Source organism: Amycolatopsis sp. NPDC051373 (genome assembly GCF_040689465.1).
In the GTDB taxonomy this organism is placed as follows: Bacteria; Actinomycetota; Actinomycetes; order Mycobacteriales; family Pseudonocardiaceae; genus Amycolatopsis.
Genome location: NZ_JBFBAE010000031.1, coordinates 1 through 57,671, shown reverse-complemented (window position 1 = coordinate 57,671; position 57,671 = coordinate 1). Strand labels below are relative to the sequence as shown.

Annotated in this window: 47 protein-coding genes (1 of these 47 running past the window's edge); 13 read left to right on the top strand and 34 right to left on the bottom strand. The window is 71.9% G+C overall.

Annotated elements, in window-relative coordinates; all coding sequences use genetic code 11:
• The 5 genes from AB0383_RS40965 to AB0383_RS40945 all read right to left on the bottom strand — a co-directional run.
• Positions 1 to 501: the beginning of a polysaccharide lyase 8 family protein gene (locus AB0383_RS40965; protein WP_366190132.1), read on the bottom strand. The gene continues 1,881 nt to the left of window position 1, outside the view; the window shows 501 of its 2,382 coding nt (coding positions 1-501); the start codon lies at positions 499 to 501; its stop codon lies off the left edge, out of view.
• An 87-nt stretch (positions 502 to 588) separates the two neighbouring features.
• A complete protein-coding gene (locus tag AB0383_RS40960; RefSeq protein ID WP_364177574.1) occupies positions 589 to 2,085 on the bottom strand; it encodes an aldehyde dehydrogenase (NADP(+)) in 1,497 nt (498 codons plus the stop codon).
• A 3-nt stretch (positions 2,086 to 2,088) separates the two neighbouring features.
• Positions 2,089 to 3,237 carry a hypothetical protein gene (locus tag AB0383_RS40955; protein WP_366190131.1) on the bottom strand — a complete coding sequence of 383 codons (1,149 nt, stop codon included), beginning with the start codon at positions 3,235 to 3,237 and terminating at the stop codon, positions 2,089 to 2,091.
• Between the two features lie 4 nt (positions 3,238 to 3,241).
• Complete coding sequence (locus AB0383_RS40950; RefSeq protein WP_366190130.1) at positions 3,242 to 4,498, bottom strand: glucarate dehydratase family protein; 1,257 nt, start codon at positions 4,496 to 4,498, stop codon at positions 3,242 to 3,244.
• A complete protein-coding gene (locus AB0383_RS40945) occupies positions 4,495 to 5,436 on the bottom strand; it encodes a 5-dehydro-4-deoxyglucarate dehydratase (RefSeq protein WP_366190129.1) in 942 nt (313 codons plus the stop codon). Before AB0383_RS40945 ends, AB0383_RS40950 begins: the two co-directional genes overlap by 4 nt.
• Positions 5,437 to 5,653: 217 nt before the next feature.
• Between AB0383_RS40945 and AB0383_RS40940 the strand changes: the two genes are divergently transcribed.
• The 5 genes from AB0383_RS40940 to AB0383_RS40920 all read left to right on the top strand — a co-directional run bounded on the left by AB0383_RS40940 (position 5,654) and on the right by AB0383_RS40920 (position 12,301).
• Positions 5,654 to 6,463, top strand: coding sequence for an IclR family transcriptional regulator (locus AB0383_RS40940; protein WP_220241887.1), 810 nt, complete (start codon positions 5,654 to 5,656; stop codon positions 6,461 to 6,463).
• Between the two features lie 43 nt (positions 6,464 to 6,506).
• A complete protein-coding gene (locus tag AB0383_RS40935) occupies positions 6,507 to 7,331 on the top strand; it encodes an NAD(P)-dependent oxidoreductase (protein WP_366190128.1) in 825 nt (274 codons plus the stop codon).
• Positions 7,332 to 7,608: 277 nt separating this feature from the next.
• On the top strand, positions 7,609 to 8,493 hold the full coding sequence (locus AB0383_RS40930; RefSeq protein ID WP_364177587.1) for an AraC family transcriptional regulator: 885 nt from the start codon (positions 7,609 to 7,611) through the stop codon (positions 8,491 to 8,493).
• Between the two features lie 110 nt (positions 8,494 to 8,603).
• Entirely contained in the window at positions 8,604 to 10,526 is a 1,923-nt protein-coding gene (locus tag AB0383_RS40925) for a maleylacetate reductase and hydroxyquinol 1,2-dioxygenase domain-containing protein (RefSeq protein ID WP_366190127.1), read from the top strand.
• Positions 10,527 to 10,540: 14 nt separating this feature from the next.
• Positions 10,541 to 12,301, top strand: a complete 1,761-nt coding sequence (locus AB0383_RS40920; protein WP_364177592.1) for an FAD-dependent monooxygenase — start codon at positions 10,541 to 10,543, stop codon at positions 12,299 to 12,301.
• A gap of 55 nt (positions 12,302 to 12,356) precedes the next feature.
• Here the strand turns inward: AB0383_RS40920 and AB0383_RS40915 are convergent, their stop codons facing one another.
• The 8 genes from AB0383_RS40915 to AB0383_RS40880 form a co-directional block, all read right to left on the bottom strand.
• Positions 12,357 to 13,904: a hypothetical protein gene (locus AB0383_RS40915; RefSeq protein WP_366190126.1), complete on the bottom strand. Its 1,548-nt coding sequence runs from the start codon at positions 13,902 to 13,904 to the stop codon at positions 12,357 to 12,359.
• 103 nt (positions 13,905 to 14,007) lie between these two features.
• Positions 14,008 to 14,883, bottom strand: coding sequence for a peptidylprolyl isomerase (locus AB0383_RS40910; RefSeq protein ID WP_366190125.1), 876 nt, complete (start codon positions 14,881 to 14,883; stop codon positions 14,008 to 14,010).
• A 58-nt stretch (positions 14,884 to 14,941) separates the two neighbouring features.
• Positions 14,942 to 16,360 carry a M1 family metallopeptidase gene (locus AB0383_RS40905; protein WP_366190124.1) on the bottom strand — a complete coding sequence of 473 codons (1,419 nt, stop codon included), beginning with the start codon at positions 16,358 to 16,360 and terminating at the stop codon, positions 14,942 to 14,944.
• Between the two features lie 82 nt (positions 16,361 to 16,442).
• Positions 16,443 to 20,324, bottom strand: a complete 3,882-nt coding sequence (locus AB0383_RS40900; RefSeq protein ID WP_364177690.1) for a Pls/PosA family non-ribosomal peptide synthetase — start codon at positions 20,322 to 20,324, stop codon at positions 16,443 to 16,445.
• A 366-nt stretch (positions 20,325 to 20,690) separates the two neighbouring features.
• Positions 20,691 to 22,175: a ribosome biogenesis GTPase Der gene (gene der / locus AB0383_RS40895; protein WP_366190123.1), complete on the bottom strand. Its 1,485-nt coding sequence runs from the start codon at positions 22,173 to 22,175 to the stop codon at positions 20,691 to 20,693.
• Between the two features lie 16 nt (positions 22,176 to 22,191).
• Positions 22,192 to 22,851: a lysophospholipid acyltransferase family protein gene (locus AB0383_RS40890; RefSeq protein WP_364177607.1), complete on the bottom strand. Its 660-nt coding sequence runs from the start codon at positions 22,849 to 22,851 to the stop codon at positions 22,192 to 22,194.
• Positions 22,848 to 23,564 carry a (d)CMP kinase gene (gene cmk, locus AB0383_RS40885; RefSeq protein ID WP_354868412.1) on the bottom strand — a complete coding sequence of 239 codons (717 nt, stop codon included), beginning with the start codon at positions 23,562 to 23,564 and terminating at the stop codon, positions 22,848 to 22,850. Before cmk ends, AB0383_RS40890 begins: the two co-directional genes overlap by 4 nt.
• 239 nt (positions 23,565 to 23,803) lie before the next feature.
• Entirely contained in the window at positions 23,804 to 24,046 is a 243-nt protein-coding gene (locus tag AB0383_RS40880) for a helix-turn-helix domain-containing protein (RefSeq protein WP_364177610.1), read from the bottom strand.
• A 91-nt stretch (positions 24,047 to 24,137) separates the two neighbouring features.
• Here AB0383_RS40880 and AB0383_RS40875 point away from each other — a divergent pair, with 91 nt between their 5' ends.
• Positions 24,138 to 24,506 (top strand): DUF4267 domain-containing protein, encoded by a 369-nt coding sequence (locus tag AB0383_RS40875; RefSeq protein WP_364177613.1) that lies wholly within the window; start codon positions 24,138 to 24,140, stop codon positions 24,504 to 24,506.
• Between the two features lie 44 nt (positions 24,507 to 24,550).
• Here the strand turns inward: AB0383_RS40875 and AB0383_RS40870 are convergent, their stop codons facing one another.
• Positions 24,551 to 25,447 carry an alpha/beta hydrolase gene (locus AB0383_RS40870; RefSeq protein ID WP_366190122.1) on the bottom strand — a complete coding sequence of 299 codons (897 nt, stop codon included), beginning with the start codon at positions 25,445 to 25,447 and terminating at the stop codon, positions 24,551 to 24,553.
• A 179-nt stretch (positions 25,448 to 25,626) separates the two neighbouring features.
• Here AB0383_RS40870 and AB0383_RS40865 point away from each other — a divergent pair, with 179 nt between their 5' ends.
• A complete protein-coding gene (locus AB0383_RS40865; protein WP_364177619.1) occupies positions 25,627 to 26,109 on the top strand; it encodes a cation:proton antiporter regulatory subunit in 483 nt (160 codons plus the stop codon).
• Entirely contained in the window at positions 26,109 to 27,299 is a 1,191-nt protein-coding gene (locus tag AB0383_RS40860; RefSeq protein WP_366190121.1) for a cation:proton antiporter, read from the top strand. The genes AB0383_RS40865 and AB0383_RS40860 overlap by 1 nt, the downstream gene beginning before the upstream one ends.
• Before the next feature lie 50 nt (positions 27,300 to 27,349).
• Here AB0383_RS40860 and AB0383_RS40855 read toward each other — a convergent pair whose 3' ends face one another.
• The 9 genes from AB0383_RS40855 to AB0383_RS40815 form a co-directional block, all read right to left on the bottom strand.
• Positions 27,350 to 29,254: a Xaa-Pro dipeptidyl-peptidase gene (locus AB0383_RS40855; RefSeq protein ID WP_366190120.1), complete on the bottom strand. Its 1,905-nt coding sequence runs from the start codon at positions 29,252 to 29,254 to the stop codon at positions 27,350 to 27,352.
• A 124-nt stretch (positions 29,255 to 29,378) separates the two neighbouring features.
• Positions 29,379 to 30,131: a pseudouridine synthase gene (locus AB0383_RS40850; protein WP_326836677.1), complete on the bottom strand. Its 753-nt coding sequence runs from the start codon at positions 30,129 to 30,131 to the stop codon at positions 29,379 to 29,381.
• Positions 30,121 to 30,936, bottom strand: a complete 816-nt coding sequence (gene scpB, locus AB0383_RS40845; protein WP_366190164.1) for an SMC-Scp complex subunit ScpB — start codon at positions 30,934 to 30,936, stop codon at positions 30,121 to 30,123. The genes AB0383_RS40850 and scpB overlap by 11 nt, the downstream gene beginning before the upstream one ends.
• A gap of 491 nt (positions 30,937 to 31,427) precedes the next feature.
• A complete protein-coding gene (locus AB0383_RS40840) occupies positions 31,428 to 32,462 on the bottom strand; it encodes a segregation/condensation protein A (RefSeq protein ID WP_366190119.1) in 1,035 nt (344 codons plus the stop codon).
• Entirely contained in the window at positions 32,462 to 32,863 is a 402-nt protein-coding gene (locus tag AB0383_RS40835) for a cobyrinic acid a,c-diamide synthase (RefSeq protein ID WP_364177630.1), read from the bottom strand. Before AB0383_RS40835 ends, AB0383_RS40840 begins: the two co-directional genes overlap by 1 nt.
• The gene (locus AB0383_RS40830) at positions 32,860 to 33,864 is read right to left on the bottom strand and encodes an AAA family ATPase (RefSeq protein WP_364177633.1); all 1,005 of its coding nucleotides are present in this window, start codon (positions 33,862 to 33,864) and stop codon (positions 32,860 to 32,862) included. The genes AB0383_RS40835 and AB0383_RS40830 overlap by 4 nt, the downstream gene beginning before the upstream one ends.
• A 123-nt stretch (positions 33,865 to 33,987) precedes the next feature.
• Entirely contained in the window at positions 33,988 to 34,890 is a 903-nt protein-coding gene (gene xerD / locus AB0383_RS40825) for a site-specific tyrosine recombinase XerD (protein ID WP_364177699.1), read from the bottom strand.
• Between the two features lie 99 nt (positions 34,891 to 34,989).
• Positions 34,990 to 35,622, bottom strand: a complete 633-nt coding sequence (locus AB0383_RS40820; protein WP_364177636.1) for an NUDIX hydrolase — start codon at positions 35,620 to 35,622, stop codon at positions 34,990 to 34,992.
• Positions 35,619 to 37,319 carry a CTP synthase gene (locus tag AB0383_RS40815; protein ID WP_364177702.1) on the bottom strand — a complete coding sequence of 567 codons (1,701 nt, stop codon included), beginning with the start codon at positions 37,317 to 37,319 and terminating at the stop codon, positions 35,619 to 35,621. The genes AB0383_RS40820 and AB0383_RS40815 overlap by 4 nt, the downstream gene beginning before the upstream one ends.
• Before the next feature lie 96 nt (positions 37,320 to 37,415).
• Between AB0383_RS40815 and aroA the strand changes: the two genes are divergently transcribed.
• The gene (gene aroA, locus AB0383_RS40810; RefSeq protein WP_366190118.1) at positions 37,416 to 38,726 is read left to right on the top strand and encodes a 3-phosphoshikimate 1-carboxyvinyltransferase; all 1,311 of its coding nucleotides are present in this window, start codon (positions 37,416 to 37,418) and stop codon (positions 38,724 to 38,726) included.
• A gap of 28 nt (positions 38,727 to 38,754) precedes the next feature.
• Here aroA and AB0383_RS40805 read toward each other — a convergent pair whose 3' ends face one another.
• Positions 38,755 to 39,912, bottom strand: a complete 1,158-nt coding sequence (locus AB0383_RS40805; protein WP_366190117.1) for an acyltransferase — start codon at positions 39,910 to 39,912, stop codon at positions 38,755 to 38,757.
• Between the two features lie 246 nt (positions 39,913 to 40,158).
• Between AB0383_RS40805 and AB0383_RS40800 the strand changes: the two genes are divergently transcribed.
• Complete coding sequence (locus AB0383_RS40800) at positions 40,159 to 40,917, top strand: class I SAM-dependent methyltransferase (RefSeq protein ID WP_366190116.1); 759 nt, start codon at positions 40,159 to 40,161, stop codon at positions 40,915 to 40,917.
• Between the two features lie 25 nt (positions 40,918 to 40,942).
• On the opposite strand, the gene sigJ is transcribed toward AB0383_RS40800, so the two are convergent.
• Entirely contained in the window at positions 40,943 to 41,833 is an 891-nt protein-coding gene (gene sigJ, locus AB0383_RS40795) for an RNA polymerase sigma factor SigJ (protein ID WP_366190115.1), read from the bottom strand.
• Positions 41,834 to 41,969: 136 nt separating this feature from the next.
• Here sigJ and AB0383_RS40790 point away from each other — a divergent pair, with 136 nt between their 5' ends.
• The 3 genes from AB0383_RS40790 to AB0383_RS40780 all read left to right on the top strand — a co-directional run bounded on the left by AB0383_RS40790 (position 41,970) and on the right by AB0383_RS40780 (position 46,113).
• Positions 41,970 to 42,587 carry an LUD domain-containing protein gene (locus AB0383_RS40790; protein ID WP_364177649.1) on the top strand — a complete coding sequence of 206 codons (618 nt, stop codon included), beginning with the start codon at positions 41,970 to 41,972 and terminating at the stop codon, positions 42,585 to 42,587.
• A gap of 122 nt (positions 42,588 to 42,709) precedes the next feature.
• Positions 42,710 to 43,984 (top strand): alginate lyase family protein, encoded by a 1,275-nt coding sequence (locus AB0383_RS40785; RefSeq protein WP_366190114.1) that lies wholly within the window; start codon positions 42,710 to 42,712, stop codon positions 43,982 to 43,984.
• Positions 43,985 to 44,196: 212 nt separating this feature from the next.
• Entirely contained in the window at positions 44,197 to 46,113 is a 1,917-nt protein-coding gene (locus AB0383_RS40780; RefSeq protein ID WP_366190113.1) for a glycosyl hydrolase family 18 protein, read from the top strand.
• A gap of 71 nt (positions 46,114 to 46,184) precedes the next feature.
• Here the strand turns inward: AB0383_RS40780 and AB0383_RS40775 are convergent, their stop codons facing one another.
• The 9 genes from AB0383_RS40775 to AB0383_RS40735 form a co-directional block, all read right to left on the bottom strand.
• A complete protein-coding gene (locus tag AB0383_RS40775; protein ID WP_364177657.1) occupies positions 46,185 to 47,135 on the bottom strand; it encodes a copper transporter in 951 nt (316 codons plus the stop codon).
• Positions 47,132 to 48,316: a putative cytokinetic ring protein SteA gene (gene steA / locus AB0383_RS40770; protein ID WP_366190112.1), complete on the bottom strand. Its 1,185-nt coding sequence runs from the start codon at positions 48,314 to 48,316 to the stop codon at positions 47,132 to 47,134. The genes AB0383_RS40775 and steA overlap by 4 nt, the downstream gene beginning before the upstream one ends.
• 96 nt (positions 48,317 to 48,412) lie before the next feature.
• Positions 48,413 to 49,558, bottom strand: coding sequence for a DUF1266 domain-containing protein (locus AB0383_RS40765; protein ID WP_366190111.1), 1,146 nt, complete (start codon positions 49,556 to 49,558; stop codon positions 48,413 to 48,415).
• A gap of 9 nt (positions 49,559 to 49,567) precedes the next feature.
• Positions 49,568 to 51,349, bottom strand: a complete 1,782-nt coding sequence (gene recN / locus AB0383_RS40760) for a DNA repair protein RecN (RefSeq protein WP_364177665.1) — start codon at positions 51,347 to 51,349, stop codon at positions 49,568 to 49,570.
• Positions 51,350 to 51,531: 182 nt separating this feature from the next.
• Positions 51,532 to 52,458, bottom strand: coding sequence for an NAD kinase (locus AB0383_RS40755; protein ID WP_364177668.1), 927 nt, complete (start codon positions 52,456 to 52,458; stop codon positions 51,532 to 51,534).
• Positions 52,455 to 53,300 (bottom strand): TlyA family RNA methyltransferase, encoded by an 846-nt coding sequence (locus AB0383_RS40750; protein ID WP_364177670.1) that lies wholly within the window; start codon positions 53,298 to 53,300, stop codon positions 52,455 to 52,457. The genes AB0383_RS40755 and AB0383_RS40750 overlap by 4 nt, the downstream gene beginning before the upstream one ends.
• A gap of 5 nt (positions 53,301 to 53,305) precedes the next feature.
• Complete coding sequence (locus tag AB0383_RS40745) at positions 53,306 to 53,512, bottom strand: hypothetical protein (protein ID WP_364177673.1); 207 nt, start codon at positions 53,510 to 53,512, stop codon at positions 53,306 to 53,308.
• A 16-nt stretch (positions 53,513 to 53,528) separates the two neighbouring features.
• Entirely contained in the window at positions 53,529 to 54,515 is a 987-nt protein-coding gene (locus tag AB0383_RS40740; protein WP_366190110.1) for an HAD-IIA family hydrolase, read from the bottom strand.
• Positions 54,508 to 57,432 carry a hypothetical protein gene (locus AB0383_RS40735; protein ID WP_366190109.1) on the bottom strand — a complete coding sequence of 975 codons (2,925 nt, stop codon included), beginning with the start codon at positions 57,430 to 57,432 and terminating at the stop codon, positions 54,508 to 54,510. The genes AB0383_RS40740 and AB0383_RS40735 overlap by 8 nt, the downstream gene beginning before the upstream one ends.
• Between the last annotated feature and the right edge of the window lie 239 nt (positions 57,433 to 57,671).

The window sequence follows — 57,671 nt, the reverse complement described above, 5'->3', positions numbered from 1 at the left end:
GATCTCGTAGGTGTACCAGTTGCCGATCTCGCCGACCTGCGGGTTGTACTGGCTCGCGTAGATCAGCTCGAGCGCCTTCTTGATGCGGTCAAGCACCTGCGGGTCACCCGAGAGCGTGCCGCCCGGGGTGCCCCAGTCCACGGCGATCGCCCTCAGCCGCGCGTACATCGAGGTGGTGTAGTCACTGCCCGGCCCGAGTGGCAGGTCGGTCCACAGTGGACCGCCGGTGACGGTCATCGTGTCGTTGTAGGCCTTCGCGACGCGGCCGAGGTTCTTCAGCGCGGCCGTGCGCTCGGGCGAAGGCCGGTTGATCCCGGTCTGCATCTCGCGGTAGCCGACCACGATCGCTTTCAGCGGATCCGTGGCGGTGCCGTTCGCGGCGGACCCGGTCTCGGCGGGCGCGGGACCCGCCGCGAAGGCCGGGTGCGCGGCGGCGGTCAGGGCCACCGAGGCGGCCGCGACGGCGCCGCCGCGCAGGGCAGTTCTCCGGTTTACGGGCATGACAATGCCTCCCAGGATCAAGACGTCCTTGGCTTGCGGGATTTTCGGGGAAGGGAATTCAGTTGTGGTTGCGCAGCGGGAAAACGGTCAGCGCGCTCCGTCCGTGCGCCTCGGCAGCTGCCACGGGTTCTGCTCCTGCAGCGGCTCGGGCAGCAGCGCGTCGGGGAAGCCCTGCCACGCGACCGGGCGCAGGAACCGCTCGATGGCGGCGGTGCCGACCGACGTGGTGGTGGGCGCCGTGGTGGCCGGGTACGGGCCGCCGTGCTGCTGCGCCCAGCTCACCGTGACGCCGGTGGGCCAGTCGTTCCACAGCAGCCGCCCGGCGAGGCGGGTCAGCGAAGGCAGCAGCGGGCGGACGTAGTCGGCCTCGTCGTCCTCGCCCTGCACCGTCGCGGTCAGGCCCGGCTCCAGCGTGTCGAGCACGCCGATGAGCTCGTCGGCGTCGCTGTAGGTGACGATCAGCGACGCGGGACCGAAGTGCTCCTCCCGCACCGCTTCCCCGCCGGCCAGGAACTCCTTGGCCGTGGTCGAGAGCAGGCTCGGGGTGAACGACTCGCCCTGGTGCGTGCCGTCGACGACCGTGGTCACACCCGGAGCCTGGCGCAGCTCGGAGAGCTTGTGCGCGAAGCCCTGCGCGATGCGCTCGTTGAGCATCGGCTGCCCGGCGACGGCGCCGACGGCCTCGCGCAGCACGTCGTCCAGACCGTGGCCTTCGGGCAGGAACAGCAGGCCCGGCTTCGTGCAGAACTGTCCGGCACCGAGGCTGAACGACCCCGCGTACGCCTTCGCCACGGCCTCGCCGCGCTGGGCGACCGCGCCCGGCGTGACGACGACCGGATTCACGCTGCCGAGCTCGCCGTAGAACGGGATCGGCGTGGGCCGCGAGACGGCGATGTCGAACAGCGCGCGCCCGCCCGGCACCGAGCCGGTGAACGACGCGGCCTGGACGCGCGGGTCCTTGAGCGCGGTCACACCCTGCTCGAATCCGTGGATCACGGCGAACGCGCCCGCGGGCGCACCGGCGGCGGCGAGCGCGCCGACGACGATCTCGCCCGTGCGCGTGGACAGCTCCTCGTGGCCCGGATGCGCCTTGAGGATCACCGGACAGCCCGCGGCCAGCGCGGACGCGGTGTCGCCACCCGCGACGCTGAACGCGAACGGGAAGTTGCTGGCCGCGAACACCAGCGTCGGGCCGATCGGCACGAGCACGCGGCGGATGTCGGGGCGCGGGCCCATGGGCCACTCGGCGTCGGCGTGGTCGACGGTGGCCCCGAGGAACGCGCCGTCGCGCAGGACCTGGCCGAACAAGCGCAGCTGGAACGTGGTGCGGGCGAGCTCGCCCTTCAGCCGCGGCACGGCGGGCAGGTGGGTCTCGGTGTGGGCGAGGGCGATCAGCTCCTCGGCTTCGGCGTCAAGAGCGTCGGCGGCGGCTTCGAGCCAGCCGGCGCGTTCGGTGGGCGTGCTCGCCGCGAACGGGCGGGCGGCCGCGGCGGCGGCGGCGAGGGTGCGCTCGAGCTCCGGTGCGGAGGTTTCTCGGCTCATGGTGGAACGTGTCTCCTCGGTGGATCGCTCAGGTTCAGGCACGGTTCAGGGCAGGCTGCGTGCGGCCGCCGTGGCCGCGTGCAGGTCCGGCCACCGGCCGGGACCCGCCAAGCCCAGATGGTAGAGGTGCAGCTCGGCCGCGCCGGCCTTGCCGAGCTCGGTGACGTACGCCGCGACGTCGGGCACGGGGCTCGCGGCGACGGCGGTGATGTAGCTGCCCACCACCACGTCCTCCGGCAGCGCCCGCCGGGCCGCGGCCACGGCGTCGACGCTGCCCTGGCCCGGCGCCCAGTTCTGCAGCACGACCACGGCGGCGTCCGCGGCCGCGGTCGGCGTGAGGCCCGGCAGCGCACCGGTGACCCACGGGTCGAGCGCGCCGTGCAGCACGATCCGCATGCCCGGTTCCAGCTCGGCCAGCACCGCGGCCCGCAACGCGTCGGTGGCGCGGTGGCGCCCGGCGAGCACGGTGTCCTTGAGCACGACGGGCAGCCGGTCCTCGGTGACGGTGAGGTCGGCCGTGTCGAGCAGCCGGCGGACCTCCGTGCGCAGCGTCGCGCGCACCTCGGCGGCGTCCAAACCGGTCCAGCCTTCGGCGCACGCGTCGCAGCAGCAGATCGACAGCAGGCGCGCCACGGCGGGCGCCCACACGCCGTCGGTCTTCTCGTGCTGGTGCTGGTGCACCGCGCCGAGCGGGCCGCACGCCTCGAGGATCACCGACGAAAGCTCCAGCCCCGCCACGGCCTCGGCGGTCAGCGTGGCCGCGTACTCGCGCACGGCAGGCTGGGCCGGACACAGTGCCCAAGGGTAGGACTCGCCGAAGCAGTTGCGCACGGTGTACTGCGGGAAAGCCGTGCCCAGCCGGGAATTGTGCGTAAGCACGATCCAGGCAGCGGCGCGAATCCCCGCGGTGTTGAGCAGGCGCACGGCGTCGCCGCCGCTGTCGGGCCGCGCGACCCAGTCCGGAGTGGACGGACGCAGTTCCCTGCCCTGCCACGCTTCTTCACGAACGGGCCGGTAGCTCGCCGCCGTGCGAGCGATCACCGAGGTGCGCTCGGCGGAGTACGGCGTGGCGGCCCGGGCGCTGTGGTAGGTCAGCGCCACGGCGACCTCGTCCACCTCCAGGTCCTGCACGCGCTCCACGAAACCGGGGTCGCCGAGGACGTCCCAGGAGTACGCGTATCCAGTCACCTTCACGGGGTCACCACCGGGCCGTGTTGGGTTCGAAGTCCGGTACGTAGGAGCGCATGTAGGTCACGTCGTCCCGTTTCGTCAGTCCACAACGAACGTAGTCCTCGTGCGCGCGGGCCAGCGCGTCCTGGTCCAACTCGATGCCCAGCCCCGGCTTGTCCGGCACCACCACCGCGCCTTCGACGAACTCCAGCACCCCAGGCACGATCACATCGGTCGTCTTCCACGGCCAGTGCGTGTCGCACGCATACGTCAGGTGCGGCGTCGCGGCGGCCACGTGGACCATCGCGGCGAGGCTGATGCCGAGGTGGCTGTTGGAGTGCATCGACAGCCCGACCCCGAAACTCTCACACAGCACCGACAACGCCTGGGTGTCGCGCATCCCGCCCCAGAAGTGGTGATCGGACAACAGCACCCCGATCGCCCGGGCCCGGAACGCGGCCTCGATGTCGCCGAAGTTGACGACGCACATGTTGGTCGCCAACGGCATGCTCGCCTCGGCCGCGACCCGCGCCATGCCCTCGATGCCGGGCGTCGGGTCTTCGAGGTACTCCAGGACACCGTCGAGCTCGGCCGCGACCCGGATGCTCGTGTCGACGGTCCACGCGGCGTTCGGGTCGATCCGCAACGGGTGACCCGGGAACGCCTCCGCGAGCGCGCGGATGCCTTCGACCTCCTCGTCAGGCTTGAACACGCCGCCCTTGAGCTTGATCGAGCGGAACCCGTACTGCTCGACCATCCGCCTGGCCTCGCCCACTAGCGCCTCCGGCGTGATCACCTCGCCCCAGGAATCCACGTCGGCCCCGACGTGAGCGCCGTACTTGTAGAACAGGTACGCCGAGAAATCCACCGCGTCGCGGGCCTTGCCGCCCAGCAGATCGACGACCGGACGACCGAGCACCTGGCCCTGCGCGTCCAGGCATGCGACCTCGAACAGCGAATACACGCTGGCGATCGTCTTGCGGATGGAGAACCCGCCGATCAACCCGTGCTCGTCGGTCAGCACCGTCCCGGCCAGCACCCGCGTGACGATCCGCTTCAACCCCGGCAGATCGAACACATCGTGCCCGGCCACCTCGGGCACAACCTTGCGCACCTCACCCAGAAACGCCGCGTCACCGTAAGACTCACCGAGCCCGACGACACCGTCGTCGCACACCACCTGCACCACGCTGCGCAACGCGAACGACTCGTGCACCCCCATCACGTTCAACAACGGAGGATCCGCGAACGCGACGGGCGTGAGCACCACATCCCGGATGTTCATCGGCCCTCGATCCCCTTGAGCACCTCGAACCCGCGCTCCACGATTCCGCCGAGCCGGTCGATCTGCTCGGTCGTCGGCTCCACCAGCGGCGGCCGGACCGTGCCGACCTTGTCACCGCGCAGGCGGGCGGCGGCCTTGACCAGCGACACCGCGAACCCCGGCGTCTCATCTCGCAACGCCACCAGCGGCAGGTAGAACCCGGCCAGCAACGTGTCCATCACGTCCGTGTCGCCCTCGGCCAGCGCGCGGTGGAACCGGTGCGCGATCTCCGGCGCGAAACAGTGCACCGCCGAGGAATACCGCGCCACGCCGATCGCCGCGTACGCCTTCGCCGACACCTCCGCCGTCGGCAACCCGTTGAAGAACAGGAAGTCCTCGGACCGCTGCGTGCCCAGCGAGCGGATCGTGGTGACGATGCGCGTCATCACTTCCGCGTCGCCGTACCCGTCCTTGAGCCCGACGATCGACGGGATGTCGAGCAGCCGTGCGGCCGACGGAGCCGTGAACACCCCGGTGCCGCGGTGGTACACGATCACCGGCACCGACGTGTCGCCCACGGCGAACCGCACGAAATCGACCAGCCCCGCCTGCGGCCCGGAAACCAGGTACGGCGGCAGCAGCAGCACACCGTCGGCACCACCGGCCTGAGCCGCGGCCACACCCGCGCGCGCGGCGGCCGCACCGCCACCGGCCCCGATCCACACGGGCACGCGCCCGGCCACGACTTCGCGCGCCCGCGCCAGCAGCGCCGCGACCTCGTCGGGCGACAGCGAGGAGAACTCGCCCGTGCCGCACGCGACGAACAACGCCCCCGCGCCGGCGGCCACGTGGCTTTCCACGTTCTCCGCGAACCGGTCGAGGTGCACCTCGAGGTCCTCGGTGAACGGCGTCAGCGGGAACGCCAGCAGGCCGTCCAGCTCGATCTTGGGCTGTGCCATCAGTTTCTGCTCTTTCCGTCCTCGTCGGGGCGTCCGGGTGGCGTGCCCGGCCACGGGTTCGACGATCCCACCGCCGCCGTCTCCTCGCTTGAGACCGCCCCAGTGTTCACATTCTTGAATGGAGTCTGTTATGCTGATTATGTTCATCCATAAGAATGCTGTTCGGGACGCTAATATGGCCGGAGTCACAAGTCAACGGCCCGGTTGGAGGACGCACATGGCGCAGAAGCCGGCCACCGCGGAGCGGATCGCGACGCCCGGTGCGGAGAGCGCGGGCGTGAAGTCCGCGCGGCGCGCCATCGACCTCATCGAGACGTTCGCGGCCAACGACGTGTGGCTGTCACTGTCCGACCTGCACGCGCGCACCGGCTTCCCGCGTTCCAGCCTCCACGGCCTGCTGCGCACGCTGCTGGAAGCCGGCTGGCTCGAAGCCGACGCGAACACCGCGCGCTACCGCCTCGGCGTGCGCGCGCTGATCTGCGGCACCGCCTACCTCGACCGCGACGCGATCGTCCCGTTCGCCACCGAGGCGCTGGAGCGCATCCGCGAGAAGACCGGGTTCACCGCGCACTTCGCGCGCCGCAACGGCACAGAGGTCGTGTACCTCGAGACCCGCGAGTCGCAGCACTCGACGCACCTCGTCTCGCGCGTCGGCCGCACGCTGCCCACCCACGCCACGGCGCTGGGCAAGGCGCTGCTCGCCGAGCTGACGCACGACGAGATCGAAGAGCTGATGCCGGCGAAGCTCCCGCCGCTCACGCCGCACACGATCACCACTCGCGAGCAGCTGCACGCCGACCTCGCGCGCACCCGCGAGGTCGGCTACGCCGCCGAGATCGAGGAAGGCACGCTCGGCGTCCGGTGCGTCGCCGCCGTGATCCCCTACCGCATCCCGGGCACCGACGCGATGAGCTGCTCGATGCCGGTCGGCCAGGTCACCGACGCCGACGTCCAGCGCGTCGGCGAGCTCCTGGCCGAGACGACCGCCGAGCTCGGGCAGCAGCTGCGCCGGGCCGGCATCCGCTGACCGCCGCCATTCCCCTGTTGCGAAGCGTTTCGAGAGGAACCCCATGGCAGACCAGCGCGTGCTGATCACCGGATCGGCAGGCATCGTCGGCACCCTGATGCGCCCGCGGCTGCGCAAGCCCGGCCGGGTGCTGCGGCTGCTCGACCTGGCCGAGCAGGCTCCGGCCGAGGCGGGCGAAGCCGTCGAGATCGTCACCGGCTCGGTCACCGACCGCGAGACGATGGCGGCGGCCTGCGCCGGTGCCGACGCCCTGATCCACCTCGGTGGCCACAGCCGCGAGAACACGTGGGAAGCCACGCTCGACGTCAACATCAACGGCACCCACACCGTGCTCGAAGCCGCCCGCGAAGCCGGGGTCAATCGGGTCGTCCTCGCGTCGAGCAACCACGCGGTGGGCTTCCGCCGCAACGCCGACGCCGGTGTAGCCGGCCTGCCCGCCGACTCGAGCCCGCGGCCGGACACCTACTACGGCGTGAGCAAGGCGGCCATCGAGTCGCTGGGCAGCCTGTACGCGTCGCGGTTCGACATGGACGTGATCGTGATCCGCATCGGCTCCTGCTTCGAGACGCCGCTGCCCCTCGGCCCGCGCGGGCTGACCACGTGGCTCTCCCCCGACGATGGCGCCCGCCTGTTCGAGGCCTGCCTGAGCGCGCCCTCGCCCGGCTACCGGCTGGTGTGGGGTGTCTCCGACAACACCCGGCGCGTCTACTCTCTCGCCGAGGCCGAGGCGCTGGGCTACAAGTCCCTCGACAACGCCGAGGTCTACGCCGAGCAACTCGCCGACAAACCCGCGCCGACGGGCGCGGCCGCCGAGTTCGTCGGCGGGCCGTTCTGCACCGCTCCGCTCGGGCAGTTCAACCCGCTCTGAGCCACCCCCGCGTGCCCGTGAGGCCCCTCGGCCTGGGCGGAGCCGAAGGGTCGTGGCAACGTGTCCACCGGCTTCGGTCAGAAGTCGGGCCAAGCGCTCGGCTGGGGTGTCCCAGCCGAGCGCATTGGGTGGACGGCCGCCTGAGGCATCCCCTGAACCGGGGTGTTGCGACCACTCCCGGAACCCGAGCTGCCCGGTGGGCCTTCACGCGTCCGGTCGAGCCACGCAGGCGCCTACACTCGTGGTGTTCGGAGACGGCGCGACGAGGAGGACGCGGGTGGGTGAGCTTTCGGCCGCCGACACCAACGGCATCCTCGCGCTGCCCTGGATCCGGCCCGAACGCACCAGCGCCGGTCTCGGCTGGGAGCACCTCTACCTGTCGAAGCAGCACGAACGGCCCCACCGCGGCCTGTTCGCCGCGGCCCCGACCCACCAGCTCATCCTGCACCTGGCCGGGCCGGTGACGGTCCGCCGCCGGGTCGGCACGCCGGGAGAGCAGAGCCGGCGTGTGCCGGCCGGCGGCCTGTTCCTGCAGCCTTCGCACGCGGACTTGTCCGTGGAGCTGGGCGGGGAGCTCGACACGCTGCACGTGTACGTCGCCGACTCGGCCGTGCAGGAGGCCGCGGGCACCGACACGCCGATCCGGCTCTCGGAGGAGCTCGGCACCGTCGACCCGCTGCTGGAGCAGCTCCTGCTCTCCCTCGACGGCGTGGTCCGCGACTGGGAGCCGAGTGCTCGCACCTACGCCGACCAGCTGTGCGCCCTCGTGGCCACCCACCTCACCCGCCGCCACCGTGCCGGGGGCACCACCGCCGAGCCGGTCCCCGCGGCGCCCGCCGCGTTGTCGGACCGGCAGTTCGGCCGCGTACGCGACCTGATGGCCGAGCGGCTCGCGGAACCGCTGGGGCTGCCCGAGCTGGCGGCCGTGACCGGGCTGAGCGTGAGCCGGTTCGCCCGCCGCTTCAAGGCCCGCACCGGCCTGCCCCCGCACCAGTACCTGCTGAAGCTGCGCGTCGAGCAGGCCCGGCTGCTGTTGCGCACCTCCAGCGACCCCATCGCCGACATCGCGGCCGGCTGCGGCTTCTCGCACCAAGAGCACCTCACGCGGGTGCTGCGCACGCAGCTCGGCACCACCCCCGCGGCCCTGCGGCGCGAGGGATAGGCGCCCCTGCGGGTGACGCGCGCGTTTCGTGCTGCCTGCGCGGCAGGAACGTGCAGGAAACCGGGCGGCGACATCCGGATACTCGAGGCACCCGCGTGGAAGGACCAACGATGTTCAGCTACACCGCGAACCCGGCCCGGGTCGTCTTCGGCAGCGGCACCCTCGCTTCGCTGCCCGACGAGGTGCGCCGCCTCGGCGCGACCCGCGTCCTGCTGCTGGGCAGCCCGCCGCTGGCCGGACCTGCGGACCGCGTCGCCGACTCGCTCGGCCCGCTGCTCGCCGCCCGCTTCGACGAAGCCGCGATGCACACACCCGTGGACGTGACCGAGCGCGCGCTCAAGGTCGTGACCGAGAACGACGTCGACTGCGTCCTCGCCATCGGCGGCGGCTCGACGACCGGTCTGGCGAAGGCGATCGCGTTGCGCACGGATCTGCCGCAGATCATCGTGCCCACGACCTACGCCGGCTCGGAGATGACCCCGGTGCTCGGCGAAACCGCCGACGGGCGCAAGACCACCCAGACCACATCCAAGGTCCAGCCCGAAGTCGTCGTCTACGACGTGGACCTCACCCTCAAACTCCCGGTCCAGGTGTCACTCACCAGCGGCATCAACGCCATGGCCCACGCCGTCGAGGCCCTCTACTCGCCCGACGCCAACCCGATCATCGACCAATTCGCCCTCGAAGCGATCCGCCTGCTCGCCTCCGCCCTGCCCCGCATCGCCGCCGACCCGTCCGATCCGAACGCCCGCAGCGAGGCCCTGCGCGCCGCCTGGCTCGCCGGCACCTGCCTCGGCTCCGTCGGCATGGCCCTGCACCACAAGCTCTGCCACACCCTCGGCGGCAGCTTCGACCTCCCGCACTCCGAAACCCACACCGTGGTCCTGCCCTACGCCATGGCCTACAACACCACCGGCGCCCCCGACGCCCTGCGCCGCATCGCCGAAGTCCTCGGCACACCCGACGCCGCCACCGGCGTCTACGACCTCATCGCGAGCCTGCCCGTCCCCCACTCGCTGAGCGAACTCGGGTTCACCGAAAACGACATCACCACAGCCGCCGAGATCGCCACCGCCAAGCCCTACCCCAACCCGCGCGAGATCACCCGTGACGGCATCGAGGACCTGCTGCGCCAGGCGTGGGCGGGCACCCGCCCGGCCCCGGCCGAGGGCACCAAGCCGGACCTGCGCGCCCTGACACGGGAGGTCGTGGACAGCTTCGCCTCGACGCCCAGCCCGCGTCTGCGAGAGCTGCTGCAGGACCTGGTGCGCACGCTGCACTCCTACGTGGTCCGCACCGACCTCACCCAGCAGGAGTGGGAGTTCGCGATCGAATTCCTGACGCGCACGGGACACATCACCGACGACAAGCGCCAGGAGTTCATCCTGCTGTCCGACACGCTCGGCGTGTCCAGCGTCGTCGACGTCCTCACCAACTCCCGCACGCCGGACACCACCCCGTCGGCCGTGCTCGGCCCGTTCTACGTGGAAGGCCCGCCGGAGACCGAGCAGGGCTCAGACCTCGCCGCGGGCCTGCCCGGCACTCCACTGTGGACGGACGTGCGGGTCACCGAGCCCGACGGCACCCCGGTGACCGGCGCCGTGGTCGACGTCTGGCAGGCCAACGAGGACGGGTTCTACGACGTGCAGCTGCCGGACCTCGACGGCCCGGTCCTGCGCGCCCGCTTCCGCACTGATGCCGAAGGCCGGCTGCGGTACTGGTCGATCGTGCCCTCGGCCTACCCGATCCCGGCCGACGGCCCGGTCGGTCAGATGCTCGGCGCGGTCGGCCGCCACCCGTACCGCGCACCCCACGTGCACTTCATGATCGCCAAGCCCGGTTACCGGACCCTGGTGACCCAGCTGTTCGTCAAGGGCGGCGACTACCTCGACTCCGACACCGTGTTCGGCGTCAAGGACGGCCTCATCGTCGACTTCACCGAGCAGACCGGCCCGGCGCCGGACGGCCGCGAGCCCGCCCACTGGCGCCGGCTCGACTTCACCTTCCACATCTCCCCCGCTCCCGCTCACTGACGAGGAATCCCGCCATGACAGAGTTCGACACCGACGTGATCGTGGTCGGCAGCGGGCCGGCCGGCGGGTCGGCCGCGCTGGCGCTGGCGACCTACGGCGTGCCCACGGTTCTGGCCACCAAGTACGGCTGGACGGCCAACACGCCCCGGGCCCACATCACCAACCAGCGCGGCATGGAGGTGCTGCGTGACCTCGGCGTCGAGGACCAGGCGCTGGCGCAGGGCACCCCGCCGGAGCTGATGGGCGACACCGTGTTGTGCACCTCGCTGGCCGGCAACGAGATCGGCCGCATCACCAGCTGGGGCACCGGGGAACGCTCGGCGTCCGAGTACGGCGCGGCGAGCCCGTGCCACATGATCGACCTGCCGCAGACCTACCTCGAGCCGATCCTGGTCTCCAACGCGGCCAAGCGCGGCGCGAAGCTGCGGCTGGACACCGAGTTCCTCGACTACACCCAGGACGCCGACGGCGTCACCGCGCGGTTCCTCGACCGCGTGCGCGGCGACGAATTCACCCTGCGGGCGCGGTACCTCGTCGGTGCCGACGGCGCGCGCAGCCGCGTCGCGGAGCAGGCCGGGCTGCCGATCGCGGGTGAGACGGGCAAAGCCGGCTCGATGAACATCACGTTCAAGGCCGACCTCGCGCCGTACGTCGCCCACCGGCCGAGCGTCCTCTACTGGGTAATGCGGCCGGGCGCGCACATGGGCGGGATCGGCATGGGCCTGGTGCGCATGGTGCGGCCGTGGAACGAGTGGCTGCTCGTGTGGGGCTACGACATCGCCGGTGAAGCGCCGGAGGTCGACGTCGCCGAGGCCACGCGGATCGTGCGCGACCTGATCGGCGACCCCGAGCTCGACGTCGAGATCACCTCGACGTCGTTGTGGACGGTCAACCACTCCTACGCCACGCAGTACTCCAGCGGCCGCGTGTTCTGCGCCGGCGACGCCGTGCACCGGCACCCGCCGTCCAACGGACTGGGGTCGAACACGTCCGTGCAGGACTCGTTCAACCTCGCGTGGAAGCTCGCGATGGTCGTGCGCGGTGAAGCCGGTGAGGGGCTGCTGGAGACGTACTCGGCCGAGCGCGCGCCGGTGGGCAAGCAGATCGTCGACCGGGCGAACCTCTCGCGCGACCAGTTCGGCCCGATCTTCGAAGCGCTCGGCATCGCGGGCGACACCGACTCCGACGGCATCGCGGCCGGCCTGGCCGCCTGCGAAGCCGCCACCGAGGACGGTGCGCGCCGCCGCCGCCGGCTGGAGAAGGCGATCGAGCTGAAGAACTACGAGTTCAACGCCCACGGCGTAGAGCTCGACCAGCGTTACGCCTCGACCGCCGTGCTCGCCGACGGCCCGGCCGACACAGCCCCGGTGTCCGGCCGCGACCCGGAACTCTTCCACCACGCGACGACCACGCCGGGCGCGAAGATCCCGCACGTGTGGCTCGTCGGCGCACACGGCCGCCGGGAGTCCACTTTGGACCTGGTGGGCCACGGCAAGTTCACGGTGGTCACCGGGCTCTCGGGCGCCGCGTGGCGCGTGGCAGCGGAAAAGGCGTCCGCGGAGCTCGGCCTGGACCTGCGCGTGCTGACGGTCGGCGCCGACGACGCCCGCGACTCCTACGGCGACTGGACCCGCGCCAGCGAGATCGACGAGGCCGGCGCGCTCCTCGTCCGCCCGGACGGCTACATCGCCTGGCGCCACTCGACCGGCGCCGCGGAACCGGAAGCGACGACGGCGCTGCTGACCGCGCTGAAAACCGTGCTGTCGCGGGCCTGAGCTCGACGCGCTCCCGCCCGCGGGGTCACTTCGGTGGCTCCGCGGGCGGACCGCGTTACAGGGCCTCGAGATCCACGGCTTCGTGCGCGAGGTTGAACCCGTCGGGCGGCACGCCCCTCGGCAACGTGAGCCACGAACCCCGGGCGTGCGGGCGGCGAGTGGCGTCCTTGCCCAGCAGCAGAGCCACGTAACAGCCGTAGTCGATGGCGAAGCCGTCGTACAGTGTGCCGGGCCGGTGCGGATCGGCGAGCCCGCGGCGCAGGACGTGCATCAGCCGCGCGTCGTAGAGGTCGGCGATCACGGCGTGGCGCGGGCCCGGCGAGCGGTCGAGCAGGAAGGTGCGCGAGCGGCGCCGGCCGACGACCTCGTCGACGAGCAGGCGCAGCACTGTCGTGGCCGTCTCGTCGGCGCTGATGGCGCTGTGCTTGTCGCGCAGGTACCAGTCGCGGGCGGCGAGGCGGACCTCGCGCAGCCCGATGGGCTGGTCGTGCGCGTGCTGGGCCGCCAGGGCCGCGATGTTGATCGCGTCGCGCGGCACGCCTTCGGCCGCGCGCACCAGCTCGGCGAACGCGGTGCCGCGGAAGGTTTCCGCGACGAACGCCTCGGCGTCGGACGGCGGTGCCGGGAGTGTGGCGACCAGCCGGACGGCAGCGTGGTTGTGGAACAGCTGCGCGAAGAACTCGAGCGCACGGGTGCGGGCGTCGTCAAGGATCATGATGTCGTCGAGGCTCACGGCCGAAGCGGCGTCGGCGCCGACCTCGATGCCGAGGTGATCGCCGTCGGCGAGCCGTTCCCGAAACCGCGAGCGCCGTTCGATGGCCGCGATCTTCACGGTGACGCCGGCCGTCGGCAGGAACGTGCGGCGCAGCAGGTCGGCCAGCAACGGCTGCAGCTGCAAGGGAAGCGCGCTCCACTCGTCGAGCAGCAGCCACAGCCGCCGGCCCTCCAGCGCTCGCACCACCGCCCGCAACGCGCGCCCCAGTGGGCCGAACACCACGTGGTGGCGCTCGGTACCGGTGCGCCGCAGGCGGCTCTCGCGGCCGGCGGAACGCTTGTGCCCCAGCGAGATCCGCGCCGCGGGCGGCAGCCCGACCTCGACGCCGAGGACCGCGTCCTCCGACGCACTCGCCCGCGTCTCGCGCTCCACCTCCCCCACCACCTCGACCGCCGTGGCCGCCTCGGCGAGCGCGTCGAGTGCCGGCAACAGCGTGTCCGGGTTGCCCAGCTCGCGCTCCACGGCCACGGCCAGCAGTTCCTCGTGCACCGCCTCGATCGTGTCGACGAGCAGTTGCGTCCCCCGGACGGCCGCCGAAGTTCCGCCGTCCGAGTACAACCCGCCCGCACTGCCGAGCGTGCGCAGGTCGACGTAGACCGCGATGTCGCCGGTGCGGTCCACGAGATCACTGAGGTACAGCAAAGCGTGCGTCTTACCCGCGCCGCGGCGGCCGTAGAGCACCTGGTGGTCGGTCGAGTGCAGCATCGCCGAAAACGACCCGGCCGCCACGAACGTCCGCGTCAGCGTGGCCCGATCCGACGACTCCGCCCTTCGCGGGATGCCCATGAACGCCTGGTTCAGATGCCGTTGCCGCCTGACGGAAGCCATCGGAAGAGCCTGCCGTCCCAGCCAGCGGGGCCACAGCCGCCGTCCGCGTGACGGCCGGGGTGACGGCCGGGTGCTCGACTCCGGACGGCCGGCCCCGGACTGCTCAGCCCTGGACCGACACCGCCGTGAAGGTGACGGGGATCCGCGGCCGTCCCGTACCGTCGCCGTACGCACCCGCCGACGACGTGTCCACGCCACCACGCGCGACCTTGTCCAGAACGGTGAGCCCGGCGTCGGAGACGGTGCCGAACACCGTGTACGTCGGCGGGATCGGCGTGTCGCCGAACATCAGGAAAAACTGGCTGCCGCCGGAGGCGGGCTGGCCCGTGTTGGCCAACGCGACCAGGCCGCGGCCGTAGGTCAGCTGCGGGAAGAACTCGTCCGGCACCGTGTACCCGGGCCCGCCCGTGCCGTCGCCGGCCGGGTCGCCGCACTGCAGCATCTGCAGATCGGTCGTGCCGAGCCGGTGGCAGCTGGTCCCCGTGTAGAAGCCCTCCTTCGCCAGTGTCACGAAACTCGCCACCGCGCACGGCGCGAGCGCGCGGTCCAACGTCAGCCCGATGTCCCCGGCCGTGGTGGCCAAGGTCGCGCCGACGGTGCCGCTCGCGGGCTCCGGCCCGTCGGCGGGCGGCGTCGCGGGCTTGGCGGCGGGTCCGTTCGGGTCGGCCGGGTAGCTGCAGCTCGACGGGTCGGCCAGCGGTTGCGGGCGATGCGGTTCCGCCGTGCGCGCGGCCGGGATGGAGACCGGCGGCCCGTCGCCCGCCGACGGCGCAGCGGCGTCCGAAGACGGCGGAGCCGCCACGGAAGCGCCCGGCACCACCTGTCCCACGCCCGACACCGTGCGCGTCGGGCGGAGGAACCCCGGGGCGACGAACGCGGTCACCCCGAAAGCGACCACGACCACCACCACCGCGCCGAACACCACCCAAGCGCCGGTACCACTTCGCCACGGCGGACCGGGCTGCTGCGGCCATGTCATGGACGCCCCCTTCGTCAGGCCGCCATTCTGCCCGCTCCGGCTCGCGCGAGGGAACGGGTTACAGCTCCGGCAGCGCGGGTGTCTCCAGCCAGGAGGTGAAGAACGGCCGCAGGGCGCGAGCCGCGTAGGCCTCGGCGGACGCGACGAACTCCTCGGTGCTCACCGTGGCGTGGCGGTGTTCCGAGGTCCACGCCTTGACGAGCGCGAAGAACGCCGGGTCACCGATCTCGCCGCGCAGGGCGTGCAGCGTGAGCGCGCCGCGTTTGTACACGCGCTCGTCGAACATCCGCCCCACACCCGGGTCGCTGATGCGCACGTCGGCCGGCCTGGCCTTCATCCGTGCGTGCCACATCCGCGCCAGCGACTCCGCCGACTGGCCGCCGGACTCCTCCGACCACAGCCACTCGGCGTATGTCGCGAAGCCCTCGTTGAGCCAAATGTGGCGCCAGTCGGCGACGGTGAGGCTGTTGCCGAACCACTGGTGCGCGAGCTCGTGCACGACCAGGCGCTCGTAGGTGCGCCGGCCGTCGACGTGGTTGGCGCCGAAGATGGACATCCCCTGCGCCTCGATCGGGTCGTCGAGCTCGTCATCGGTCACGACCACCACGTACTCGCCGAACGGGTACGGACCGAACAGGCGCTGCAGCACGTCCATCATCCGGCCCTGGCGGCCGAAGTCGCGCGCGAACGCCTTGCGCAGCCGCGGCGGCACCGCGGCCCGCTGCGGCACGGTCGACACCACGGACTCGACGCTGCTGGCGCGCCCGAACCCGAGGCGCAGCCGGAACGCCCGCGCCTCGGGGTGCGAGAACCAGCCCGCGCCGGCCCCGGCCACGAGCTCGACGTCGTCGTAGCGCCCGACCTGCACGCTCATCAGGTACGTCGCCGTCGGCTCCGGCCGCTCGAACACCCAGGTCGCGGTGCTCGCCGACTGGTAGCGCGACACGAGGTTCCCCGTCACCGCGACCAGGTACGACGACGAGGTCGTCACCGTGACGCGGTAGGTCGCCTTGTCTGCCGGGTGGTCGTTGCACGGGAACCACGACGGAGCGCCGATCGGCTGGCTCGCGACGAGCGCGCCGTCGGTGAGTTCGTCCCACCCGATGTCGCCCCAGCGGCTCGGCACCGGCCGCGGGTTGCCGACGTAGCGGACCTCGACACGGAACTCCGTGCCGGCCGCCATCGACCGGATGGGCTTCACCTGGAGCTTCAGCCCGCGCCGGACGAACTTCGCCGGCCGGCCGTCGACGAACACCCGCGAGACGCGGAACTCGCCGAGGTCGAGCGACAGCCGCGACAGGGCCTGCGTCGCCACGCAGGTGAGCACCGCGGTAGCGCTGAGCCGGTTGGGCCCGACGCGGTAGTCGAGGTCCAAGTCGTAGTGGCGGACGTGGTAGCCACCGTTGCCGTGACCGGGGAGGTACGAATCTGCGGAGGTTTCCGCGCCGGGTGCCGGCGCGGCAGCCTTCGACGTCACGCGAGCAGAACCCCGCTTTCCGTGAGGTAATCGTCTTCCAGCAGGATCGCGCGGATCTTGGCGCGCCGCAACGGTCCCGGGCTCACCGACGCCAGGTCGAAATCGGGTTGCCGAGCCAGCGCGTGTCGGCCGGCACCGCGTCGCCACGCGTGACGAGCGAACCCGGGCCCACGGTGGTGCGCGCGCCGATGCTCGCGCCCGGCAGCACGATGCCGTGCGGGCCGAGCGTGGCGCCCTCGTCCAGCTCCACCCGGGACATGCTCATGATCCGGTCGTGGAACAGGTGCGTCTGCACCACGCAGCCGCGGTTGATCGTCGTGCCGTCGCCGAGGCGGACGAGGTCCGACTCCGGCAGCCAGTACGTCTCCAGCCACACGCCGCGGCCGATCTTCACGCCCATGGTGCGCAGCCAGGCGGTGAGCAGGGGCGTGCCGCCGACCGATCCGATCAGCCACGGCACCGCGAGCGTCTCGACGAAGGTGTCGGCCAGCTCGTTACGCCACACGAAGGAGCTCCACAACGGGTGCTCGATCGCGCGGAACTTCCCGACCAGCAGCCACTTCACCACGGTGGCGGTGAGCGCGGCGACGACACCGGCGGCCAGCAACACCGGTCCGGCCAGCAGCGCGGCGATGCCGAACCCCCAGAGCGACGCGATCGCCAGCAGTGAGAACGCGACGCCCACGGCGAGGGCGACCCCGCACATCACCGGCACGATCCGCAGCAGCTCCACGAACGCCCGCGCGGCCTTGAGGTGCAGCGCCGGGGTGTAGGTGCGGCTGGTGTCGGCGTCGCCGACCGCCCGGCGGACCGGGAGCGGCGGCATGCCGAGATAGGACGAGCCCTTCTTGGCCTTCAGCGGCGTCGAGGACAGCACGCCCACGAGGCCGCGCTTCGGCACCGAACGGCCCGGCGCCGTCATACCGGAGTTGCCGAGGAACGCCTGCTTGCCGATGCGTGCCGGGGCGACGTGCAGCCAGCCGTGACCCAGCTCGTAGGTCGCGACCATCGTGTCGTCGGCGAGGAACGCGCCGCTGTCGACCTTGGTCATCTTCGGCAACGCGAGCACGGTCGACGCCTCGACGTTGCGGCCGACCTTCGCGCCGAGCAGCCGCAGCCACACCGGCGTGAACAGGCTGGCGTACAAGGGGAACAGGCCTTCGCGGGCCATCCCCATGAGGCGCTCGGTGGCCCACACCTGCCACGCGACGCGGCCGTGAACCGGGTGGTAGCCCTCGACCATGCCGACGCCGAGCGCCCGGACGCCGGCCAGCACCAGCAGCGCGTAGGTGAGGAAGTAGGCGACGGTGGCGACCGGGGCGAAGATCAGGGCCTGCGTGAGGGCGGCCGGCAGCGTCGGCGCGCCCCAGATCGCGTAGCCGAGCACGGCCACGCCCGGCAGCGCCGCGATGCCCGGCAGGAACCCGAGCACGAACGAGGTGATGCCGTACACGGTCGCCCAGAAGCGCGACCGCGGCGGCCGGCTGCCCGGCCACTTCAGCGCGTCCTTGGCGTTGCCCGAGCGCACCGCGGGCGAACCCGCCCAGCGCTGCCCGGCCGGCACGGCACCGCGCACGGTCGAACCGGCGGCGATCTCCGCGCCCTTGCCGATGCGGGCGCCCGGGAACAGCGTGCTGCGCGAACCGACGCGGGCCTCCGCGCCGATCCGGATCTTGCCGATGTGCACGAGGTCGCCGTCGACCCAGTGGCCGGTCAGGTCCACCTCGGGCTCCACGGCGGCACCGCGGCCCAGCTTCAGGAAGCCGGTGACCGGCGGCGGCGAGTGCAGGTCCACGTCCCTGGCGACCCGGGCACCGAGCGCCTTGGCGTACGTCGTCATCCACGAAGCACCGGCGACGCTGTCCGCGCCACTGAACTCCGCGAGCTTCTCGGCCGTCCACAGGCGCAGGTGCACGCTCCCGCCACGCGGGTAGCTGCCGGGGCGCACGCCCGACAGCAGCACCCGCGCGCCGCCCGCGGCGATCGCGATGCGGCCGGCGGGGCTGAACAGCACCAGCCACGCGAGCACGAGCCACGCCCAGTTCAGCGTGGGCGCCCAGGAGAACCCGAGCAGCGACAGCACATTGGAGGCCACCGCGGCGAGCGACGCCCAGCGCAGGCCGACCAGACCCATGAGGGGGAGCATCAGCAGCGTCTGGACCACGCCCGCGCGGCGCGGCGTCGGCGCGATGTCGCGGCGTTCGGTCTCCTGGCCGCTGAGCTTGTCGAGCATCGTGGCCAGCGACCCGAGCCTCGGGTGCTGGTAGATGTCGTTGACCGACACCTCGGGGTGGCGGGTGCGGATGCGCGCGATGAGCTGCGCGGCGGTGAGGCTGCCGCCGCCGTGGGTGAAGAAGTCGGCCTTCGGGTCCGTCACGGACACGCCGAGGATCTCCGACCAGCCCTCGGCCAGCCACGCCTCGGTGGCGGACAGGCCGGCGGCCCCGACGTCCACAGTGGACAGCGGCCACGGCAGCGCGGCGCGGTCGACCTTGCCCGAGGTGCGCGTGGGCAGGTCGTCGATGACCGCGAGCAGCGGCACCAGCGCGGCCGGCAGCTGCTCGCGCAGCCGGGTGGCGGCGTCGTCCGAATCGAAGGTGGCGCCGGCGCTCGGCACGACGTACCCGACGAGGACCTGGTTGCCGGCCTTGGTGCGGCGGACCGCGGCGGCCGCGCCCTGCACGCCGGGCAACGACTGCAGCGCGGCGTCGACCTCGCCCAGCTCGATGCGGCGGCCGCCGAGCTTCACCTGCTCGTCGAGCCGGCCGAGGAACAGCAGGCCTTCGTGCTCGGCGCGGACCATGTCCCCGCTGCGGTAGGCGCGCTGCCAGCCCAGCGAGGGCAGCGGCGCGAACTTCTGGGCGTCCTTCTCGGCGTCGAGGTAGCGCGCGAGACCGACGCCGCCGATCACGAGCTCACCGGTCTCACCCATGGCGACCGGATCGCCCGCCTCGTTGACCACGGCCAGCTGCCAGCCCACGAGGGGCAGGCCGATGCGCACCGGGCCTTCGCCGGTCATCTGCGCGGCGCAGGCGACGACGGTGGCCTCGGTGGGGCCGTAGGTGTTCCAGACTTCGCGGCCTTCCACGGCCACGCGCTCGGCCAGCTCCGGCGGGCACGCTTCGCCGCCGAAGATGAGTAGGCGCACGTCCTCAAGCGCGTCGGCGGGCCACAGCGCGGCCAGCGTCGGCACGGTGGAGACGACGGTGATGCGCTGCGCGACCAGCCACGGGCCGAGGTCGACACCGGTGCGCACCAGCGCGCGCGGCGCGGGCACCAGGCAGGCGCCGTGGCGCCACGCGAGCCACATCTCCTCGCAGGAGGCGTCGAACGCGACGCTCAGGCCCGCGAGCACGCGGTCGCCGGGGCCGATGGGCTCCTCGGTGAGGAACAGCTCGGCCTCGGCGTCCACGAAGGCCGCGGCGGAGGCGTGCGTGACGGCGACGCCCTTGGGCTTGCCGGTGGACCCGGACGTGAAGATGATCCACGCGTCGTCGGCCGGGCCGGGGCGGCCGTCACCCTGTCCCAGAGTGGTGCCGGCGACGGTGATGATGCCGTCGGTGACGATCGCGGCCACGCCGGCTTCGCCGAACACGAGCTCCGCGCGCTCTTCGGGGTCGTCCGCGTCGACCGGCACGTAGGCGGCGCCGACGGACAGGGTGGCGAGGATCGCGACGTAGAGCTCGGCAGTGCCGGACGAGACGCGGACGCCGACGCGGTCTCCGAGGCCGACGCCGTGTGCCCGCAGGCGGCGGCCGTAGGTCTCGATCTCCTCGAGCAGCCGGCGGTAGGTCAGGGTGGTGGTGCCGTCGTCGATGGCAGCGGCGTTGGGGTGCTGCTCGGCCGTCTCCATGAGGATCTGGAGCAGCGTGCGCTCGCTGGCGCCGAGCCCGGACCAGAACAGGGCGCGGTCGGCGATCGGGGTGTCGGAGGGAGCGTGGGTCACCTCGGCGACACAGGCCAGTGCGGTGGTTGCCTCGTCGGCGGCGAGGGCGAGTTCGGTGGTGGGGGCGTGGTCGGCGGTGAGAGTCACCGGGCCACCCCGTCACGCCGCGTAGCCGCGGGTTTCGAAAAAAGGCCGTAAAGGGTCCTACCGTGGGCGCGCAAGCCCATCACTCACCTTCCGCGAGCGTCATTCGGGCTGGCTCTCCGAATGAGGCGCCCGGTGCAGCCATCCACCATACGCGGAGGTGAACGTCAGATAGCGCAAGGGTCACGGTCGAGTGTCGGGCGTCACCGGTTCCGCATTCGGTGACAGAGCGCGAAAACGCGCCGGGGAAACGATCTCCCCCGGCGCGTCCGAACCGCGTCCGATCAGCGTCCGACGAGGTCAGCGGCTCTTCGCGGCCTTGCCCCCGACCTTGGGCTTCGCCTTCTTTTCGCGCACGCGGACGTTCACCCGGACGGGACTGCCCTCGAAGCCGAACCGCTCGCGGAACTTGCGCTCGATGAACCGTCGGTAACCGGCCTCGAGGAAACCGGTGGTGAAAAGCACGAGCGTCGGCGGGCGGATGCCGGCCTGCGTGGCGAAGAGCACCTTCGGCTGCTTGCCACTGCGCACCGGCGGCGGCGTGGCGGCGATGAGGTCCGACAGCCACCCGTTGAGCTGGCCGGTGGGCACGCGCTGGTCCCACGACTTCAGCGCCGTCCGCAGCGCCGGCGCGAGCTTGCGCACGGACCGGCCGGTGAGCGCGGAGATGTTCACCTTCTCCGCCCACGGCACGCGGACCAGGCCGCGGTCGAGCTCGCGCACCATCGCGTGGCGGCGGTCCTCGTCCACGAGGTCCCACTTGTTGAAGGCGAGCACGAGCGAGCGGCCCGCCTCGACGACCATCGTGAGCACCCGCAGATCCTGCTCGGACAACGGCTCGCCGGCGTCGAGCATCACGATCGCGACCTCGGCCGCGTCGATCGCCGTCTTGGTGCGCAGGGAGGCGTAGTACTCGGCGCCGTTGGCGGAGTTCACCCGCTTGCGCAGACCCGCCGTGTCCACGAACCGCCAGGTCTCGCCGTCGAGGTCGACCAGTGAGTCGACCGGGTCGACGGTCGTGCCGGCGACCGAGTCGACCACCGAGCGCTGCTCGCCCGAGAGCTTGTTGAGCAGGCTCGACTTGCCCACGTTCGGCTTGCCGACGAGCGCGACGCGGCGCGGGCCGGTGCTCACGGTGCCGGCTTCGCGCGGCGCGGTGGGCAGGGCCTCGATGATCGCGTCGAGCAGGTCGCCCGAGCTGCGCCCGTGCAGGGCACTGACCGGGTGCGGTTCGCCGAGGCCGAGGCGCCACAGCGACGCGGTGTCGGCGAGCAGCCGGTCGTCGTCCACCTTGTTGGCGGCCAGCAGTACCGGCTTCTTCGAGCGCCGCAGCACGCGGGCCACGGCCTCGTCGGTGGCCGTGGCGCCCACGGACGCGTCGAGCACGAGCAGCACGGCGTCGGCCGTCTCCATCGCGATCTCCGCCTGCGCCGCCACGGAAGCCTGCAGGCCGGTCGCGTCGGGCTCCCAGCCGCCGGTGTCGACGAGCGTGAACCGCCGACCGCCCCAGTAGGCGTCGTAGGCGACACGGTCGCGCGTCACACCCGGCACGTCCTGCACCACGGCCTCGCGCCGGCCGAGGATGCGGTTGACCAGAGTGGACTTGCCCACGTTGGGCCTGCCCACCACGGCCAGCACCGGCTGCGCGAGGTTCGCCTGCTCGGCGGCGCCGTCGGCCTCGATCTGCGCGTCGAGCGCGGCGAACTCGGTCTCGTCGGACCAGGTGCCGTCGATCTCTCCGGCACCTTCGAACCCGGCGTCAGCGACGCCGTCAAACCCTGTCATCGTGTTCCCACTTCACCTACGGCGAGCCGATTCGGTTCTCGGCGCGCCAATCGTCCAAAGTCTTCACGAGCCCCGCGAGCTGCAGGCGCAGCTCCTCGGTGCCCTCTTCCAGGCCGGTCCGGCCCGGGCCCACCTTCGGCGTGAACGGCTCCCCCACGAGGATGTCCACGCGCGGGCGCCAGCGCCGCTTCCCGTTCGCGGGCTTCAACGTGCCCCGCGTCGCGACCGGCAGCACGGTCGCCCCGGCGGCGCGGACCAGCCAGGCCGCGCCTTTTTCGGCCACGCCGACGTCGCCGGCGCCCCGGGTGCCCTCGGGGAAGATGCCGACGACCCCGCCGGCCTTCAGCACGCCGACCGCCGTCATCAGTGGTGTGCGGTCGATCTCACCCCGCTTGACCGGGATCTGGCCGATCGCCCGCAGGAACCACCCCGACGCGCCCTTGAACATCTCGGCCTTGACCAGGAACGCCGAACGCCGCGGCAGCATTCCGAAAATCAGCTGCGGCTCGATCATGGAGCTGTGGTTGGCGATCACCACGACCGGGCCGGCGTCGGGCATCCGGTCGCGCCCGTGCACCCGGATCCGGAAGACCGATCGCAGATGGTACCGCCCGAAGACACGACCGGCGTCGTGCAGGAGGCCGATCGCACCCTCGGGGAGAGCGCCACCGGTCATGCCCGCGCCTCGACCTCGGCTTCGGCGGGACAGTCGTCGAGCAGGCCGCGACGGCAGGCCAGCTCGGCGAGCGCCACGATCACCTGGTCGATGGACAGCTCCGAGGTGTCGACCGGCACGGCGTCCTCGGCCGCGCGCAGCGGCGACGTCGCCCGCGTGGAGTCGAGGCGGTCCCGGCGTTCGACGGACTCGCGCGCCGCCTCGACGCTCGTGTCGCGCCCGGCGGCGCTGTCCTGCCCGCTGCGGCGCGCGGCGCGGACGTCGGCCGACGCGGTGAGGTAGACCTTGAGCGGCGACTCGGGCGCCACGACCGTGCCGATGTCGCGGCCTTCCACGACGATGCCGCCGGTGTCGGCGAGCACGTCGGCGATGATCCGGCGCTGCCGCGACACGAGCAGCTCGCGCACCTGCGGCACCGCGGAGACGGCCGACACGGCCTGCGTGACCTCGGGCCCGCGGATGTCGGCGGCCACGTCCTCGTCGCCGAGGCGGACCTCGGGGCGCTCGGGGCTGGTGCCGATGCTGAAGTGCACGTCGTGGGCGAGGTGACCGACGGCGTCGGTGTCGGCCGGGTCGGTGCCCGCGCGCAGCACGGCGAGCGTCACGAGCCGGTACATCGCGCCCGTGTCGAGGTAGCCCGCGCCGAGCCGGTCGGCGAGCTTGCGCGCGACCGTGGTCTTGCCGGTTCCCGACGGGCCGTCCAGCGCGACCACACCACGTAGGGCTCCCGTCACCGAAACTCTCCTCGCGTTCGTCCTGCTCTGCGTGATCGGCGTTCATTCTGCCCGCCGCCCGGCACGGCCGGTGAGGCGGCTCTGCCGGGCTGTTCGTCCGGGTCCGGCAAGGGGTCCGGCAAGGGTCCGGCAACGGTTCCGGCGGCGCGCCCGGCGGGCCGCTCAGCCGCCGAAGCGCGACACCAGCACGGCCAGCCGCTTTTCGCGGTGACCCGGGCTCAGCCGGTGCCCGCGGTCGAGGATGACCAGGCCGTGCAGGGCGCCAGCGCGGCGGCCGCCATGATCGCGTCCTTGCCGGCGAAGTGGCTGTGCAGCACGGGCTGGCTGTACTCGATCAGCGCGGCGAGCCGGCGCGTGGTGACCGCGTCCCAGCCCTGCGCCTCGGCGAGCTCGCGGGCGGCGGCGACGATCCGCCGTTTCCGGTCCGCTCGGCCGCGCTCCTTGCGCAGTCGCCGGTTCATGAGCAGTGACTCTAGCACCGCTAGACAAACTATCTCAGCTAAGTTAGCGTTGACGGGGTTCCTAGCATCGCTAGATTCACTGGAGGACCCTGTGCTCGTCACCGCCTACGTCATCGCCGGAATCGTCGCGATCGGCATCATCTACGTGGGACTGAGCTACCTGCTGGCGCCGGAGAAGACCGCCGCCGGCTTCGGCCTCGCCACGATCCCGACCGGCACGACGGCGTTCTTCCACATCAAGGGCGTGCGCGACATCGCGTCCGGGCTGGTGGTGGGCGCGGCGATGCTCGCGGCCGGTCCGCACGTCCTCGGCTGGATCCTGCTCGCCGAGGCGTTCATCCCCGTGGGCGACATGCTGATCATCCTGCGCCACAAGGGAAGCCGGGCGATCGCGTTCTCCGTCCACGGCGCGACGGCGGCCGTCATGGTCGTGGCCACGCTCCTGCTCGAGCTCTCCTGACCGGCGGCACCGTGGGGCTGCGCCCCGGCACGTGGCGCGGCCGGTCAGCCGGTGCGGTTCAGCCAGCCGCTGATGCGGTCGTTGAGCTCCTTCGGCCGCTCGACGAGCATGAAGTGCCCGACCCCCTCGATCAGCTCCGACTCGGAGCCCGGCCCGCCGAACTCGGTCACCCGCTCGACCTGGGCCGCGGTCATGCCGTGGCAGCCGTCGTTGGTGCCGTGCAGGTAGAGCAACGGCTGGGGCACACTGCCACCCCACGCGGCGGCCTGCTCGGCCATCCACTCGGGCGTGCCGAAGCGCGTCGGGTCGAACTGGCCCCAGTAGTAACCCAGCGCGGCGTGCAGGTGGTCGGGATCGGCGAGCGCGGCCCGCAGGTAGCCCAAGTCCTCGTCGGCCGGGTAGCCGGGAGACCAGTCGCCCCAGATGTCGCGGATGAAGGCGAAGTCGTCCTGGCGGATCCGGTCCTCGATCGCCCGCTGCATCTGGAAGTACCAGAAGTAGAAGCTGCGCTTGATCTGCGCGTAGGTGCCCAGGTTCTCGCCGAAGATCTCGAACGGCGGGATGTTGAGGATCACCGCGCGCCCCCACAGCTCGGGAGCCCGCCCGAGCGCGCCCCACGCCCCGACCGCGCCCCAGTCGTGCGCCACCAGCAGCGCGTCCGGACCACCGCCGAGCGCCCGGGTCAGCGCGATCTGGTCGGCGACCATCACGCTGGAGTGCACGAAGTGGCGCAGCGGTGGCAGTTCCGTCGGCGCGAACCCGCGCACGAACGGCGCGACCGCGTGGAACCCGGCCGCGGCGAGCGCGGGCAGCAGGTGCCGGTAGGTGAAGGGCGTGTCCGGGAACCCGTGCATGCACAACGCGAGCGGACCCTCACCGGCCTCGAGGTACTCGAACGTGATCCCGTTGGCGGTGACGCGGTCCCGTGCGAACTCGGCCATCGTGGCCTCCTCCCGGCACGGGGAACCCTAGGCGAGCACGACCGTGGTGCTCCAGACCTCGTGCGGGGCGGGAATTTCACCGGGCCGCCACGGTCGGCGACGCGCGCGGTGGTCGTGACCACCGGCTGCCGGAGCTCGTCTGAGCCTCGCGAATCGGACAATGGGTTACCGTGGCCGGTGTGAACGTGGAAGTGACTCCCCTGCCCGGAATCGGTGTCCGGAAGGACTTCGCCACGCGTGCGGGACGGCGCATCGGTGTCGTCACCCAGCGGGACGGCAAGATCGAGCTGATCGTGTCCAAGGCGGATGACGTCGACGCCTGCCTCGCCTCGCTGCCGCTCACCGCGGACGAGGCCGGCGCGCTGGCCAACCTGCTCGGCGCGCCGCAGCTCGTCGCGCAGCTGACCGAAGAGCACCGGGAGCTGCCCGGCATCCACACGCGCCAGCTGCCGATCACCGAGGACGGGCCGTTCGACGGCCGCACGCTCGGCGACACGGCGATGCGCACCCGCACCAGCGTGTCGGTGGTCGCGGTGGCGCGCGCCGGCCAGGTGCACCCGTCGCCGACGCCTGACTTCACCTTCACCGCGGGCGACCTGCTCGTCGCGGTCGGGACGTCCGAAGGTCTGGACGCCGCCGCCAAGATCCTCAAGCAAGGCTGATGGACCACACCGCGCTGTCCCTGATCGAACTCGGCGGGGTCTTCTTCGTGCTCGGCGTGCTGGGCAGGCTCGCCGGCCGCATCGGCCTCTCCCCCATCCCGCTCTACCTCCTCGGCGGCCTGTGCTTCGGCTCCGGCGGCCTGATCCCGCTCACCGACATCGGCGACTTCACGCACCTGGCCAGCGAGATCGGCGTGGTGCTGCTGCTCCTGCTGCTGGGGCTGGAGTACTCGGCGGCGGAGCTGTTCACGGGCCTGCGCCGCTCGTGGACGGCGGGCCTGCTCGACATCGTGCTCAACGCACTGCCCGGCGCGGCCGTCGCGCTGCTGCTGGGCTGGGGCCCGATCGGCGCGATCGTGATGGCGGGCGTCACCTACATCTCGTCGTCCGGCATCGTCGCGAAGGTGCTCGGCGACCTCGGCCGCCTCGGTAACCGCGAGACGCCGGTGGTGCTGTCGATCCTGGTGTTCGAGGACCTCGTGATGGCGCTGTACCTGCCGATCCTCACGGCGATCCTCGGCGGCGTCAGCTTCCTCGGCGGCCTCGAAGCGGTCGGCATCTCGCTCCTGGTGATCACCGTGGTGCTGGTGATCGCGCTGAAGTTCGGCCGCTACGTCTCCGCCATCGTGGACAGCGACGACCGCGAGGTGTTCCTGCTCAAGATCCTCGGCGCCGCGCTGCTCGTAGCGGGCCTCGCGTCGGCGATGCAGGTCTCGGCTGCCGTCGGCGCGTTCCTGCTCGGCATCGCCGTGTCCGGCTCGACGGCCCACAACGCCACGCGCCTGCTCGAACCCCTGCGCGACCTGTTCGCGGCGGTGTTCTTCGTGGTGTTCGGCCTGAACACCGACCCGGCGTCGATCCCGCCGGTGCTCGGCTGGGCCGTGGTGCTGGCCGTGGCGACCACGCTGACCAAGGTCGGAACGGGCTGGTGGGCCGCGCGAAGACAGGGCATCGGCAAACTGGGCCGCGCCCGCGCCGGGGCGGCCCTGGTGGCCCGCGGCGAGTTCTCCATCGTGATCGCCGGCCTCGCCGTCACCGCCGGCGCGGTCGACGGCGAGCTCGCCGCCCTGGCGACCGCCTACGTGCTGCTCATGGCGATCCTCGGCCCCACGGCAGCCCGGATCGTGGAGCCGGTCGCACGGGCGCTGCAACGGAAACCGCGCGAGGCCCGCACGGAAGCCACCGCCTGACGCGTGAGGGATGGCGCCGGCGGGAACCGGCGCCACCCCCCACAAACGCGTCAGCGGAGGTCGAGCTGCGGCCGGTTCGCCACCGACGACAGCGCGGTGCGCGGCAGCGCCGCACCCGGGCCGGCCGGCGCCGTACCCACCAACGGGATCCGCACCGACGTCTTCGCGAGGTCGATCGTCAGCTTCGGTCCCTTCGCCGGGCCCGTGATGAAGTCGGCGTCGGTGCCGCCGATGACGAGCGCCAGCGTGTGGCCCGCCGGGACGACGTGGTCGGTGGTCGCCAGGCGGAAGGTCATCGTGTAAGGCTTGCCGGGCGTGAGCGGCGACTCCTTGCTCAGCGACCGGTAGTTCGCCAGGTCCGCCCAGCCGCGGCTGATCACCGTGAAGCCGACGTTCGTGGTGTCGGCGCTGGTCACCTTGTAGCAAGCGTCGTCGCCGGGGGCGGTGGAGCCCCAGCACGTCTCGGTGGTGCCGGTCTTGATGCCCTCGCCGCCCGCGGAGTAGTTGCGGATGGTGGCGGGGCCGTAGTCCACCAGCATCGCCGAGAGCCGGGCCGACGACGTGCTCGGCGCGGCCGTGACGGTGATCGACGACGTGCCCGAAACCTGCAGCGGCGCGGAAAGTGAGCCGGTGCTGTAGACGACGCGGTTGGGCGAGGTCGCCGACGGGTTGGCCGCCCAGCCGTTCTCGCTGCCGTCGAGGTTGTCGGTGAACGACGCCGTGCCCGAGGTCGCCGCCGTGCTCAGCGTGCCGACGCCCGCAGTGCCTCCGGCGTGCGGGCGCAGCGTGGTGGCCTTCACGCCCGCCGCCGGGTACGAGGACTGGTCGACCCACTGGTCCGGCTGCCGCTCGACGGTGGCCATCGGCTGCTTCTCGATGCCGTTGTCGATGCCCATCAGGTAGTGGTCGAACCACTGGTGCAGCGTGTCCACCCACTCGGTGCGGCGGTAGTCGAACGGGTCGACGTGGCCGGTCTGCGCGAGCCAGATCTTGCGCTGCACGCCGGCTTTCGCGAGCGCGTCCCACCACTGGCCGAAGTTGATCGTCTTCACGTTCAGGTCGTTCACACCATGGGAGACGAACACGCTCGCGTGCACGTTCTTCGCCTGCGCCGCATAGTCGCGATCGGCCCAGAACGGGCCGAAGTCGCCGTTGGCGGTGGCGCCCTTGGCGAGCTTCGTGTTCTGCGCCGAGCAGTCCTGGCCGCCGTTGCGCGTCTCGACGGTCTCCGCGAGCCCGTCCGGGTCGAAGCCGAACGACGCGCCGTCGGAGCGGTAGTAGTCGTACCAGGAGCTGATCGCGGAGATCGGGACGATCGTCTTCAGCCCGGCGACACCCGTGGCGGCCACGCCGTTGGCGATCGTGCCGTCGTAGGACTTGCCGATCATCCCGACGCCGCCGTCGCTCCAGCTCGCCGCGACCTTGCTGCCGCCGGACTTCGCGCTGTAGCCGGTGGCGCGCCCGTTGAGCCAGTCGACGACCTTTTTCGCCGACTGCACGTCGGAAGCACCACCGACGTCGACGCAGCCGGTCGACCGGTTGGTGCCGGCCAGGTCCACGAGCACGACCGCGTAGCCGCGCGGCACGAAGTAATTGTCGTAGTACAGCGGGAAGCCGACCGGACGGCCCTGCTGGTCGTAGGTCTTGAACTCGCTCTCGTTACCGCGCCCGAGCGAGGAGTAGTACGGGCTCGCGTCCATGATCACAGGGATCTTGCGCCCCTGCGCCGCGGGCTCGGCCGGCCGCACGATGTCGGCGGCCACGCGGTCGGGTTTGCCGTCGCCGTCCCCGTCGCGCCCGACGTCGACCCACACCGTTTCGCGGATCGCACCGGCGAAGTCGTACACGGGTTCGGAGCCGACGGCGGGTCGTTGCACCGCCGACGCCGCCTGCACCGGAACCACGAGCCCCGCGGCCACGACCACCGCCGCGCACAGCCCTCTGAACACCCGCATCCTGCGTCCCCTCCAGCCGTCTCGCCGATCTCGATCAAGCTAGGAGGACGCGGACGCGGTGCACCAGGGCGGAAAGTGGGGACCGGAGAGGGAAACCCCCGAACGGCTCAGAGCTTCGTGAGCGTCACAGCTCCACGTTGCGGTACAGCGAGCCGACCTCACCGCGGTTGAGGCGCCGGATCGTGCCGGGACGCTGGGCGCCCAGCTGCACGTCGCCGACCGCGGTGCGCACGAGCTTGCGCACGGGGTGCCCGGTCGAGGCCATCAGGCGGCGCACGATGTGCTTTTTGCCCTCGTGGATCACGAGCTCGATCATGCTCCGGCCGGAGTGCATGTCCTTCACGCGGAACTGGTCGACCTTCACGATGCCGTCGGGCAGCTCCCAGCCGGCGCGCAGCTCCTTGCCGAGCCCGCGCGGCACGAGACCCTCGACCTCGGCAAAGTAGGTCTTGAGCACGTTGTACGACGGGTGCATCAGCCGGTGGCCGAGGTCGCCGTCGTTGGTGAGCAGCAGCAGGCCCTCGGTGTTCTCGTCGAGCCGGCCCACGTGCACGACGCCTGGGGTCTCCTCCCAGCGGCCGCGCAGGTAGTCGCCGACGCACGGGCGGCCGCGGTCGTCCGACATCGTCGAGTGCACGCCCTTGGGCTTGTTGAAGGCGAGGTAGACGAGGTCGTCGCGCAGGTTCACGCGCGTGCCGTCGACATGGATCACGGCCTCGACCGGGTCGACGCGGCGGCCCAGCTCGGTGACGATCTGGCCGTCCACCTCCACCCGGCCCTCCACGATCAGGTCCTCGGCCGCGCGCCGCGAGGCGATCCCGGCCTGGGAGAGGACCTTCTGCAGCCGGACGCCGTCGGGGTGCTGGTCAGATGTCATCGATGGTGTCCACTTCGGGTAGCAGCGGAGCGATCGGGGGCAGGTCGTTCAGCGACGACAGCCCCAGTCGCTCCAGGAACAGCTCGGTCGTCACGTACAGCGTGCCCGTCGTCTCGGGGTCGGTGCCCATCTCTTCGATGAGGCCGCGGGCCAGCAGGGTGCGGATCACGCCGTCGACGTTGACCCCGCGCACCGCGGCGACCCTGGCCCTGGTCACCGGCTGCCGGTACGCGATCACGGCGAGGCTCTCCAGCGCGGCCCGGGTCAGCTTCGACCGCTGGCCGTCGAGCAGGAGCTTCTCCACGAACGGGGCGTACGTGTCCCTAGTGTAGAACCGCCACCCTTCGCCGACGCGCCGCAGGTCGATCCCGCTGCCCCGCTCGGTGAGCCGCTGCGCCATCGTCCGCAGCGCGACGGTGACCCGCGCCACCGGCTGCGCCACGGTCTCGGCCAGCATCTGCTCGCCCGCCGGCGAGTCGACGACGAGCAGCAGCGCCTCGAGAGCGGCCTCCAGCGCCTCGTCGGACGTCACGTCGGGCAGGTCGCTGACCGGCTCGACACCTTCGTCCGCGTCCGGCCCGGCTTCGGCTTCCGCCTCGGCGGGCTCGCCTTCGCCCGATTCGGCGTCGGGGCTCGCGGAGTCGGTTTCCGGCTCGGGGGGCTCGGCCTCCGCGTGCGACTCGCTCGCCTGCGCGGCTTCCGGCTCGGTGCCGGCCGGAACCTCGGTCGCCTCCGCGGACTCAGGTTCCGGCTCGGCTTCCGCCTGAACCGCGGCCGCCTCGGACTCCGGCTCCGGCTCTGGCACGCCGCCCTCGTCCGCGTCCGCGGTTGCGTCGGCTTCCTCCGGCGTGTTGTGGCCGTCGGCGGCCTCCACCGGCTCACCCTCGCGCGATTCGGCTTCGGGGCTCTCGGCGTCGGACTCGGTTCCAGGCTCGATGCTCGGCTCGGCGGACTCGGGCTCCGGGTGTGCCTCGCCCGCCTCCGCGGCTTCGGCCTCGGTGCCCGCCCGAACCTCGCTCGCCTCGACGGCCTCAGATTCCAGCTCGGGTTCCGCCGGGGCCTCGGTCGCCCCGGGCTCAGTCGCGTCCGCGTCCGCCTCGGCCTCTTCGGGCGCGCTGTCGCCTTCGGCCCGTTCGCCGGTCGTGCCGGGTGAAGTCTCGACAACGTCCTCCTGCGGAGAACCTTCCGGCGCGACACCGGGTTCGGGCGGCTCGGGCACCGACGCGTTCGGCGGCACGACCTCGTCGAGGTCGATCGCTTCCACGGCCGGCGTCGCGGCGCGGTCGTCTTCGGTGCTCACCCGTACTCCTCTTCGTCGGCCGCCGCGCGGTCGTGGGCCGCGGCGGCCGAGGCCTCCGCGACGCTGCCGCCGGTCCAGCGCACGTGGAGCTCGGCGAGCGCCTCGAGCTGCTCGAACTGCACCGTCGACTCGCGGTACAGCTCCAGCAGCGCGAGGAACCGCGCGACGATCTCCACGGTGTGCTCGCAGTCCTCCACGAGCTCCTTGAACGTGGCCTGTCCCGCCTCCGCGAGCTTCAGCCGCAGCAGCGCCGCGTGCTCGCGCACGGACACGCGGCCCATGTGCAGGTGCGCGAGCGACACCGTCGGCGGCGGCTTCGGTTTGAAGACCGCAACGGCGATGTCCGCGAACTTCTGCGGGGTCACGCCGAGCATCACCTCAGGCAGCAGCCCGACATAACGCTCCTCCAGCGCCACCGAGCGCGGGTAGCGCCGCAGGGCGCCTTGCTCCAGCTCGCCGAACAGCGCCGCCACCTGCTTGTACGCGCGGTACTGCAGCACGCGCGCGAAGAGCAGGTCGCGGGCCTCCAGGAGCGCGAGGTCGTCCTCGTTCTCCACTTCCGCCGAGGGCAGCAGCCGCGCGGCCTTGAGGTCCAGCAGGGTCGCGGCGATGACCAGGAACTCCGTGGTCTCGTCGAGGTTCCAGTCGGACCCGAGCGCGCGCGTGTAGGCGATGAAGTCGTCGGTGACCGTGTGCAGCGCGACCTCGGTGACGTCGAGCTGGTGCTGCGAGATCAGCTGCAGCAGCAGGTCGAACGGCCCCTCGAAGTTCTTCAGGCGCACCTTGAACTTCGAGGTGCTGAGCTCCTCGGCGTAGCCTTCCGGGATCGTCCCGCCGTGCACGGTCTCGTGCTCGACGGGCTTCTCCTCCTGGCCCGGCGTTTCCTCCGGGGTCGCAGATCCGCCCTGGCCCGCCGTCTCGTCCTGGCTCGGAGTCTCGTCCGGGCTGGGGGTTTCCTGCTGGATCGGCGTCTCGGTACCCGGGGCCGCGGCGTCCGGCTCCGGCTGCTCGGCCGATGCCGGTTCGTCCATCAGCCCTCGGTTCCGCCTTCTTCTTCCATCGCCTGCAATCGCTGGACCAGCACCGAATCTTCGCCGCGCTGGTCGAAGTCCGCGATCAGCACGGCCACGGCCTCGCGCACCAGGCGGCCGCGGTCGACCACGAGGTTGTGCTTGGCCCGCAGGTTCAGCCGGGTCTGCTCCATCGCGAGCAGCTCGTCGCCCGAGACGTACACGGTGATCTTCGCGTCGTGCTTCGTGCGGCCGGAGCCGCTACGCGCCGCGGCGCGGCTGAGCTGGTCGGAGTCCGCGCTCTTTCTCGGGAGCGGTTCGGCCGGTGCGGGCGCCGCCGGGCGGTCGAGTGCCGGGCTGACAGGGCTGGAGGTGAGGCGGAAGAGTTCCGACGCTCCGGGCAGGGAAGCGCGCCTGCTCACCGAGCGATCACCTCGCGAGCCAGCGCGCGATAGGCTGCCGCGCCGGCCGATTTGGGGGCCCAGGTCGTGATCGGCTCGCCCGCGACTGTCGTCTCGGGGAACCGCACAGTGCGGTTGATCACCGTGTCGAACACGATGTCGCCGAATGCCTCCACCACGCGAGCCATGACCTCCTTCGAGTGCAGGGTTCTCGGGTCGTACATCGTGGCGAGAATCCCCGTGATGTCCAGTTTGGGGTTGAGGCGTTCCTGCACCTTCTCGATCGTGTCGATCAGGAGCGCGACGCCTCGCAGACTGAAGAACTCGCACTCCAAGGGGATGATCACACCGTCCGCAGCGGTCAATGCGTTCACCGTCAACAGGCCGAGCGAGGGCTGGCAGTCGACAAGAACATAGTCGTAGTCGTTCATGACCGGTCGAAGGACCCGTAACAACGTGTGTTCGCGCCCTACCTCTGCGACGAGCTGGACCTCCGCCGCGGACAGGTCGATGTTGCTCGGCAGCAGGTCAACGCCGTCGACGCGGGTTTTGCGGAGCACGTCCTCGATGCCGACGGAGCGCTCCATGATGACGTTGTAGACCGTCTGGTCCAGCTCGTGCGGCTGGATGCCGAGACCCACCGACAGGGCGCCCTGCGGGTCGAAGTCCACGAGCAGCACGCGGCGCCCGCACTCGGCGAGCGCCGCACCCAGGTTGATGGTCGACGTGGTCTTGCCGACGCCGCCCTTCTGGTTGCACATCGCGAGCACCTTGGCCGGACCGTGGTGGTCGAGCGGCGCGGGTTCGGGGATCTCGCGCAGCGGCCGGCCCGTGGGACCGATACCGCTCTCTTCGCGCTCCTTCGCACGCAACCGGGCTCTCTCGGCGCGGCTCAGGCGCGGGCCTTCGGACGGCTCGTCCCCGTCGTGGTTGGCGGGGGTGGCGATTCGCGCTTGGGAGAGGCTCGCCGCGGCCGAACCGGCGGACGCGGCCGGGCGCTCCGGCTGGTTCGGTGTCGACATGGCGGGAAAGCTCCTTGTTTCGGCGTCCCGGGCAGCCTATGCGCGGAGTCGGAGCCCCGGCAAAGCGCCGCGCCGGGCCGGGCGCGCGAAGTCACCACTGGTGGCTGATGCCCTGAGGCCGGTTCAGCCCAGCGCGCGCGGGTGCGCCGTGGCGTAGACCTCGCGCAGCGTGTTGACCGTGACGAGCGTGTAGACCTGCGTCGTCGTCACCGAGGCGTGGCCCAGCAGCTCCTGCACCACGCGCACGTCGGCACCGCCTTCGAGCAGGTGCGTGGCGAACGAGTGGCGCAGGGTGTGCGGCGAGACGTCGGCGATGATCCCCGCGCGTTCGGCGGTGTCCTTGAGGACCTGCCACGCGCTCTGGCGGGACAGCCTGCTGCCGCGGGCGTTGAGGAACATCGCGGACGTGCCGCGCCCGTGCGCCGCGAGCGCCGGGCGCGCCCGCACGAGGTAGGCGTGGAGCGCCTCGACCGCGGGCCGGCCGATCGGGACGAGCCGTTGTTTGCCGCCCTTGCCATCGAGCAGCACGGTGCGGTCGGTGTCGTCGACGTCGTCCACGTCGAGCCCGACGGCTTCGGAGATCCGGGCGCCGGTGGAATAGAGCAGTTCGAGCAGCGCCCGGTCGCGCAGCGCACGCTCGCCGTCGGGCGGCGGGGTCTCGAGCAGCTTGAGGACGTCGGTCACGGGCAGCGCCTTGGGCAGCCGCTTCGCCGGCGCGGGCGGGCGGACCTCGCGCGCGGGGTCGTGCTCGGTGATGCCGTCGGCGTGGGCGAACTTGTGGAGCCCGCGCACGGCGACCAGCGCCCGCGCGGCCGAGGACGCGGCGAGCGGCCGGTGCGCGTCGTCGCCTTCGCGCAGGGCCGCGCCGAACGACGTGACGTGCGCCGGCGTGACATCCGGGAACCGCGTGATGTCCGCGGCGGCGAGGTGCGCGGCGTAGCGGCGCAGGTCGCGGGCGTAGCTGTCGAGCGTGTTGCGGGCGGTGCCGCGCTCGACCACGAGGTGGTCCAGGTACGCGGCGATCACGTCCCCCACCGCCGTCCTGCCCGTGCCCGTCACGGGGTCACACTCTAGGCCGCCGGGCCGTCCGTGCCCGCCGACGCGCGGCGGGCACGGACGGGCAGATCAGCCTTCGGCTCGGCGCCGGGCAAAACGGGTGGGCCGGTCCCGCCACGGCGCGTCGGCCGGGCGGGCCTTCGCCGCGCCGGTGACCACCGCGTGGGCGGCCAGCACACCCGAGACGGTCGCGCCGTTCACCAGCTCACCCGAGAGCGCCATGGCGACGGCTTCGGCGAGCGGGAACTTCTTCACCACGAGGTCGGCCTCCTCCTCGCCGAGCACCTCGCGGTCCACTTCGGACAGGCCGCGGGCGAGGAACACGCGCACCACCTCGTCGGTGAACCCGGGCGAGGCGGCAACGTCCACGAGCGTCGACCACTCGTCCGCCGCCAGCCCGACCTCTTCCACGAGCTCGCGCTTCGCCGCGTCGACGGGGTCCTCCCCCGGCTTGTCGATCAGTCCCGCCGGCAGCTCCCACAGCCGGTGCCCGAGCGGGTGCCGGTACTGGTGGACCATCGTCACCGCGTCCTCGGCGTCGAGCGTGAGGATCGCGACGGCACCGAGGTGCTCCACGACCTCGCGCTTCGCCGTCCCGCCGCCGGGCATCACCACGTCGTCGACCCGCAGGCCCACGACGCGTCCGAGGTGGACGACCCGGGTGCCGGCGACCGTGAACTCGTGCGTGCCGGGCTCGGTCACCGGGCCGCCACGGGTGCCTCGGCGAGCTCCACCGGCAGCCGCTCGGCGACCTTGCGGTCCACCACGGCCTTCACGAACGCGCTGAAGAGCGGGTGCGGCCGCGTCGGGCGGCTCTTGAGCTCCGGGTGCGCCTGCGTGCCGACGAAGAACGGGTGCACGTCGGCCGGCAGCTCCACGAACTCGACCAGGCGGTCGTCGGGCGAGGTGCCGGAGAACACGAGCCCGGCGTCGGAGAGCTGCTTGCGGTAGGCGTTGTTGACCTCGTAGCGGTGGCGGTGGCGTTCGGAGACCTCGGTGCTGCCGTACGCCTTCGCGACCTGCGAGCCCGGCTTGAGCTTCGCCGGGTACGCGCCCAGGCGCATCGTGCCGCCCATGTCCCGCTCGCCCGCGACCACGTCACGCTGGTCGGCCATCGTCGAGATCACCGCGTGCTCGGTGTCCTCGTCGAACTCCGCCGAGTTGGCGTCCGCGATGCCCGCCAGGTGCCGCGCGCCCTCGATGACCATGCACTGCAGGCCGAGGCACAGCCCGAGCAGTGGCACGCCGCGCGTGCGCGCGTACTCGATGGCGCCGACCTTGCCCTCGATGCCGCGGATGCCGAACCCGCCGGGGATCAGCACACCGTCCACATCGGACAGCACCGAGGCGGCGCCCGACGCGGTCTGCGCGTCGTCCGAGGCGACCCACACGATTTCGACCTTGGCGCGGTGGGCGAACCCGCCCGCGCGCAGGGCCTCGGTGACCGACAGGTACGCGTCGGGCAGGTCGATGTACTTGCCCACCACGGCGATCCGCACCGTCTCGCTCGGGTTGTGCACCCGGTTGAGCAGGTCACCCCACACCGTCCAGTCGACGTCGCGGAACGGCAGCCCCAGGCGGCGCACCACGTAGGCGTCGAGCGCCTCGCCGTGCAGCACCTTGGGGATGTCGTAGATCGAGCGCGCGTCCGGGCAGGCGATGACCGCCTCCGAGTCGACGTCGCACATCAGGCCGATCTTGCGCTTGAGGTCCTCGGGGATCTCCCGATCGGCCCGGCAGACCAGCGCGTCGGGCTGGATGCCGATGTTGCGCAGCGCGGCAACGGAGTGCTGGGTCGGCTTGGTCTTGAGCTCACCCGACGGCGCGAGGTAGGGCACGAGCGACACGTGCAGGAAGAAGCAGTGGTCCCGCCCGACGTCGTGGCGCACCTGGCGGCACGCCTCGAGGAACGGCAGCGACTCGATGTCGCCGACCGTGCCGCCGACCTCGGTGATGACCACGTCCGGGGTGTTCCCGTGCTCGTCCGGACCGGCCGCGGCGGTGATGCGCGACTTGATCTCGTCCGTGATGTGCGGGATGACCTGCACCGTGTCGCCGAGGTACTCGCCGCGGCGTTCCTTGGCGATGACCTCCGAGTAGACCTGGCCGGTCGTGACGTTGGCCTTGCCGTCGAGGTCCCGGTCGAGGAACCGCTCGTAGTGCCCGATGTCGAGGTCCGTCTCCGCACCGTCGTCGGTGACGAACACCTCACCGTGCTGGAACGGGTTCATCGTCCCAGGGTCGACGTTGAGATAGGGGTCGAGCTTCTGCATCGTGACGCGAAGCCCGCGTGCGGTAAGGAGCTGGCCGAGGCTCGAGGCCGTCAATCCCTTACCCAGAGAGGAGGCGACGCCTCCGGTGACAAAGACAAACTTGGTAGCCCGCGACTGATGTCCCACGGGCCGCCAGCATATCGCACGCACGCCGATCCGCTCGTTCGCGCCCGTTTCCGGCGCGGCGGCGTTGACGGAGACCGCCACGCTAGGCTTCGGTGCGTGACGGATGCGCACAAGGACGACCACGCCGACCACTGGGCCGCACCGGTCGCGGCGGCGGCACTCGACGCGCGGGTGCGCGTCCCGGGCTCGAAGTCGATCACGAACCGCGCCTACGTGCTGGCCGCCCTCGCGGGCGCGCCCACGCGGGTGCGCGTGCCGCTCGACTCGCGCGACACGCGGCTCATGCTCGGCGCGCTGGCCTCACTGGGCGCCCGGTCGGAGGAGACCGCCGACGGCTTCCTCGTCCACCCCCTGGGCGCAGGCGGCAGCAGCCACGGCGAGCCGGTCGAGGTCACGCTCGGCAACGCCGGCACCGTCGCCCGCTTCACGCCCGCGCTCGCCGCGCTCGGCGACTCCCCCGTGCTCTTCGACGGCGACGAGGCCATCCGCCGCCGCCCGATCGGCCCGCTGCTGGCCGCGCTGCGCCGCCTCGGCGTGCGTATCGACGACGACGACCGCGGTGCCCCGCCCTTCACCGTCCACGGCGACGGCGGGGTCCGCGGCGGCACGGTCGACCTCGACTCGTCGGCGTCGAGCCAGTTCCTTTCGGCGTTGCTGCTGGCCGGTCCGTCCTTCGACCGCGGCGTGACCGTGCGCCTGGTCGGCGACGCGCCGCCGAGCGAGCCGCACATCGCCATGACGCTCGACATGCTGCACCGCTTCGGCGCCACCGTGGAGCGCGAAGGCGCGGAGTTCCACGTTGCACCGGCGAAGCTGTCGTGCCCCGAGTACGTCGTCGAGCCGGACCTGTCCACGGCCGCGCCGTTCGTGGCTGCCGCCGTGGCCGCGGGCGGCACCGTGCGCGTCGCGGGCTGGCCGAGCACCACGACCCAGCCGGGAGACTGGCTGCGCGGCTTCCTGCCGGCGCTCGGCGCGTCGGTCCGGCTCGAGGACGGCGGCCTCGCCGTCACCGGCGGCTCGCACATCCCGGGTGTCGAGCTCGACCTGCACGAGGTCGGCGAGCTGACCCCGGTGGTCGCCGCGCTGCTGTGCTTCGCCGACGGCCCGTCGGTGATCAGCGGCGTCGCGCACCTGCGTGGCCACGAGACCGACCGGATCACGGCACTGGCCACGGAGCTGTCGGCGCTGGGCGGCGACGTGTCCGAAACCGACGACGGCCTGCGCATCACGCCGGCCCCGCTGCACGGCGGTGTCTTCCACACCTACGACGACCACCGCCTCGTCATGGCCGCGGCCGTGCTGGGCCTGCGCGTGCCCGCCATCCGTGTCGAAAACCCCGCCACGGTGGGGAAGACGTTCCCGGCGTTCGTCGAGACGTGGACCGGGATGCTCGGCTCAGGCCAGTAGTCGCCTCCCGGTCAAAGTTAGGGTTACCTCAAGCGGTCAGCCGGAGTGCGGGAGCCGCCCGCTTGAGCTCCAGGCGCGGCCGGCCCGTCAGCGCTTTGCTCCACGGCAGCCGCCGCAGCACCTCGACGAGCACCAGCGTCAGCGCCACCGTGGCCGGGTAGACGACCACGGTCGTCCACGGTGCCCCCACACCGTCGCCGACGAACGCGATCAGGGGGCTCAGCAACGCCAGGGCGAGGGGATGGGTGAGGAAGATCGCGAACGACCGGTCGACCGCCCACGACACCACCCGGCCACCGGGCCGGCCCGCCTCCGCCCAGCGCGTGCCCGCGAGGAGCAGGCACGCGATGGCCGCGACGCACCACGGCACGAGGTAGGGCCGGAACGCGTCGCTCGCCAGCTCCGGCCACAGTCCGTTGTGGACACTGACGAAGTAGCCCGTCTCGGCCACGGCGAGAGTGACCATCAAACCACCGGCCACGAACCACCGGTGCCGCCGCACCCACGCCTGCACGGCTTCGAAGTGCACGGCCGCGACGGCGCCGAGGACCGAGTAGAACTGGTACGGCAGCAGCGTCGTGAAGAACCGGCTCACAGTCGAGTACTCCACGCCCTCGGGCGGGTAGCTCAGGAAACACGTGACCGCGATCTGCACCGCGCCGGAGATCCCCAGCACGAGCCACGGCCGGCGCTCAAGCGTGCGCACCAGCTTCATCAGCACGGGGAACAGCAGGTACACCTGCAGCGTCACGAGCAGGAAGTACAGGTGGTACCACGCTGTCCCGTCGGCGATCTCGATCCCGAGCGCGCGCAGGGCCGCGGCGACGGAGCCGACGGGCTGCTCCGCGGTGACCAGCGAATAGCCCCAGTAGAGCACCGACCAGACCACGTACGGCACCGCGACCAGCGGCACCCGCCGGCGCCAGAACGCCATCGGTCGAGGCGGGCGCGAGCGGTAGGAGAACACGAGCACGAACGTCGTCAGCGCGAAGAACGCCTCGCGGGTGAGGTGCAGCGGCATCTCGAGCGCGTCGGACCCGACGCCCTGCGGGAAGGTCGTGGCCCCCAGCACGTGCATGAAGATCACCAGTGCGAAGGTGATCACGCGATACAGGTCGAGCTGGTACAGGTGGGCCGCCCGCGCCGGGGCCGCCGCGGGGACGGGGGCGATCTCGGTCGTGGTCATCGTGCGGCCGGGCGCCCGGGTGCGGAGTGGATCATGCGACCACATTTGCCGCACTGCCTGTGAAGCAGCCATGAAGTGGCTGAGAACCCGCTTTACCGCTGGAAAACGGGCGTAACGAAGATCACGTCCGTCCACGGACCGGGATCCCGGCCACACCGCGGTGGTACATACCACTGAGGCCCTGCGCACCTGAGTCCCGAAAAGGGAGTGCGGAGCGGGCGAGGGCGGGCGTAGCGTCCGACGGCCATGGGCGATCGAGACGATCCGGCCGACGGCTGGTTCCCGGAGAGTGTGGCCGCGGGGTACGACGATCCGGGTGGCGCGAACTCGCTTGAAGTGGTGACGCCCGCGGTGGATGTCCTCGAAGAGCTGGCCGACGGCCCCGTGCTCGAATTCGCCGTCGGGACCGGGCGCATCGCCGCCCCGCTGGCCGCGCGCGGCGTGCGGGTGAGCGGCATCGAGCTGAGCCGGGCCATGGCGGCGCGGATCGCGAGCAAGCCGGGCGGCGACGCGGTCGCCGTCACGATCGGCGACATGACGTCGGCGCGGGTGGCCGGTGAGTTCTCGTTAATCTTCCTGGTGTTCAACACGATCGCCAACGTGACCACACAGGACGCGCAGGTCGCCGTGTTCCGCAACGCGGCCGCGCATCTGCGGCCGGGCGGGCTGTTCCTCGTCGAGGTGGGTCTGCCGGATCTGCGCCGCCTGCCGCCCGGGCAGGACACCGTCCCGTTCGCGGTGGCGCTCGACCACGAAGGCGCCGGCTACGTGGGGTTCGACCAGTACGACGTCGTGACCCAGGAGTTCACCTCGAACCACCTCACCGTGTCACCGGACGGAACGGGGCGGTTTCGCCGCATCCCTTTCCGGTACGCCTGGCCGGCCGAGCTGGATCTCATGGCCCGCATCGCCGGGATGAGACCGAAGTACCGCTGGGCGGACTGGGATCGTTCGGAGCTCACGGCCGGCAGCACCAAACACGTGTCGGTCTGGGAGAAGCGCTGAAACACTCCCGGCTCTCGGCCGAGCCTCAGTCCGTCTTCCAGGGCCGGAGTTTCTCGGGGTTGCGGACCACCCAGATGTGCTTGATCCGCCCCGCGGCCAGGGCGAACGCGTACACCGTCTCGACCACGCCGGCGCGCTGGGCCACCAGGCCCGGCTGACCGTTGACCGTGCGTTCGAGCAGCGTCACGGTGCCGAGCGCCCGCTGGGCGAGCTCGACCCAGGCCCGGGCGATCCGCTCGCCGCCCTCGATGGGTTCCAGGAACGTCAGGGCGCGGCCGCCGCCGTCCGCGATCGCCGTGGCGTCGGGGGCGAGCAGGCCGATCAGCGCGGTGATGTCCTGGGTTTCCCACGCCCGTTTGAAGTCCCGGACGACAGCGGCGTGCGCGGCCGCCGGACCCGCGGGGGCGTGCGCGTCGCGGATCCGCCGCCGGGCCGAGGTCGCGAGCTGCCGGCACGCCGCCGGGCTGCGGCCGACGATTTCGGCGACTTCGGGAAACGAGTAGCGGAACACGTCGTGCAGGATGAACGCCACGCGTTCGGCCGGGGTCATGGCCTCGAGCACCACGAGGAAGGCCATGCCCACCGACTCGTCCAGCGTCACGCGGTCGGCCGGGTCCGCCTGCTCACCGGGCAGCGGCTCGGGGATCCACTCCCCCACGTACGTCTCGCGCCGGACCCGCGCCGAGCCGAGCAGGTTGAGGCAGATGCGGCTGGCGACCGTCGTCAGCCACGCGCCGGGAGACTCGACGGCGTCCTGCTGCTCCCGCGACAGCGCGTACCAGCGGGCGTAGGTCTCCTGCACGGCGTCCTCGGCCTCGGCCAGCGAGCCGAGCAGGCGATAGGCGAGGTTGATCAGGTGCCGGCGCTCGCTCATGATCGCGCTCAGGCCCGGCTCGGGATCGGATGGGGTGGTCATCGCGCCGGCGGCTCCCTCGGTCTCGGCTGTCCTCAGTAGTACGACAGAACAGCACCTCGAAGTGTGAGCGCCTCACACTTCGGGGGCGTGAGTTGTCGGAGAACCGAGACTGGCCACCACGATCGGGAGACTCCCCATGACCGCTCCGACCTTCACCGCCCCCGCTTCCGAGCAGACCCTGCACCGCACCGCCACCGCGCTCACGGCCCGCGGGTTCGCCGTCGAGATCCTCGACGACGTCGCCGCGGCGCGCACCCGCGCGACCGATCTGATTCCGCAAGGCGCCAGTGTCCTCACCGCCGCCAGCGAAACGCTGCGCTTGTCCGGCCTCGACGACGACCTCAACACCGGTGGGCGGTACGAGGCGATCCGGCCGCGCACCCTCGCGATGGATCGCGTCACCGACGCCGACGACATCCGGCGCCTGCGCGCGAGCCCGGACTTCGTCATCGGCAGCGTCCACGCGGTCACCGAGACCGGCTCGCTCGTGATCGCCTCGGGCAGCGGCAGCCAGCTGCCTGCGTCCGCAGGCGGCGCCGCCCACGCGATCTGGGTCGTCGGCGCGCAGAAGATCGTGCCGGACCTCGACGCTGCGCTGCGCCGCGTCGAAGACCATTGCCTGCCCTTGGAAAGCGCCCGCGCGCAGGCGGCCTACGGCTGGCCCAGCGCGGTCAACCGGCTGCTGGTCCTCAACGCCGAGCCCTTGCCCGGCCGCGCCACCGTGCTGCTGCTGCGCGAAGCGATCGGCTTCTGACGCGCGTCTGCCGGATTGACACCGCCTCGCGCGGCCCAGCAGAATTCCCGGCGCCACGACCGCACCGCCGCCCGGTCGCCGTGGGGATCCTTGGCGTCCCCGGGAAAACGAAGGGCGAAACAGTGCGAAGGCAGTTACGCGTGCTCGGCGCGACCGTGCTCACGGCGGTGCTGGCGGTGGTCCCGCTGAGCGGCACGGCCACCGCCGCGCCGGCGCCGCACACCGTGGTCACCGACGGCAAGAAACTCGCGCAGATCCGCACGGCGCTGACCCACGGGCACGCCACCGCGGCGCAAAAAGCCGCGCTGAAGACCTTGCTGGGCAAGGCCGACGAGGCGCTGACCGCCGGTCCGTGGTCGGTCATGGACAAGCCCACCACCCCGCCGAGCGGCGACAAGCACGACTACCAGAGCCAGGCGCCCTACCAGTGGGCCAGTCAGCCGAAAACACCGGACAACCCGCAGGGCTGCCCGTACGTGAACCGCGACGGCGAGCGCAACCCCGAGGCCGACGCGATCACCGACCACACCTACCGCATGGTGGCGTGGGACGCGATCTACTACCTCAGCACGGCCTGGTACTACACCGGCGACGCGAAGTACGCCCAGCGCGCCGCCCTCGACATCCGCACGTGGTTCCTCGACCCGGCGACGCGGATGAACCCGAACATGACCTACTCACAGATCGTGCCATGCAAGAACACGATCAGCGGCACGGGGATCATCGACTCCACGCAGTCGTTCAGCCAGTTGCTCGACGCGTTCGCCCTGCTCGACTCCGGCGCGCCCGGCTGGACCGGCCACGACCGCTCGGCGATCCGCGCGTGGCTCGGCCAGTACCTCACTTGGATGCAGACCAGCCCGCAGGCGAAGCTGGAGCTGGCCGCGACCAACAACCACGGCACGTTCCTCGACATGCAGAACGCCACCATCGCCGCCTACCTCGGCAAGACGGACCAGGCGCGCAAGATCGTGACCGACGCGCTGCACAAGCGGTTCCCGGTGCAGTTCGACGCCGACGGCAACCAGCCGCTCGAGCTCACGCGCACGATCTCGTGGCACTACGTGAACTTCAACCTCACGGCGTGGGGGCGGATGGCCGAGGTCGGGCGCACCCTTGGGGTCGACGTGTGGGGCTACCACGCGGACAACGGCGTGACGCTGCGCAAGGTCGTCGACCGGCTCATCCCGGCGGCGCTGCACGGTGTGCCGTCGTGGCCGTACCCGCAGATCGCCCCGCTGGACCAGTCGATCGCCGCGGACATCTTCCACGCGGCAGCCGAGGAGGCTCACGACACCGACGCGGCGAAGGCGCTCAAGCAGATGCCGCTGCCGGCCGGTGGGGACACGTGGCCGGTGCGCGTCACGTGCTTCCCGCTCGACCCGCCGCTCAAGTGACGGGCCGACCTTCGGTGGGCTTTTCCGGACGAAACACCCGATAGCGCCCCTGGCCTCGAAATTGGTCTAGTCCAAAGTATTGACTCTCCCTGTGCACTGGTTCACATTCTCTGCAACGGGCCGGTACCGCTCAGGCAGTGATCCACACGTCGCGTCGGTCCTCCGCGCTCCCCCGGGCGCGGAGGACCGTTCGCCTGCGCGAGGGAGAACACATGCAGCACAAGGTATCCAGAAGAGCCGCGTGGCTCCCGGCCGCCGCGGCGGCGGTGGTCGTCGGCGGGCTCACGACGCTGGCCGGCCCGCCGGCGGAAGGCGCGGGCGTGGTCCCGGCCGCGAGTGCACAAGCCGCCTCGTCGGGCGGCCTGCGCGTCGCCTACTACGACCAGTGGAGCATTTACCAGAACGCCTACTACCCCAAGAACGTCGACGCGCTCGCGGGCAACCTCGACTACCTGATCTACGACTTCGAGAACATCGACCCGACGAACCTCACCTGCTTCGAGGCCACGAAGGCGAGTGACCCCGACCCCGCCGGCGAGAACAACCCGAACGCGGGCGACGGAGCGGGCGACGCCTTCGCCGACTACCAGAAGTCCTTCGGCTCGGACATCAGTGTCGACGGCACGGCCGACGCGTTCGGCATGCCGATCGTCGGCAACTTCCACCAGCTGCAGGAGCTCAAAGCGCGCCACCCGAACCTCAAGGTGGTGCTCTCGCTCGGCGGCTGGACGTACTCAAAGTACTTCTCCGACGTGGCGGCCACCGACGCGTCGCGCAAGAAGTTCGTGAGCTCGTGCATCGACATGTTCATCAAGGGCAACCTCCCCTCGCAGGGCGGCTACGGCGGCCCCGGCACCGCGGCCGGCATCTTCGACGGCTTCGACATCGACTGGGAGTACCCCGGGTCGAACACGGGCCACCTCGGCAACCACGTGAGCGCGAACGACACGGCGAACTTCACCGCGCTGCTCAGGGAGTTCCGCACCGAGCTCGACGCATTGGGCGGCAAGCACTACTCCGTCTCCGCCGCGCTGCCGGGCGGACAGGACAAGATCGCGAAGCTGCAGACCGACAAAATCGGCCAGTACATGGACTTCGCCGACGCGATGACGTACGACATGCACGGCGCGTGGGACGCGACCGGGCCGACGAACTTCCAGGACCCGCTCTACGGTTCGCCCAACGACCCCTCGGGCACGATCCCGCCCGGCACCGAGAAGTACACGACCGACTCGGTGATCAAGGCCTACACCCAGGGCTCGTCCGCGTACGGCATCCCCGGCGGCTTCCCGGCGAACAAGCTCACGCTCGGCATCCCGTTCTACTACCGTGGCTGGACGGGTGTGCCCGCCGGTTCCAACCACGGGCTGTACCAGTCGGCGTCCGGGCCCTCGGCCGGGAAGACGTTGAGCGGCAACGTGCCCGGCATCGCGATGTACAAGGAACTGGGCGGAATCGTCGACAACCCGGCGGACACCTTCTACGACCCGACCACGCAGTCGGCGTGGTTCTACGACGGCACGAACTTCTACGGCGGCTCGTCGGCGCAGTCCATCAAGGCCCGCACCGACTACATCCACTGCAACAACCTGGCCGGCGCGGTGATGTTCTCGCTCTACGACCTCGATCCCAACGCGACACTGTTCCACGACGTCGTCAACGGGCTGGCGAGCTCCACGGCCGGCTGCGGCACCACGCCGCCGACCACACCCACCACCCCGACGGCTCCCACCACGCCGACGACCCCGACGACGCCGACGTCTCCGCCCACGACCCCGACCGCCCCGGCCGGCGGCTCGTGCTCGGCGGCGGCGTGGAGCGCGACGCAGGCGTACACCGGCGGTGCGGTCGTCTCGTACAACGGGCACCAGTGGACGGCCAAGTGGTGGACGCAGGGTGACACCCCCGGCGGCAGCCAGAACGTGTGGACCGACAACGGCGTCTGCTCGCAAGGCGGCACGACCACGCCGCCGGTGGGCTCCTGCCCGGCCGCGTGGAGCGCCACGCAGGCCTACAGCGGTGGCGCGGTCGTGGCCTACAACGGGCACAAATGGACCGCGAAGTGGTGGACCCAGGGCGACACCCCCGGCGGCAGCCAGGGCGTCTGGGCCGACAACGGCTCCTGCTGAGCGCAAATCGGCGGCGAGTCCGGATCTCTCACCCTCCAAGAGATCCCGGCCCGCCGCCGACGTGCGTGGTGCTAGTTCCCGGTCGAAGACCCGACGCCCGGCGCGGGGGCCTGGGCGTTGCCGCCGGTGCCGTAGCGGCCGGAGCCGCCGTCGAGCTGCTCGCGCAGGGCCAGCAGCGTCGCCACGCGGCCGGCGGCGGAGTCGACGTTGTCCACAGTGGACAGGATGGACGTCGCGGAGGTGTCTGCGCGCACCACACCGATCGGGCCGGAGCCGTCGGCCGAACCCGGATCACCGGCGAGCACCGTGCCCGCGCCGGAGCGGTCGAGCTGCGTCGCGAACCGCGCGATCGTGGCCGCGCGGTCGCCCGCGCCCTCGCCCGTCTGCTGCGACCCGGTGAGCACGATCGCCAGCTGCGCCGGCTGCACGCCCTGGCTGGGCTTCACGAAACCGCCGTCGGTGAGGCCGCCAAGCGCAGCGGCCAGCTCGTCGCCCGTGGACTGCGGCTTCGCCGTGGTCTTGTCGAGCAGCAGCACCGAACCGAGCAGCGCGCCGGCGAGCGTGCCGGAGTCACCCGCGGTCGGGAACTGCGAACCGGCCGGCTGCAGGCGCGTGACGACGTCGCGCAGCTGGTCGGCCTTCTCGGGATCCGTGAACGAGTCCGTGAGCTGCAGCTCCCCCGTGACCGAGGCGCCGGACTGCTGCACGAGCTGCTTGATCGCGTCGCGGTCGGCCGGGCGCGCGTCTTCGGTGGTCACGAGCACCACCGTGCGCTTGTCGAGCGTGCCGGCCACGACCTTCGGGCCCATCGACCCGGCGAACGCGTCGGAGTCGGCCAGGCGCGCATTGAGCGCGTTGCGCTGCGCCTCGAGGTCGGAGACCTGCGTGCCGAGGTCCTTCTTCTGGTCCGACAGGCCCGAGAGCAGCGAGCCGTTGAGCGCGGTGGAGCCCAGAACCACGCCGACGGCCAGCGCGAGGAAGCACGCCGTGATGGAAACGATGTGGTACCGCAGGGAAATCACGTGAAGAGCCCCTTCACCCAGGTGGTGAACGTGGTCCAGGTGTGCTGGATCCAGTCCAGGTAGACGGAGCCGACGTCGGAGACCAGCAGCGCGGCGACCACCACGACGACGGCGGCGAGGACGAGCAGCGCGACGGCGCCCAAGGACACCCGGCTGCGGTGCAGTGTCGCGACGGCCTTGCCGTCGACCAGCTTCGTGCCCAGCTTGAGCCGGGTGAGGAACGTCGACGGGTTCGAGCCCGACCGGCCGTGGTCGAGGAACTCCCGCAGTGTGGCCTGGAACCCGACGGTGACCACGAGGCTCGCGCCGTGGGCGTCGGCCAGCAGCAGCGCGAGGTCCTCGGAGTTGCCCGACGCGGGGAACGTGACCGCGCCGATGCCCAGGTCCTGGATGCGCTCGACACCGGGCGCGTGGCCGTCGGGCTGCGCGGGCACCACGACCTCGGCGCCGCTGCGCAGGGTCGCGGTGCCGATGCCGGTCGGGTCGCCCACGATCACGTCGGGCGTGTGGCCCTGCGCGCGCAGCGTGTCGGCCCCCGCGTCGACGCCGACGAGCACCGGCCGGTGCTCCCCGATGTACTTCTTGAGCCGCTTGAGGTCTTCTGCGTGGCCGTTGCCGCCCGCGACCACCAGCACGTGGCGGTCGCGCATCGGCAGCCGCAGCTCGGGCACGCCGACCCCGTCGAGGATCAGCGTGCGCTCGCGGCGGAGGAACTCGATGGTGTTGGCCGAGAACGCCTCCAGCTGCGTCGACATCCCGGCCTTGGCCTCGATCATCTGGTCGGCGACGCTCTCGGGCGTCTGCTCGTCGCCGGAGGCGATCTGCCGCTCCCCGATGTAGACGACGCCCTCGTGCACCCGGAGCTTCGTGCCGTCCTTGACCGTGCGCAGCAACTCGCCGCCGACCGAGTCGACGAGCGGGATGCCCGCGGCCAGCAGGATCTCCGGGCCCAGGTTCGGGAACCGGCCGGAGATCGACGGCGACGCGTTCACCACGGCGGCGACCTCGGCCTCCACCAGCGCGTCGGCCGTCGCGCGGTCGAGGTCGAGCTGGTCGAGCACCGCCACGTCGCCGGCGCTGACGCGACGCAGCAGCTCCCGGGTGCGGCGGTCGACCCGCGCGACGCCGGTGATGCCGGGGAGGGCTTCGTGGTTTCGCGCGAGCAGACCGGTGAGCTTCATGTGGCTGATGGTGACAAATTTGTGGGTGGGACGAGCGCCGACGCGCCGAAGGGGACGTGACTCATTGTGGTGAGCGGTGTCGCCGTGAGCGTCCGTTCAGGGTTGGATGGTGGGTTCCGCCGCGGCGAACGCGAGGTTCAGCCAAGGACTGGCAGGATCTTGAAGCAGCAGGTGATGGACTCGCACGGCCGAGGTGTACTCCTCGCCGAACTCCTCCTCGTCCAGCGCGAGGGCCCGGCCCATGACGTAGCTCGCGGACAGCTCGGCCCATGACTCGTGGTAGCGACGCGCCACCGCGCCGGCTTCGAGCACCATCAGCTCGGCCGTGAGCGGATCGCAGTGACCCACCGCCAAACCCCAGCGCGCCATCGCCACCGCACGGGCGACGTCCCACCCGATCGTGGTGCCGACGACGCCGGAGGGTGGCAGTAATCCGTCGGCTCGGAAGCGCTGCTCGTACCGCACGACGCGCCGCAGGACGTCGGTGAGCGCGGGCGCCTGGTCCCGCGCGCCGTTGTCCGCGCACCAGCCGGCCACGAGCTCGGCCCAGGACCACGAATCGAGCCCCGCGCCGTAGCGGGCGCGCAGCACGAGGACGAGGTTGCCGGGCGTGAGCGTGTAGCCGGGGCCGACGAGGTCGTTCATCGCGGCGCGCCAGCCGGCCGCGTCGGACACGCCCCACCAGTCGCGCAGGCCGCGGACCTCGGCGACGTAGTCGTGGTAGCGCGCATCGAGCACGTTCCACGGCTCGGCGGTGAGCACCGCTTGGTGCGCGCCGCACGCGAGCGCGTGGGCCAGCGGGCCCTCGAAGTGCCCGTAGCGAGCGGTGTTGAGCCGTTCGACCTGCTGCTCGACCGCCGTGACGCGGTGCGGGTTCGCGTCGAGCCACGGCACCACGGCCGAACCGGGCACGCGCCACTCGCCGAGGGTGCCGGCATTGAACACCACCTGCTCATCGGCGCCGACCCCGTGCAGGGCCCAGTCGAGGTCGCCGCTGAGGAACACCACGTGGGCACCGAGGTCGGGCAGGGCGCCGCGCGTGAACAACCGCAGCGAACGCTCGCGACAGCAGGCCTTGGCCGACGACCAGCCCTGTTCGCTCGCGAGTTTTTCCGCGTCTTCCCGGAGCACCGGCACGAACAGCTCTTCGTCGCCGAGCAGCCCGAGGAACCGGTCGAGATCGCCGTCGCGCCGAGCCCGGGCGAGCTCCGCCTCGACGTCGGCCACCGCGGCCCAGATCATGGAGTGTGGTCAGCCCTTCTTGGCGCGCTTGCGTTTCGGCTCGGCGGCGGCCTTGTCCTTCTCGGCCACGGCGAGCAGCTCCTCGGCGTGGGCGCGGCCGGTCTCGGTGCCGTCCATGCCGGCGAGCATGCGGGCCAGCTCCTTCACTCGGTCCGGCTGCTTCAGCGTCTTCACGCCGCTTCGCGTGACGCCGCCGCTGGTGCCCTTGTCCACCACCAGGTGCTGGTCGGCGAAGGCCGCGACCTGCGGCAGGTGTGTCACCACGAGCACCTGGTGCGTCCGCGCGAGCCGGGAGAGCCGGCGGCCGATCTCGACCGCCGCGCGCCCTCCGACGCCAGCGTCGACCTCGTCGAACACCAGCGTCTGCACCGTGTCGGCGTGGGCGAGCACCACCTCGATGGCCAGCATCACGCGTGAGAGCTCACCGCCGGAGGCGGCCTTGTGCACCGGCAGCGGCGGCGCGCCGTTGTGGGCGCGCAGGAGCAGCTCGACCTCGTCGATGCCGTCCGAGCCGGCGTGGACGGCGTGGCCGTCGATCGCGAGCGCCTGGCGGTCGCCGTGCTCGGCGGGCTTCTGCTCGACGGTGATCTCCAGCTCCGCCTGCCCCATCGCGAGACCGGAGAGCTCCTTGGTGATCGCCGACGCCAGCTCGGCCGCGGCCTTGCCGCGCGCCGCCGACACGGCGGTGGCGAGGTCGCCCAGCTTCACGGCGAGCTCGTCGCGGCGGCGGGCCAGCTCGGCGAGCGCCTCCTCGGAGGTGTCCATCGACTCGAGCCGGCGGCGGGCGTCGTCGGCCCAGGCCAGCACTCCGTCGACGTCGGCCGCGTACTTGCGCGTGAGCCGTTTGAGGTCAGCCTGGCGCGCCAGCACCTTCTCCAGCAGCGCCGGGTCGGCGTCGAGGCCCTCGATGTACCCGCCGAGCTCCGCGCCGACGTCGGTGAGCAGCATCGACGCTTCTTCCAGCCGCGGCACGAGCTCCCGCAGCGCCGCGTCCTCGGCCGAGGCCAGGCGCCGCAAGGCTTCGCCGACGAGGCCGAGCGCACCGGGCGCGTCGGGGTCGCCGTCCTGCGAACCCGAGACCGCGACGTGCGCTTCGGTCGCCGAAGCGCGCAGCTCGTCGACGGCCATCAGCCGCTTGATCTGCTCGGTAAGCTCGACGTCCTCGCCCGGTTCGGGCGCGACGGCGTCGATCTCGGTGAGACCGTGCTTGAGCAGGTCGGCCTGCTGCGCCATCTCCCGCGACCGGGTGGAACGCTCGGTGAGCTCGCCGATCACGGCCAGCCACTCCTCGCGTACCTCACGGTAGGCGGCGAGCGGTTCGCCGACCTCGGATCCCGCGAACCGGTCGATCACCGCGCGCTGCTCGCTCGGGCGCAGCAGCCGCAGCTGGTCGTTCTGCCCGTGCACGGCGATCACCTGCTCGGACAGGTCGGCCAGCACGCCGACCGGCACGGACCGGCCGCCCAGGTGGGCTCTCGACCGCCCGTCGACGGCCACCGTGCGCAGCGCGATCACGCTGCCGTCCTCGTCGATGTCCGCGCCCGCGTCGGTGACGATGCGGCTCGCGGTGTCGGCCTTGTCGAGGGTGAAGCGCCCCTCGACGAAGGCCTTGAGCATTCCGTTCCGGACCTTGGACGCTTCGGCCCGCCCACCGGAGAGCAGGTGCAGCCCGGTCACGACCATGGTCTTCCCGGCGCCCGTCTCACCGGTCACGACGGTGAAACCCGGGTGCAGTTCCAGCAGGGCGTCCTCGATGACTCCGAGGCCCTGGATGCGCATCTCGGCCAGCACGACGCCTACGGTAGCCGCCCCCACCGACCTTCCGTGCGCTCGACCGGTGCTAAACGTTCTTTTCCCTGGTCGAACACCTGTGCGGACGCTTCGGCCCGGGCGTGTCACGGGTCACCTCGCGCACACCCTGCGTTGCAAAGGAGAGCGCCGCACGTCGTCGATCACCGCACGCCCGTACCCGGTCAGACCGAGCGGCCGCCGGTACGCCGTTCGCGCCAGCTGCGCACCGGCAGGCCGAACTTGTGCACCAGCCGGTCGGTGAACACGCCATCCCACAGCCGCACGAGCCGCACCGGCCGGCGGCCGCAGACGACGCGCACGAGCGAGCCCGGCGGCATGTCGAAGCTGCGCAGCCCGTCGCAGGTCAGGACGGCGCTATGGCCCGAGGGGTCGATGCCGACGGTGATCACGGAGTCGGGCGAGACCACGAGCGGACGTGCGAACAGGGCGTGGGCGTTGCTGGGCACCACGAGCAGCGCCTCGACGTCGGGCCACATGATCGGGCCGCCGGCGGAGAAGGCATACGCGGTGGAGCCGGTGGGCGTCGCGCACAGCACGCCGTCGCAGCCGAAGGACGAGACCGGGCGGCCGTCGACCTCGATCAGCGCGTCAAGCACGCGCTCGCGCGAGAACTTCTCCACGCTGGCCTCGTTGAGGGCCCACGTGCGGTAAAGCTCGACGCCGCCGTGGGTGACGGTGACGTCGATCGTCATCCGTTCCTCGACCTGGTACTCGCGGTCGACCACTCGCTGCACGGCGTCGGCGAGCGCGTCGGAGTCGGCCTCGGCCAGGAAGCCGACGCGGCCGAGGTTCACCCCGAGCACCGGCACGCCCGCCGGCCGCGCGAGCTCGGCCGCGCGCAGCAGCGTGCCGTCGCCGCCGAGCACGAACACGAGCTCAGCTCCGCGCGCGGGGTCGTCCTGCGGCGCCACGACGGTGCAGGGCATGTCCATGCAGCCGTCGGGGTCGATGAGCTGACGCACCTCTTCGTCGGTCACGCGCAGCCGGATCCCGGCCTTCGTGAACCGCGCGGACACCTCGCGTGCGGCCTCCCGCGTGTGGTCCCGGTCCGGGTGCGCCACGAGAAGCACTTCACGTTCGCTGGTCACTGGGGTCCTTCCTGGACGGCGGCCCGCACGAGCCGCTCGACACCGTCCACAGTGCCATCGGCGGCCGGGGGTTCGCCCGGATCTTGATGCCGAAGATCTCGGCGCAGCCACACGAAGTACTCGACGTTGCCGGAGGGGCCGGGCAGCGGGCTCGCGACGACCCCGCGCAACGCGAGCCCCAGCTTCGCGGCTTCGGCGATGACGTCGACCACGGACTGCACGCGCAGCTCGGGATCGCGGACCACGCCGCCGCTGCCGAGCCGGTCCTTGCCGACCTCGAACTGCGGTTTGACCATGGGCACGAGGTCGGCGCCTTCGCGCGCGCAGTCGGCGAGCGCGGGCAGCACGAGCTTGAGCGAGATGAAGGACAGGTCGCCGACGACGAGGTCGACTTGGCCGCCGAGGGTCTCCGGCGTCAGGTTGCGTACGTTCGTGCGGTCGAGCACGACCACGCGCTCGTCGGTCCGCAGGCGCCAGTCGAGCAGGCCGCGGCCGACGTCGGCGGCGATCACGGTGGCGGCGCCGCCCCGAAGCAGGACATCGGTGAACCCGCCGGTGGACGCGCCGGCGTCGAGGCAGCGGCGGCCCTCGACCGTGAGGCCTTCGGGGCCGAACTTCTCCAGTGCACCCAGGAGTTTGTGCGCGCCGCGGGAGGCCCAGCCGGGGTCGTCCTCGTCCTTCACCACGATGGGCGCGTCGGACTCGACGCCGGTGGCGGGTTTGGTCGCGACCATGCCCCGCACGGAGACCTTGCCGCCGGTGATCAGGGCCGACGCCTGTTCCCGCGAGCGGGCCAGGCCGCGGCGAACCAGCTCCGCGTCGAGGCGGGCCCGTTTGGGCACGCCGGTCAGACCCTGTCGATGCTGGACAGGGCCACGGTGAGCTCGGTGTGCACGGCTTCGAACCGGTCGACGTGCTCGGCGAGCGGTACCGAGCTCAAGTCGTCGATGCCCGCCACGGCTTCCTCGATCCCCGCGCGGGGATCGATCTGCTGCGGGCCGGGTCCGGGTACCGGCGGAGGGCCAGGAACAGGTCGCGGGACGTTCGGGTGCACGAGCTCAAACTACCAGTCAGGCCAGCTGCAGCCCGGTCAGCGCCGCCTCGGCCGCGTCGCCTTCGGCCCGGACCTCGGTCACGCCGCTCGCCCACGCCGCGTGGCACAGCGCGCGCAGCAGGTCGAGGGCTTCTCCGCTGCCGCGCACGGTCAGCACGTCGCCGGACGTGATCTCCCAGCCCGGCCGGGGACCGATCTTGAGGTCTTCGGCGCGCTGCGTGAGAGCGGTCAGGTCGGCGGCCAGGTGCGTCGGCCGTTCGGCGGGGATCGCGGTCAGGAGACCGGCCGGCGTCGCGACGCCGGAGAGCACCGCGAGCACGTCCATGCCCGCGGCGACCGCACCGGCGATGTCGGTGTCGAGCCGGTCGCCCACCACCAGCGGCCGGCTCGAGCCGGCCGACCGTGCGGCCGTCTCGAACAGCAGCGGCTGCGGTTTGCCCGCGACGACCGGTTCGGTGTCGGTGGCCGTGCGCAGCGCGGCGACCATGGAACCGTTGCCCGGCAACAGGCCTCGCTCGGTGGGCAGGGTCGCGTCGACGTTGCACGCCACCCAGAGCGCGCCCGCGCGGATCGCCAGCGCCGCCTCGGCGAGGTCGGCCCACGCGGTCTCCGGCGAGTGCCCCTGCACGACGGCCGCGACATCGTCGTCGACCTTCCGCACGGTGCCCAGCCCGGCCGTTTCCACTTCGGCGGCCAGCGAGTCGGTGCCCACGACCAGCACACGCGCACCGGCGGACAGGCGCTCGCCGAGCACCGCGGCCGCGGCCTGGGCACTCGTGTGCACCTCGTCGACGGCCGCGTCGAGGCCCAGCGCTCGGAGATGCTCCACCACGTCGGCCGGCGCTTTGGACGCGTTGTTCGTGATGTACCGGACGGCCGCGCCGTGCTCCCGCACGGCCCCGACCGCCTCCGGCGCGCCCTCGATCACCTGCGAGCCGTGGTACACGGTGCCGTCCAGGTCGAACAGCACCGCGTCGTAGCCCGCGAGGAGCGCGTCACTCATTCGAGAGCTCCGCCGCCCGCTCGGCGGCGTCGGTCTCGTCTTCGTTGTCGGCCTCGGCGGCGTTGAGGAACCAGCGCACGGCCTCATCCTTGCGCCCGGCGGCCACGAGGTTGTCGGCGTAGGCGTAGAACAGGCGCGCGCTCCACGGGTCCCGCTTGCTGGGCACCAGGTCCGGCCCCTGCAACGAGACGACCGACGCGTCCATCTGGCCGAGGTCGCGCCGCGCCCCGGCCGCGACGATCGCGAGCTCGACCTGCGTCGCCTTCGAGAGCTTCGCCGTGTCGGTCTCCTTCGCCAGGTCCAGCGCCCGCTCCGGCCGACCCAGGGCCCGCTCGGAGTCGGCGATGATGGCGATGTGCTCGTCGCTGCGCGTCATGCGCCGCACGGCCCGCAGCTCCGACAGCGCCTCCTGCCAGTTGCCCGCGTGGTAGGCCGCCAGCCCCAGCGCCTCCCGCACGATCGGCACGCGCGACGCCTTGAGCTTCGCGTACTTCGCGTGCTCCAGCGCCGCCTCCGGGTCGACGTCGATCAGCCCGCCCGCCGCGACCAGGTGCTTCCCGACGGTCTCGGCCAGCCCCTTCGGCAACGTCCGCAGCTCACGCCGCACCTCTTCGTCCAGATCGGAGTACTCGATGCCCTCCGGCAGCTCCGGCGCTTCGAGCAGCTCTCTCGCCAGCGCCGCGTCGTCCAGCGCCTCCGCGCCGGCACGCGTGCCGCGCATCGGGCGCTCGTCCCGCCGCGGCCGCGAGTCGCGGCCCCCGCGCGCGTCGCGGTCGTCCCGACGGGGCCGGTCGTCTCGGCGGTTGTCTCGGTTGTCGCGGCCTTCGCGGAAGTCACGACGGGGACGGCCGCTGCTACCGCGGTCTCCTCGGTCGTCGCGAGAGGACCGCTCGCCACCGTTGCCACGGTCGCCACCGGTTCGGCGGTCGTCACTCGAGCCGTTGTCGCGAGAGGACCGCTCGGCGCGGTCATCGCGAGCCGACACCGCGGTCCCGTCGCCATTGTCTCGGCGGTCCTCGCCCGAGTTGTCACTGTCGCGGTCTTCGCGAGCGGACTGCGTGCCACCGTTGCTGTCGTCGCGGTCGTCAGGCGAAGCGTGCTCGCGACCGCTGCGGTCACCGTTGTCGTCGCCCTCGGGCGCGTCGTCTCGGCTGTCCCGAGCGGACCGCTCGCTGTCGCGATCGGCCGAGTCGTCAGCCTGCGACCGGACGACGTCGCGCGAAGCCGGCTCCTCGCGATCGGAGTCGCCGTCATCCGCGCGGTCGGCGCGCGGTGCGGCGTCGTCCCCGTCCGCGTGGTCGCGTGCGGCGTCGCCGCCGGCGGTCACGTCAGAGCGCTCGCCGCGGCCGCTGTCGCCGGGCTTCGCGAAGTCATCGCGGCCGGCGGTGTCGCCGGCGACGAAGCCGTCGTCGGTGATGTCGAAGTCGTCGTCGGAGGCGGCGCCGCGGGTGTCCGCGCGGTCGAAGCCGCGGGAGTCACCCGAGTCGCGGCGGTCGCGGGAGCCGCCGCGGTCGTCTCGGTTGAAGGAGCCTCGGCTGTCGCGCGGGCCGTTGTCGCGGCGGTCGGAGCCGCGCGGGGCGCCCCGATCGTCACGGCGGTCCGAGCCGCCCCGGTAGCCGCCGCGGTCGTCCTTGCGGAAACCGCTGCCCGAGCTGCGGTCGTTGCGGAAACCGCCCCGGTCGTCGTGGGACCCACCCGAGCTGCCGCCCCGGTAGCCCGAGCCGCCACGGTCGTCACGCGAGCCACCGCTGCGGAAGCCGCGGTCGTCACGGTCCTTCTGGAAGCCACCCGGCCGGCGGTCGTCGCGGGACCCACCGGTGCGCGGGCCGCGGTCGTCGCGGTCACCCCGGTAACCACCCGACGCGCCGCGGTTGTCCCGGTCACCCCGGTAACCACCCGAGGTGCCCCGGTTGTCCCGGTCACCTCGGTAGCCGCCCGAGCCACCGCGGTCATCGCGGTCGCCCCGGTAGCCGCCGGAGCTGCTGCCGCCGCGGTCGTTGCGGAAGCCGGACCCACCGCTGCCACGGTCGTTGCGGTACCCGCCCGAGCTGCCGCCACTGCGGTCGCCACGGAAACCGCCCGAGCCGCCGCCACTGCGGAAGGAGGAGCCACCGCGGTCGTCGCGCGATCCACCCGAGCTGTTGCCCCGGTAGCCCGAGCCACCACGCTCGTCACGCGAGCCCGAACCGCTGCCGCCGCGGTAGCCACCGCGGTCGTCACGCGACCCACCCGAATTGCCGCCGCGGTAGCCAGAGCCACCGCGGTCGTCACGGTAGCCCGAGCCGCCGTGGTCCTTCCGGAAACCGCCGGAATTGCGGTCGTCCCGGTCGTTGCGGAAACCGCCGCCGCGATTGTCGCGGTCGCCGCGGAAACCGCGGTCGTCGCCACCCGAATCGCGGTTGGGGCGGAAACCACCGGAGCCGCCCCGGTCGTCACGGAACCCGCCGCGGTTGTCGCGGGGGCCGCCGGAACCACGGGAATCACGGAAGCCGCCGCCGGAGCGGTTGTCGTTGCGGAAGCCGCCGGTCGAGCCGCTCGAACCGCGGTCCTCCCAGCGACGCCCGGACGCGGACTTGCCCTGCGGCCGGCCGGAGCGGTTGTCGTAGCCGCCGCGCGATCCGCGGTCGTCAGAGCCTGCGCGCGGGCCGCCGTCGCGGTTACCGGCGTATCCGCCGCTGCGCTGGTCACGGGGGTTGTCGCCACCCGAGGGGCGGCCCTGGTACCCACCACCGCGCGCACCGTGGTCGTCCCGCCGGGGGCGTCCCTGGTAGCCACCGTCACGCCCGCCGCGGTCCTGCCGCGCGCCACGCCGGTCTCCCCGGGGCGCGTCCGACCGGTTGCCGCGGGAGCCCTGGTCGCGGCGAGCCGACCGGCCGGACCCATCATCCTCTGAGTCACGTCGACCGAACTCGGACACCTGGCCTCCTGCCATAGAAAAATCTTGTGTTCTCACGGGCCACCCGCTATGGGGGCCGACTGACCATCCTACGGGGCTGTTGAGAGCACCCCGCGCGCGCATGGCGCTCCGTCATGGGCGCCGCACAGCACGCCACATAGAGATAGGCCCCGGGAGAACCGTGAAGATTCTCGACCGGGGCCTACTCTAAGTAAGTTCGGCGGCGTCCTACTCTCCCACAACCCTTCGGTTGCAGTACC

What these genes read in the sequence shown, in the direction of transcription:
- AB0383_RS40855 (WP_366190120.1), bottom strand. Translation starts at nt 29,254, where the DNA reads ATGCGGGTGTTCAGAGGGCTGTGCGCGGCGGTGGTCGTGGCCGCGGGG.
- AB0383_RS40925 (WP_366190127.1), top strand. Translation starts at nt 8,604, where the DNA reads ATGTTCAGCTACACCGCGAACCCGGCCCGGGTCGTCTTCGGCAGCGGC.
- AB0383_RS40800 (WP_366190116.1), top strand. Translation starts at nt 40,159, where the DNA reads ATGGGCGATCGAGACGATCCGGCCGACGGCTGGTTCCCGGAGAGTGTG.
- AB0383_RS40940 (WP_220241887.1), top strand. Translation starts at nt 5,654, where the DNA reads ATGGCGCAGAAGCCGGCCACCGCGGAGCGGATCGCGACGCCCGGTGCG.
- AB0383_RS40880 (WP_364177610.1), bottom strand. Translation starts at nt 24,046, where the DNA reads ATGAACCGGCGACTGCGCAAGGAGCGCGGCCGAGCGGACCGGAAACGG.
- AB0383_RS40830 (WP_364177633.1), bottom strand. Translation starts at nt 33,864, where the DNA reads ATGTCGACACCGAACCAGCCGGAGCGCCCGGCCGCGTCCGCCGGTTCG.
- AB0383_RS40860 (WP_366190121.1), top strand. Translation starts at nt 26,109, where the DNA reads ATGGACCACACCGCGCTGTCCCTGATCGAACTCGGCGGGGTCTTCTTC.
- AB0383_RS40920 (WP_364177592.1), top strand. Translation starts at nt 10,541, where the DNA reads ATGACAGAGTTCGACACCGACGTGATCGTGGTCGGCAGCGGGCCGGCC.
- AB0383_RS40765 (WP_366190111.1), bottom strand. Translation starts at nt 49,558, where the DNA reads ATGATCTGGGCCGCGGTGGCCGACGTCGAGGCGGAGCTCGCCCGGGCT.
- AB0383_RS40840 (WP_366190119.1), bottom strand. Translation starts at nt 32,462, where the DNA reads ATGGACGAACCGGCATCGGCCGAGCAGCCGGAGCCGGACGCCGCGGCC.
- AB0383_RS40935 (WP_366190128.1), top strand. Translation starts at nt 6,507, where the DNA reads ATGGCAGACCAGCGCGTGCTGATCACCGGATCGGCAGGCATCGTCGGC.
- steA (WP_366190112.1), bottom strand. Translation starts at nt 48,316, where the DNA reads ATGAAGCTCACCGGTCTGCTCGCGCGAAACCACGAAGCCCTCCCCGGC.
- AB0383_RS40950 (WP_366190130.1), bottom strand. Translation starts at nt 4,498, where the DNA reads ATGAACATCCGGGATGTGGTGCTCACGCCCGTCGCGTTCGCGGATCCT.
- AB0383_RS40740 (WP_366190110.1), bottom strand. Translation starts at nt 54,515, where the DNA reads ATGAGTGACGCGCTCCTCGCGGGCTACGACGCGGTGCTGTTCGACCTG.
- AB0383_RS40890 (WP_364177607.1), bottom strand. Translation starts at nt 22,851, where the DNA reads ATGACCGGTGGCGCTCTCCCCGAGGGTGCGATCGGCCTCCTGCACGAC.
- AB0383_RS40915 (WP_366190126.1), bottom strand. Translation starts at nt 13,904, where the DNA reads ATGGCTTCCGTCAGGCGGCAACGGCATCTGAACCAGGCGTTCATGGGC.
- AB0383_RS40910 (WP_366190125.1), bottom strand. Translation starts at nt 14,883, where the DNA reads ATGACATGGCCGCAGCAGCCCGGTCCGCCGTGGCGAAGTGGTACCGGC.
- AB0383_RS40790 (WP_364177649.1), top strand. Translation starts at nt 41,970, where the DNA reads ATGACCGCTCCGACCTTCACCGCCCCCGCTTCCGAGCAGACCCTGCAC.
- AB0383_RS40780 (WP_366190113.1), top strand. Translation starts at nt 44,197, where the DNA reads ATGCAGCACAAGGTATCCAGAAGAGCCGCGTGGCTCCCGGCCGCCGCG.
- AB0383_RS40805 (WP_366190117.1), bottom strand. Translation starts at nt 39,912, where the DNA reads ATGACCACGACCGAGATCGCCCCCGTCCCCGCGGCGGCCCCGGCGCGG.
- AB0383_RS40945 (WP_366190129.1), bottom strand. Translation starts at nt 5,436, where the DNA reads ATGGCACAGCCCAAGATCGAGCTGGACGGCCTGCTGGCGTTCCCGCTG.
- AB0383_RS40850 (WP_326836677.1), bottom strand. Translation starts at nt 30,131, where the DNA reads ATGACATCTGACCAGCACCCCGACGGCGTCCGGCTGCAGAAGGTCCTC.
- sigJ (WP_366190115.1), bottom strand. Translation starts at nt 41,833, where the DNA reads ATGACCACCCCATCCGATCCCGAGCCGGGCCTGAGCGCGATCATGAGC.
- AB0383_RS40870 (WP_366190122.1), bottom strand. Translation starts at nt 25,447, where the DNA reads ATGGCCGAGTTCGCACGGGACCGCGTCACCGCCAACGGGATCACGTTC.
- der (WP_366190123.1), bottom strand. Translation starts at nt 22,175, where the DNA reads ATGACAGGGTTTGACGGCGTCGCTGACGCCGGGTTCGAAGGTGCCGGA.